Raw genomic sequence first — 57671 nt, forward strand, 5'->3', positions numbered from 1 at the left:
TCTGCCTGGCCGCCACCCTCGACTGGCTCCGAACAACCTTTAGCAACACGCCCTAACAACCATCCGACACTGTTTGCAAGCAGTAAACCTTGCCGAACACGAATTGGAAGATGCTGTCACGCAAGCACGAAACGCGGGGCATTCATGGGCAGACGTTGGTCGCGCTCTCAATGTGTCTCACCAAGCAGCGTTTAAACGATTCGGTGCGGTTTACAATCCCTTCACTGGAGAAACTATGACCCCACAACCAACCGCCGAACTCTCTGAGATTTCAGACAAAATCATTCGCCATATCGCCAGTAGTGAAGAAGCAGAAACCATCGCAATGATGCATCCGAGCATCCGCTCGGATCTTCCCTGGTCCGCCATTGCGGACGTGTGGACATCCATATTAACTGACTACGGTGAGCTTCGAGACATCACCGATTCGGAAATCGTTCCGCTCAAAGAGAAGCGACGCGCAGGCTCTGCAGCAACGGCACTCTCAAGGAAAGCTACGGGTACATCTGTTGTCGTCTCAACTCTCAACCACGAAGCAGGCGAACTCATGTCACGAATCGCGATCAGCCGAGAAGGTGCCGTCGTCGGCATCCTTTTCCTAGAGCCAGAAGCTACTGACTATCCATTCTGAATCACCAACCGATATCGCCTCCCGTTTGCAAATCAGGGAGGCGGTATCGGTGTGGGCACAACGCACGACGAGCAGTTCTCGCAGCTCGGCTCATTGCTACCTGCGCACAAGCTCCGCATGCATGGTTCCCTGTGCTCAACTTGGACTGCAACGCCGGTGTACTGACCGGATAGATGGGTGCACGGAACAGCCAAGTGGATGAAGCCCCTGGGCATTACTGGGTGCACTTCCTATGGTGATATGGATCGCCCCGAGAACCATGTAGGGCTGGCTATCATCGGGAGATGCATGCTCTCATCGCAGTAGATATTCAACGAGGACACTGCTTCACATCCCAGCGAACACTCCCAAATGCGCTCTTCATACGCTCCCATTTACGAGCCTTAGACACTCCCATTCACGGGTTGAGGCCACGCCAACCCGACAATGAGGCCCATGAGCGGAAGTCAGATCAACGCCCCGCCCTGGACCGGGCATTGGCGACGACACGCGGGGCCGTCTACCCGATGCTCAGCCGCCTTCGCAGTTCAGGTTTGGTGGAGACGACGTGGCATGAGTCTCCGAGCGGTCCTCCGCGTCGCTGCTATCGACTCACCGCAGAGGGCGAGCAAGCTCATGTGCGTCGTGCCGAGGCGTGGCGCGAGTTGGTCGCTGACATGGCCTCGCTCACTGGTATAAAAGGGGATCCGCTGGAGTTCGCGGCCCGGTTGGACGCCGAGTTCGGCGTGGATGAGCTGATGAGTTCGATCCGCCGCAGTTCTCGCGCCTGTTCGGGATTCTGTGGAATCTGTCGGTCATCGCTGTTTGGTGGCGTCTGCACTTCCGCGATTCCCACTCTGATCAAAGGCGCCGATGATGGATCGCATCGCCGCTCAGAGGTTGGCCTATTCGGCGCTGGGCTCCAATCTGGCGCGCGGCCGCAAGCCGTGAACCAGCGGCCTGGGCGCTCTGGCCAGAGTCGGTTGCGGCCTGGCGGGCTGCATCCTCCCACTTCGCCCCGTCATCACACCGTGGTGGCCAATCTGGACCAGCATCGCCGTCATCGCGATCCTCGTCGCCCTCGCAGGATGGCTGTTCACACGCCGCGAACTCCAGAAAATCGCCAACCCTCACGCGCTACAAAACACTCTGAGTAGGCGCTTTGCAACAACATGAACTCTCACGCGAGGCCAAAAATGGCACACTCGCATAACAAAGTGCCTGCTGACGCGTGAGAGTATCAACGCCAGCAGGCACATAGTGGAGGCGGCGGGAATCGAACCCGCGTCCTTGAAAGGTGAGGCAAGTCTTCTCCGGGCGCAGCTGATGATGGCGTTGTTCTTGGTCTTGGCACTCACATCAGCACGTCGCCAACAGACCCAGTATCAGTGAAGTCCCACCTAGCCCCTGACACGCAGGCTAGGCAGCAAGCCCTCTAAATGAGGCCAGATTCCGAACCGAAGGCTCGTTCGGGCTGACCCTTCGATCGCTGATCAGGCAGCGAGAGCGAAGTCAGTGCTGTTCTTGTTGGCACTTATTGGTTTCCATACATCGTTTACGAGATGAGCATGGTTTCTCGGCCCGCTTCCCTTGCGACTACCGTCCCAAGTCGAAACCGATCGCCCCCTGTTGAGTTGTCTCTCTATGATACACGTCTCAGCTGCGGTAGCGATTTCGCTGGGCCATGGCCCGTCGGGCCTCCCTGTCGAGCTCCCGCTCCTTGATGGTTTGGCGCTTGTCCCAGTCTTTCTTACCGGTGGCGACGGCAATCTGCACCTTGGCGTATCCGTCCTTGAAGTACATCTGCAGGGGCACGAGCGTCGTGCCAGCCCCCTCGAGCGCGCGAGCCAGCTTCTTGATCTCTTTCGCGTTGAGCAACAGCTTGCGGGTGCGTCGGGCCGAGTGGCTCCCCCGCCACGACTGGTGCTCGTACTCAGGGATGTTGGCGTTGATCAGCCACGCCTCGCCATTCTCGATGGTGGCGTACGCGTCGCCGATCGTGGCGCGCCCGTGACGCAGGGTCTTGACCTCCGTGCCCGTGAGCACCAGGCCAGCTTCATAGGTGTCCCCAATGGCATAGTCGTGCCGCGCCTTCTTATTCTGGGCGATCATCTTCTGGCCGGTCTCTCTAGGCATTAGGCCAGTATAGATTCACTCGCGCCGGGCAGCAGAACTCAGCCGAACCAGCGGCTCATCGGGTTCTTCACCCGACCGTTCTCCCACACCATGAGGTGCAGGTGACAACCCGTGGAATACCCGGTAGTGCCGACGTAGCCGATGGTCTGCCCCTTCGACACACGCTGCCCAACGCCGACGATGTACCGCGACGCGTGGTTGTACCCCGTCGTCACGTTCACGCCGCCGATCCTGCCATGATCGATCATGAGCCTGTTGCCGTAGCCGCGGTTGTAGTAGCGCTCGGTGACGACACCGTCGTACGCGGCCTTCATGGGCGTGCCGCAGGACGCGCCGAAGTCGGTACCGTCGTGCAGCTTGTACACGCCCGTCACGGGATGCACACGCATGCCGAACGGCGACGTGATGCGCGCGGGCACCGGATTCATGAACCCGCTGGAGCTGCTGCTCGACGACCGCTTCTGAGATGAACGGCTCGACTTGCGGGAGCTCGTTGCCTTCTTTGTCGAACCAGAGCTCGTCTTCGGCTTCGACGCCGACGCGCTCTTCTTCGACGCAGCGGCCTTCTCGGCAGCAGCGCGTTCGGCAGCCTTCTTCGCTGCTGCGCGCTTGGCAGCGGCTTCGCGCTGACGCTTCGCTGCCGCCTCGCGCCGCTTGCGCTCTTCCTCCGCACGCTTACGGTCGCGCTCAGCGATCTGGCTATCGAGCTTCCCGGCTTCCGCAATTCGCGCCTGAATGCGCTTCTCGACAGCTGCCGCGTCGGCTTCCATGTCCTGTTGAATGGCTTCCTCACGCTGCAGCGCCGACGCTGCCTCGGAAGCAGCCGCGTCGCGCTCTGCGACGAGATCCTCCACCCGTGCAGTCAGCCCGGCAGCTTCGTCCTTGGCCGCCCTACTCTCCTGCAGCTGTTCTGCCGCCGTCTGGCGTGCCTGCGCGGCCTTGCGCTCTGCCTCGTCAGCACGGGCCTGAGCCTGGTCGAGCTGCACACGCAACCGCTCGGCTTCATCCAACTCGAGCGCAGACACGTCGAACAGCGTGTCGCCAAACTGAGCCTGCTGATTGAGCTGATTCGCGTCCGCTTCCGTGAGCAACAGCGCCAGGTTCACCAATGGACCCTGCTTCTGCGTCACGAGGCTCACTTCTTGATCGATGCGCTTGTTCAGCGCGTCGTAGGCGGCCTGCGCCGCAGCGACGTCGGCCTGAGCCTTCTCCAGCGCGATCTCCGCGGCCTCGAGCTCTTCCTGACGCTGCTTGTCGAGCGCCTCCGACTCGGCCACCCGCGCTTCGGCAGCGGCCAGCGCGGCGCGCGCATCTGCCAGTTCTGCCTCCGCCTGCTGCAGCGCAGTGATAGCGCGAGAGTTCACTTCGTTGGCGTCGGAGACGGCTCCCCGCTGAGTGGCGATCTGTCCGGAGAGGTCAGAGCGCCGACCCTCCAACTGGCTGATCTGGTGACGAACACGATTGCGTTGGTCGTCGAGTTCATCAGCCGACGCGAGTGGCGCAACAGAGACAAACATGGCACCCGCCGCCATGACGGCGAGGCTCGTTTTTACGATCATGCGGACGGGCTTGGGGGGAAGAACCCGCATGAGGTCTCCTTTCGTCAGACCTTCACGTATTTACGTGTAGCGAACAGCGTAGGAATAATGGCGAGCGCGATACCCACCACAGCGATGATCAGGATTGCACTCAACAGGTCGGGCCACCCAATCCAAGGTAAAGCTGTGATTAAGGTTTGTGCGTTCTGCACGACGATGAAGTAGTAACCCACTGCCAATGTGGCCGATGCGATGAGGATGCCGATCAGCCCCGCTATCAGCGATTCCAGCAGGAATGGAAGCACAATGTAGAGGTTAGAGGCACCCACCAGGCGCATGATTCCGATCTCTCGTCGTCTTGTGAACGCTGCGATACGGATGGTGTTGCTAATCTGCAGCGCCGCGGCGACCAGCAAGAAGATCGACATGACGATCGTCGCCCACTGCACCGCAGAGAGGGCCTTGAACATCGGGTCGAGCACGTTGCGCAGGTCTTGGACTTGCTGCACGCCTTGCAGCCCCTTCGCCTCGCTCACCACGCCCTGGTAATTCTCGGGATTCTTCAGCTTCACGCGGAAGGAGTCCTGCATCTGATCCGCGGTGCGCGACGGAAGAATGGGCGAGTTCGCGTAGACGCGCTTGAATTCCTCGAACGCGTCTTCCTTCGACTCGTAGAACACCTGCGAGACCTCAGGATTCGCCTTCAGCGTCTCCTCAATGGCCTGCCGCTGGGCGTCCGTCGTGCCCACCCCAGGCTCACAGTTGCCACCTGAGGAGGCCTCGATGCACAAGAACACGGAAATCTCGATCTTGTCGTACCAGCGCCCCTTCACCAGGCTCACCTCCGACGAGGTGAGTAGGCCGGCACCAAACAGTGTCAGTGAGACGCCGACGGTGACGATGACAGCGATGGTCATGGCCAGGTTGCGGCGCAGACCCGACCAAGTTTCGCGAAGCGTATGCCTCATGTGTGGTTCTCCTAAGCCTGGCCGTAAATACCCTTGGACTGATCGCGCACGAGCTCTCCACTCTTGAGCTCCAGCACGCGTCGCCGCATTTGATCGACGATGGATGCATCGTGGGTGGCCATGATGACCGTGGTTTCCGTGCGGTTGATGCGGTCGAGCAACTTCATGATGCCGACGCTGGTCTCCGGGTCAAGGTTGCCGGTGGGCTCGTCGGCGATAAGAATCTTCGGGCGGTTCACGAAGGCTCGCGCGATGGCGACGCGCTGCTGCTCACCGCCAGAGAGCTCCTCCCCGAGCCTGTCGCCCTTGCCCTCGAGGCCGACGAGTTCCAGCGTTTCGGGCACGATCCGGCGAATGTGCTTGCCAGATTTGCCGATCACCTGCAGCGCGAACGCAACGTTCTCGTAGACCGTCTTCCCAGGTAGCAGGCGGAAGTCTTGAAACACCATCCCCATCTGACGACGCAGCTGTGGCACCTGCCACTGGTTCATCGTCGAGAGGTTCTTGCCTGCAACGTAGAGATTGCCCTTCGATGCCTTGTGTTCGCGAAGGATCAGGCGTAGGAACGTGGATTTTCCTGAGCCGGACTGGCCGACCAGGAACACGAACTCGCCTTTTTCGATCTCCAGGTTGATGTTCCTGAGGGCAGCAGTTTCCTGCCCAGGATAAAACTTGGTGACGTCCTCGAATTTGATCACGCAACAAACTCCGACCGCGTAGGGGAAGCTGAGAAAATCTCAGTGGGTCGAGTTGAGTCTAAGTGCCGAGCAAAATCGTCGCGACTGTGACACGCCGTCACGCGTCGGTTTCGGTGCGCTTGCGCCAGCGGATACCCGCGTCGATGAAATCGTCGATTTCACCATCGAACACAGCTGCCGGGTTGCCCTCTTCGTGCTCGGTGCGGAGGTCTTTCACCATTTGGTAAGGGTGCATGACGTACGAGCGCATCTGTGCACCCCACGAGTTGCCTCCGTCGCCCTTCAGCGCGTTCATCTCTGCCTCGCGCTCCTGGCGAGCGCGCTCCAACAGTCGCGCCTGCAGCACTCGCAGCGCAGCCGCACGGTTCTGAATCTGCGATTTCTCGTTCTGACAGCTCACGACGATGCCGGTGGGGATATGCGTGATGCGCACCGCCGAGTCAGTGGTGTTGACCGACTGGCCACCCGGCCCCGACGAGCGGAACACGTCGATGCGAATGTCTTGTTCGGGAATGTCGATGTGGTCGGTGTCTTCCGTGACGGGGAGCACCTCGACGCCCGCGAACGACGTCTGACGCCGCCCCTGGTTATCGAACGGCGAGATGCGCACGAGCCGGTGCGTGCCCTGCTCGACCGACAGCGTGCCGTAGGCGAACGGCGCCTTGACAGCGAACGTCGCCGACTTCAGGCCGGCCTCTTCCGCATACGACGTGTCGTACACCTCGACGGTGTATCCGTGGCGATCTGCCCAGCGCGTGTACATGCGCATCAGCATCTCCGCGAAGTCGGCCGCGTCGACGCCACCTGCCTCCGAGCGAATGGTGACCAGCGCGTCGCGGGGATCGTATTCACCTGAGAGCAGCGTGCGTACCTCGAGCGCCTCGATCTCTTTGCTGAGGCGCTGCAACTCGGCGTCGACTTCGTGTTCGGTGTCCTCGTCGGCTTCCTCTTCGGCAAGCTCGAGCATGACGGTGGCGTCTTCCAGCCGGCTCCGCAGGCCTTCAAGACGCTCCAGCTCGGAGTTCTTCTGCGACAGCGCCGACGTGACACGCTGCGCGTTGTCCTGGTCGTCCCACAGATCAGGGGCTGCCGCCTGCTCTTGGAGCGTCGCGATCTCGTCTTTCAGCTTCGGAATATCGGCGACCGTCTCGATCGACTGCAGCGAGTGATCGAGCTCCTGAATACGCATTTCGAGATCTTGGTGAGCCACAATCGGTCATTCTAGCCGCGCTTCCGAAGACTCGCAGTCAGCTTGGCCGTGGACGGGCGTCCGCTCGTCTAGCCTGGACTGCATGGTTGGACAATTCAATGACGACCTCAGGCTCGCGCACATGATGGCTGACAACGCCGACTCCATTACGATGAGCCGGTTCAAGGCCACGGATCTGAAGTTTCGTAACAAACCCGACGACACGCCCGTGACGGACGCGGATACCGCCGTCGAGGAGTCCATCCGCATCACGCTGTCTCGCAGCCGCCCGCGCGACGGCATCGTCGGTGAAGAGTTGGGCTCGACGGGTGAACGCGATCGCCGTTGGATCGTCGACCCCATCGATGGCACCAAGAATTTCCTCCGCGGCGTCCCCGTGTGGGCCACGCTGATCGCGCTCGAACACGCCGGCGAGATCGTCGCTGGAGTCGTCTCCGCTCCCGCTCTCGGGCGGCGGTGGTGGGCGTCGCTCGATGGCGGCGCATACACCGGTCGCAATATCCTCAACGCGACGCAGCTCCACGTGTCTCACGTGGAAGACATCACCGACGCGTCGTTGTCGTACTCATCCCTCGACGGCTGGGTGGAGTCGCACCGCGGTCAGGGCTTCGTCAATCTCATGCGCGACGCGTGGCGCACCCGCGCCTACGGCGACTTCTGGAGCTACATGCTGGTGGCCGAGGGAGCTGTCGATATCGCGAGCGAGCCGGAGCTCGAACTGCACGATATGGCGGCGCTCGACATCATCGTGCGCGAAGCTGGCGGCAGGTTCACCAATCTCGACGGCGCGGACGGCGTCGCAGGGCCCGGAGCGCTGGCGACGAACGGGCGCCTGCATGACACCGTGCTGGGCTATCTCAACAACTGACGCGTTTTACGGCAGGACGCGTACCTTGATGGTGCCGTCGAGGCGTGCGAGCTGTTCGATCATGCCCTCTTCCGGCGCGCCCTCAACGTCGGTGACTGCGTAGCCGATGTCGTCCTTCGTCGCGAGCGACTGCGCGCCGATGTTCAAATCGCTGTTCGCGAGGATGCGGTTGAACGCCGCCATCACGCCCGGCACGTTGTGGTGCAGGTGCAGGATGCGACGGTACTTCAGCGGCGTGGTAGCGATCTCGGGCATGTTGACCGACATCGACGTGGAGCCTTCAAACTCGTAGTCAGCGAATTTTCCGGCCACGTAGCGCCCAATATTCTCCTGGGCTTCCAGCGTCGATCCGCCCACGTGTGGCGTGAGAATGACGTTGGGCATCCCCCGCAACACGGACTCGAACTCGGTGCTGCGCTTCTTGGGCTCCTGCGGGAACACATCGATCGCGGCCCCAGACACATGTCCGGAGGCAAGGGCCGCGTGCAGCGCCTCGTGGTCGACGACATGGCCGCGGCACAGGTTCAAGAACATGGCGCGGGGCTTCATCTTCGCGAATTCGTCGGCGCCGAAGAACATGGTGTTCTCCGCCCTGCCGTCGACGTGCAGCGTCACCGTGTCGGATTCGGCGAGGAGTTCGTCGAGCGTCTCACAGCGTCGGGCGTTGCCAAGTGGCAACTTATCGGCGATGTCGTAGTACAACACGCGCATGCCGAACGACTCAGCCAGCACGGACAGCTGCGCGCCGATGTTGCCGTATCCGACGATGCCGAGCGTGCGTCCACGGATTTCGTGGGAGCCGATCGCCGACTTTTCCCACACGCCGGCGTGCATATTCTGGTTCTTCTCCGCGAGGCGGCGGGCCAGTATCACGATCTCCCCGATCACGAGCTCCACGACGGAACGCGTGTTCGAGTAGGGAGCATTGAATACCGGGAGGCCCGCTCGGGATGCGGCCGTGAGATCAATCTGGTTCGTGCCGATGCAAAACGCACCGATGGCGCGCAGGTCAGGCGCGTTAGCGATGACCTCGTCGGTGACGGTGGTGGTGGAGCGAATACCGAGATAGTGCACTCCGCGAAGCGCCTCGACGAGTTCGTCTGGACTGAGCGCCTTCGGACGCGTATCAACCTCGAAACCTCGCTCAGTCAAGATGCGGTGGGCTTCGTCGTGGATGTTCTCGAGTAGTAGCGCTTTCACAACTGTGCATGCTAGCTCAGTGCAGCAATGCTCCTCGCGCCCCCGTCTCAGAGGCTGAGGGATGAGCGGAGCAACTCCCGCGTGTATGGGTGCTCCGGGTTCCGGAAAATTGCCTCGACGGGCCCCTCCTCGACGATGCGCCCCTCGGTAACGACAACCACACGCGTGCACAACTTCTCGACGGTGGGTAGGTCATGACTGATGATGACCATCGCCAAGTTCCTCGCCCGAGCTTCGTCGTGCAGCACTTGCAGCACCTGGGCGCGAACAAGCACATCCAGCGCAGACACCGGCTCATCAGCGACGAGCAACTCCGGGTCCGCGATAAGCGCCCGGGCAATAGCGACGCGCTGCCGCTGCCCACCGGAGAGCTGGTGGGGAAAGCGTCGCGCCAACGACGGATCGAGGCCCACGGATTCCATCAAGGGGGCCAGTTCCTCTTCCTTGGCCCGGCGGTGGAGTGGCTCAGCAATGATGGCCCCGACACGCATGCGGGAATTCAGCGACGCGTTCGGGTCCTGATACACCAGCGAGGCCGAGCGGCGAAGCTCATCCAAGCCTTCGCTGAGCGGACGGCCCCGAAAACGCACCTCCCCTCTGGAGGGTTGCACCAAGCCGAGCAACATCCGAGCAATCGTGGTCTTCCCCGACCCGGACCTCCCGACGATGCCTACCCGCTCCCCTGCGTCGATAGCGAGGTTCACGTCTTGCACCGCGATGAAGGGGGTGCCCCGTCGGCGATAGGTGACCTCCCCATCGACGATCTCAACCAGCGTCATAGCTCTCCCCTCGCCGCCGCGATCAACCGCGCTGTGTAGTCGCACTGCGGCCGCTCGATAATGCGATCGATGGGGCCTTCCTCGACGATGCGGCCATCTTGCATGACGATCACCCGCGAGCAGATTTCTTTCACCACCGCGAGGTCGTGCGAGATGAACAGCGCCGAGCGCTGGGTGAGTACCTCATCGAGCACGTGCAGAATCTGGCGCTGCACGATCACGTCGAGGGCCGTCGTCGGTTCGTCGCAGATCACTAGGCCGGGTTTGTTGACGATGGCCATGGCAATCAGTGCTCGCTGCCGTTGCCCGCCAGAGAGCTGATGCGGGTAGGAGTCGGCAATGCGTTCAGGTTCGGTGAAGCCCACTCGGACGAGTTCCTCGACGACGGTGCGGCGTTTGCCGCTGCGCTGATCGTGGAGCGCGATAACTTCTGCGATTTGCCGGCCGACGCGCATCGTCGGATCAAGCGCGGTCATCGGTTCTTGGAACACCATCGAGATGTCAGAACCGCGAAGCTTGCGGTAGTCGCGGTCGCGCATACCGACGAGTTCCCGGCCGTCCCATTGGATGCTGCCACTCACCTGCGCGGTTTCCGACAGCAGGCCCGCGATCGTGAGCGCCGTCACCGATTTTCCTGAGCCGGATGCCCCAATGATGCCCAACCGCTCGGTGCTACCGACTTCGAACGAGACGTCGTCGACGACCACCGTCGAACCAAAACGGACGGTCAGCCCTTTCACCACGAGTGTCATGCGCGCTCCCTGAGCTTCGGATCCAGCACATCGCGCAACCCGTCGCCGAGCAGGTTGAACCCGAGCGTCGCAATGGCGATGGCGAGCCCCGGCCACAGCGCGAGCATGGGCGTCGAGAACAGGTCGTTCTGCGCCTCACGCAGCATCCGGCCCCATGTGGGCGTGTCCGGCCCGCTCCCGAGCCCCAGATACGACAGACCAGCTTCCGAGAGAATCGCGATGCCGAAGCTCACCGACGCTTGTACCCACACCGCCGGCGCGATGTTGGGCCAGACATGGCGCCACGCGACGGTAACCGCGCCAACGCCTGCAAGCTTGGCGGCTTCGACGTAGGGCTGGCTCATCACCTGCAACGTCTCGGCTCGGGTGACGCGCACAAAGGCGGGGATCGTTGAGATTCCGATGGCCATCACGGCCGTCCACGTGGAGCCGCCCAGCGCGGCGGCGAACAGAATTGCGAGCAGCAGCGCGGGGAATCCGTAGAGCACATCGGCCAGGCGCGCGGGAATCTCCCCCCAGCCTCGCGGCAGCATCGCCGCCGCCACCCCCATAGGCACGCCGACCACCGCGGCGCCCACCACTGAGAGCACACCGACCAGAATGACGATTTTCGCACCTGCCATGAGTCTGGACAGGACGTCGGTGCCGTACGCGTCGGTGCCCAGCACATGTGGCCAGCTCGGCCCCAGTAGCGGCTCGGGGCCGTTGGCCGTCGGGCTGAACGGTGTCCACACCAAACCGATGCCAGCGACGACGAGCACCAGCGCGATGCATGCGCCGCCGATCCACAGCGATGAGTTCCGCAACATCACGCCTCCCGTTTCAGCCGGGGGTCGATGGCTTGGTAGGTAACGTCGACGATGAAATTGATGAACAGCACCGCCCACACAAGCAGCAGCACGATGCCCTGTACGACGACGAGATCGCGTTGCGTGACGGCGTACAGCAGTTTGGATCCGAGGCCGGGCAGCGCGAACACCTGCTCGATGATGATGGCGCCGACGAGCAACGTCGCGATCTGCAGGCCGATCACCGTCAACAGCGAGATGGAGATGTTGCGCATACCGTGACGCCACAGCGCCCCGAGCTTGCCCCAGCCCACGGCGCGCGCGGTGCGGAAGTAGTCAGTGTGCAGCACTTCGATGACCGCGCTTCGGACATACCTGCTCATCACACTGGCTTGGACGATCGACAGGGCCGCCACCGGAAGCACCAGGTGTGCTGCCCACTGCTCCACTGATTGCGTGATGGGCACGTAACCACCCGCCGGCAGCCAACCCAGGTGCACAGCGAACAACACGACGAGCCAGATGCCTGCCCAGAATGCCGGCACCGCGAGCCCAACCTGGGATAGCGCTGAGACCGTGATGCCGTCGACGTGGCGCCGCCTCACCGCGGCGAAGGCGCCGACGGGCAGCGCAATGACGAGGGAACCGACGGTCGCCAGCCCCACGAGCCATCCCGACACGCCCAGCGCGGGGAGCACCGTCGCTGTGACTGATCGGCCGCTGATCATCGAGGTGCCGAAATCTCCGACGAGCACCCCGCCCAGCCATTCGACGTACCGCACGAAGAAGGGGCGGTTGAGGCCCAGCTCCTCGCGCAGCGCTTCAACGGCTTCGGGCGTCGCGTTCGTGCCCAAGAGGACGTTGGCGATGTCGCCGGGGAGGAGATTCGTCGCAGCAAAGATCAGTAGCGACGCGAGCAGCAAGCTGCCCGCGAACCATGCGAGCCTGCGAATCAGGCGCATATTTTCACTCCGACGATGCGATTGTGGTCACGTCGAACGATAGCGAAATCTGGTCTTTCTGAACGCCGGAAATGCTCGGTTTGGTGATGATGATGTTGGGCAGCAGGAACAGCCAATCCGCGGCTGCGTCCTCGGCCAGCAGCCGGGCTGCCTCCTTCTGCTTGGAGATGAACTCGTCTTCGGAGCCCTGGTCGGCTTCTTCCATGAGCTTCGCAAACGCAGGGTTGGCGTAGCTGGCGTAGTTGTCGGAGGCGTACATCTTGAGGTCGCGCGGCTCGACGTGAGCAACGATCGTCATGTCGTAATCGCCCTTGGTGAAGACGAGGTCCAGCCACCGGCTGAATTCCAGCTCCTCGATCTTCACGGTGATGCCGACGTCGGCGAGCTGCGACTGGATGGAGCGCGCGGCAGCGGTGGCGTAGGGCACCGTCGGGACGCGTAGACGCAGGGTGAGCCCGCTCGCCTCTCCCGCTTGTGCGAGCAGTTCCTTGGCCTTGGCGGGATCGTGCGGATAGGTCTGGCTCAGATCTTCATACCAAGGTTCGGTGGGAGGAACCATCGAACCGATGAGCGCGCCCTTGCCGCCCCAGGCCGAATTGATGACCGCCTGCCTATCGATGGCATGGTTGATGGCCTGACGTACTTCCTTCTTCGCCAGCGCGGGGTTCTGGTGGTTGAAGGTGAGGACCACTTCGCCGTCGGTGTACCCTTCGAGCACGGTGAAGCGGGACTTGTCGGAGAACTGGCCCAGCGCCTGCGGCACCGTGAGGTTTGAGACGATGTCGAGTTGGCCCGAGAGCATGGCGGTGTTCATAGCGTTCGGGTCTGCATAGAAGCGGAAGTTGACCTCGTCGAAGTGGGGCGGCGTGCCCCAGTAGTTCTCGTTGCGCACCAACTGCACCAGCGAACCTGGCTCCCACTTCCCCAGCTCGTACGGCCCGGAGCCCGCGGGGGTTTGGTTGAGTGACTTCACGTCGGCGTCGGGGTTGACGACGATGCCGCCCGTGGATGAGAGTGCGGAGAGGAAGAAGTTGGAGCGGGTAGCAAGTTCGAGCTCGACGGTCTGCGTATCCACCGCGCGTGCCGCTTTGAGCGGGGCGAAGTCGGCCTTGACCTGGTTCTTGCCCTCGCCGTCGATAATGCGCTGGAAGCTCTGCGCCACAGCGTCAGCGGTGACGGGCGAACCGTCGGCAAACTTTGCCGCCTTGTCGAGATGGAAAGTGTAGGTGAGTCCGTCGTCGGAAATCTGCCAGTCCGTGGCAAGCAGCGGCTGCACCTCGCGGTCGGGGCCGAGCTTCACCAGAGTTTCGTACACGTTGTACAGGAGCACGAACGGCGTTCCGGCACCATCGACGGTGATCATGTCCATGCCGTTGGGTTCCACGGTGGCGCCGATCTCAACAGCTTTGGCCTCGTTCGCCGGTTTCTCACCAGTTCCGCCAGTTGAGCCGCCCGAACATGCTGCCACCAAGACGACGGCCAACAGCACTGAAACAAGGTTGAGAAGGCGACGAGCCCGCATAGTGCAACTCCTGCATGTGGTCAATAGGTCCGCATCAGTCTAACCGCACTCTCCCACAACCACCTGCCTGACTCCGCGCAGGCAAGCGGAAATAGCACGGGAGGGCGTTGAGCTTCCTACCCAACGCCCTCCCGAAGATGGCGTGTAGTTACTTCACCAAGCGCAGCGCGAATGGGTAGCGGTAAGCCTCGCCCTTATTCGCTGCGAGGCCAGCGAGGATGCAGAAGACGAGATTGAGAATACCGATGATCCACGCGGTGATGATGCCGACAAACACGAATGCCAGCACGCCAGAGATGGCATACCCGATAGCAACCGTGATCTGGAAGTTGAGCGCTTCTTTGGCCTGATCAGTGCTGAATGCCTTACGGGGGTCGTCCTTGTTGACCAACCAGAGGATCAGGGGCCCGACGAAAGCAGTGACGATGCCCAGCAGATGAGCAAGCATCGCCATGGTGTTTTCCGACGAGTTGCCCTGCGGCTGGTAACCGCCTGGATGGGGGTTGTTGGGCGGCGGGAAATCGTTCGCCTGGGACATGGACGTCTCCTTCTCTTCTTCAATAGCCGGGGTGCACAGCACATTGCTGGTTCCCCCTATCAATCCATGATACTGGAAGTAGGAGGCATCGTCGTGATGAACACACTGGAAGTGCCGCAGATGCACAAGTGAACCGAGCTCAGCCTTCAACGTTGCAACGCTGTCACTGGCTCGACTCTGGCGGCTCGCATGGCAGGGTAGATGCCTGCGATGAGCCCCGTGAACAGACCCACCAGCGGTGTGACCAGCAGCCACGACGGCATCACTGCCGTCCATTGCCGTATCGCGCATACGGCAACGACGACTCCGATTCCCACAGGTGTGCCAATCAAGCCACCGATCAGACCCAGCACGCTCGATTCCCCCACGAATTGGGCAGCGATGTGAACCGGTCTCGCTCCCAGTGCACGTCGCAGTCCAACCTCCGGCACCCGCTCCATCACGGACACTGTCGTCGAGTTCGCAATGCCGAAGGCACCAACCAACAGCGTAATACCTGCGAGGCCCAGAAAGAGCGCACCCAAGTCACCGCCCACTCGTTCCTGCAGCTGACGCGGATCAGGAGGTGTGCTCACCTTGAGGCTGTCCATTGCCTCGGGCCGGAGCGCGTACGGGACCTGCTGCCCCACCACCGAGGCGGCACCAACCCGAACGTCCAGCGTCATCCATCCAGGATCCTGCATCGGTGGCCCCCACAGTTGCTGAGCGGTGGTGGTGGGGATCATGACGCTGGCCATCATCGTCGTGTTGCGTTTGACGTCAGCGACGATACCGATAACGGCGAAGGGTTGACCTTCGATGAAGACGTGAACGTCTTCTTGGGCGCCGTTGATGCCGAGCTGGCGGGCGGCGACGGAACCGACGACAGCCACGTTGCAGGCCCGCTGGAGGCAGAAGCGGTCGAAAGTGCGGCCCCACCCCATCGTGGCGCGACTGGCTTCGAGCAAGCCGTCGCTGATGGCGACGACTTCGACGGCGTCGGGTTGGGGGCCGAGTTGGCCGCGCAGGGGTGTCTTGCCGACGGCTCGTGCTTCGGTGACCGGGACGCGCCAGGCGTAGCCGGCGTGTTCGACGCCGTTGATCCGGGCGACTCGATCCTTGGCTTCGAGCGTGAAGGGGGTGCCGGCGGCGGCCCCCTCGACGGGGTTGACTTCGATGCCGGTCGCGCGGAGTTCAGTGAAGCGTTCCGAAATCTGTCCTTGAGCGCTGGTGGTCAGGCCGAGGACGGCGACGAGTGTCGCGATGCCCAGAACGGTTCCGACGAGGGTGAGCGCCACTCGCATGGGGCGTGCCCCGACCCCGACGACGACTTCAGCGAACCAGCGCCGCCAGGTGAGCCGCGATGTCGGCATCGCAGTGGCTTGCTGTTGCGTGGTCACGACTCGTACACCACCCCGTCGCTCACGTGCAGGACGCGTTGGGCCCGGTGAGCGACATCGTCGGAGTGGGTGATGGTGATGAGAGTCTGGCCCTCGGCGTGGAGCGAATCGAACACGTCGAGCACGTCGGCGCTGGTGCGGGAGTCGAGGTTCCCGGTCGGTTCGTCGCACAGCAGCAGCCTTGGGCGCATCACGAGTGCTCTGGCGATCGCCACGCGCTGCCGCTCGCCACCCGAGAGGGTCGATGGTAGGGCTCCGACCCGATGGGACAAACCGACCCTGCCCAACGCTTCCTCGGCACGGGTCAGAATCTCCTTGTTGCTGAGGGCATGGCCGCCGTAGAGGGCCCCCATCGCGACGTTCGCGATGGCAGGGCGGTCGTTGAGCAGATGGAAGGCCTGGAACACGATGCCGATCCACTGGGCGCGGATCCCCGCCGCGGCGCGTTCGTCCAGGGAGCCGATGTCGACCTCGTCGAACCGGTAGCGACCTGCCGTGGGCGTGGTGAGCAGCCCGAGGACGTTGAGCAGAGTGGACTTACCAGCCCCCGATGCGCCCATGATCGCGAGATACTCGCCGCCGTGGACGCGGAAGGTGGCGTCGCGGAGCGCCACCACCTCGGGCGGTCCGGGGTAGCGGCGCTCGATCCCTTCCAGCTCGATGAGCGCGGACACTTCACTCACTTCCCGGCCAGCCCGGGGCCGCTGACCACCACCTGGTCCCCCTCATGCAGGGCCTGTTGACCCTGCACGGCGGACACGGTGGCGATGCCCCCGACGATGTCACCGACCTGGACTTCCACGATCTCGTGTTTGCCCTGTGCATCCACGCGCACGACGACCGTGCCCCCGTCTGCGCGGGCGAAGATCGCGGGTACCGGCACACCCAGCGAAGACTGCTCCTTCCCCTTCTGGGCGATGGTGACCTTCACGTCCTGCCCGTTCGTGGCCGCCTCGAGCGCGCCTTCCGGCTGGAGCGTCACCGTCGACTCCTCGAGCGTCGCGCCTACGGCGACCTTCGCCACGACCGCCTTGATCGTCTGGCCGTTGCCGAGATCCACTTCCGCAGCGCTGCCCTCGCTGATCGTGGCCGCATCCGAGGCTGGCACCTTGGCCACGATCCGGGACTCGCCCGAGGCCAGCGTGACCAGCGGCTCCTTGTCCGACGGGGCCCCGACCCGCGTCATCACCGACAACACGGCCGCCGTCGGCTTCGAGACGAACACGACTTCCCGCAGATCCATGCCACCACCCGACGGGGGCGCGTACCGCGCCCGCTCATACAAGCCACGAATCCCCTGCGAACTCTGCTCGGTGAACGTCGCGCCGTCAGTGTGCGGCAGCCCCAACGCCTTGAGTGCCGCGTTCACGGCCGCCGCATCCGGCCCCGAATCGCCCACCTTGAGATCCCGGTAGGCCGGGAAATCGCCCTGCAACAAGAACACCGGCCGCCCGGACACCTCGACCACGACACTGCCGAGCTCGATCGTCGCCCCCGGCGTGACCGCAACCTTCGTCACCACCGACTTCGCCTCAGACGACTGGATCGGCCCCACATTGAGCGTCTGGCCGATCTCCACCAGCCCACGCGCGATCAGCGACCCCGTACGCTGCTGCGCACTCACCGATGCCGTGATCACGGACTGCTCCGGTGGCGCCACATCCGCGATACGCTGCGCCGGCGAACGCACCAGAGAACCGAGCAGGAACCCCGCCAGCATCGCCACCACCGCCACGACCACCAGCACCACGAAGTTGCGCTGCGAGCGACGCATCGCACGAACAGGCGCCCCCGCATTCTGCTGCCTCCGCGCGTAGGACCCACTTGCCTCGCTCAACGACTACTCCTCCTTCAACACCTCGGTCGCGCGCCGCAACACATCGTCGATCTCCTTGCGCACCTGCGCGAACGCCTCCGGATTCGCCTCGATCGCCGCCGTCTGATACGCCACCTCGGCACGGTACTGGGCCTCACGAACACCGCTACTGACGAAACACCCATGCACCGTCAGCGCAGCCGCCCGCGCCTCAGCACTGGGCTGCTGCGGATCCTCCTGCTCGAACCGCTTCGGCATGAACTCCGTCGCGTCGACATCCGAATACCCCGCATCGCGCATACAAACAAGGAACCGCTCAGTGGCCGCAGTCGCCTCGGGCGACTCCTGAGACCTCGGATCGAAGTTGAGATCACGAATAAACGGAGGATTGGCCAACCCACTGGCCTCAATGATCTGGGCATCACCCATCAACGCCGCATCCGCCTCCCCCACACAACCATTACGACGCCGATTCTGCACCATCTGCCCAGGATCCCCCGTCCACGCCCGACCCATCGCCTCCGTCAACGAGGCCTCGAATGCCTCTGCCTGCTTGAGCCACTCCGCAGAAGTCTCGGCACGCGCCGGCACCCCGAACCCGATCTCCTTGGCATCCTCCACCGTCTCCGGGGCCCCATACCGGCGATAGGTCAGATCCTGCAAAACCCCCACCGTCTGCGATCGCGGCGGCTGCACCTTCATCGTGAACCCCTGACGCTCCATGCACCGCATGGCCAGCACCACCACCGCGTCCTGGATCGTGTCCCGCTCACGACCAACCACCATGTAATGCTGGATCGGCAACGGCTCATCCGCCACACCCCACCGCTGAAAATCACCCGGAGTCGCGGAACCGTTGCCCGACGACGCGGAAGAGGACGGACGAGTCAGCCCACTTAACTCCGGTGCAGGAGGCGCCTGCGTGCCTCCTGTGCACGCAGCCAGCAGCCCAACACTGACCACCACACCAATGCGCATGAAGAGACGCAGGCCACCCATCGTCAGATCCACTTCATCGATGTGTCATTGTTCTTGACAGCGGTGAAGTTCAGAATATAACCGTAGGGCACGGTCTCCACCTCACCCTGATAGTTGCTGTTCTCGAACACAGCGAAGTTCCTATAGGACGACAGATTTCTCCCTGCCGCGGCCTTGTTCCAGATTGTCTGACCGGCACCGTTGGACCCGTACCTTCCAGCCTTAAAGTTGTAGTGCACCCCACCATTGATGTTGTAGTTGAAACTCGTGATATTCGTTTGGGAGCCGAACTCGGCCCCCAAACCATAGGCGGTGGAATTGAAGTGAAGACACATCTGCGCCGTAGAGCTGCAGTTCCTGGACACACTTACCGTCGCCTCTGCGGATCCCGCCGGAACCGCAACCAAGCCGAACGCGAGGACCGCCAAAGCGGCCTTACTGAAAACACTCGAACGAAATCTCATGCTTATTCCTCCGTAAGTACCGCACACTGATCTCCCCTTTGGAACCAGCTTCGGCGGACTGAGAGTAACACACCACCACGTGGCACGGAAGGGCAACCGCGAGACTAAACGACACTCCAGCCCACGCCATCGGCCTCAACATGTGACACCACGCCTCCGCATAGTGACAAGTCTCAGAGACTAAGATCCACCGAAGGCGAGTTTGCAAGCGCTGCCCGCCGCTCAACACGAGGGCGACCCGCACGGCGACACCGCCCAACGAAGCACATCGCGGCTAAGTGTTCTGACCAGGGAGGTCTTCACGTCCCACACTGACGCTGTTCTGATCCGGACGGATCATCTCCGTCTTGCCAGACTCGTGGTCGATGGTCAACGTCGACGACGAGAATGAGGACTGAACTGTCATCAATATGGACAATGATCCGCCAATTGCCGACACGCCAACGCCACAGCCCTGCGAAATCTGCTGTGAGCGCTTTTCCGCGGTTGCGCGAGTCACCCTGGGCGACCTCGCGCAGATAGTTCACGATGCGTCACTGGATGGGCTTGTCAAGTTTCCGGAACGTCTTGGCAGCCTTCTCAGTACAGTCAATCAACCAAGTCACAGTCGGCCATCAGCTCATCCAGGGACACCGTGCCCAAACGGCCAGTCCGCACATCCTTCACGTCAGCCATGAGCCCGTAAACGTGTTCCAACTCATCAAGATGGTGCTCGATAGCCTGCCGCAAGTAGAAACTTTGGGACCGCCCCGTTCGCTCAGCCAACGCAGCCAGCCGTGCACTCGTTGCGGCACCCAGGCTTACACCCATAGCGACCATCGCACACACCTCCACCCACAAGTATAATAACTACGTGTAGTCACATTCAGCCCGCTATTGCGCTCCATATCCTCCCCCAGCGAGCAACTTATCGACGCATGGCCGCGCCTCAACCTGCCCAATCGCGCTCGTCGAACATGGGAGACACAGTTTCCCGAACTCGGAACCTACGCTTAGTTTCGCCCACTGCCAGCGCCCGCCCTGGTGATTATGCTGAGGGATCTCTGTGAGAAAAAGTAGCTCCCGCCCAACCGAAGCTGGACGGGAGTCCCGATTTCGTAGCGGGGACAGGATTTGAACCTGTGACCTCTGGGTTATGAGCCCAGCGAGCTACCGAGCTGCTCCACCCCGCGGCGCTCGATCTACTATAGACCCCTGACGGCAAAGCACCAAATCGCGCTACCGTGGCAGACATGAACACGAACCCGACGACGTTTCTCGGAGCTGAGAACCCTCCCCACCAGCAGTGGCACGAGCAAGGCCGTATCGATGGCTGGCCAGGCGAAGCCTCCTACGGGTGGCCCACCGCCAAACTCCTCCAGCCGCAGCCGCTGCCGGAAGCGCCGTCGGACTTTCTCGCGTTCTGGCAGGATGCATTTTCTGAAGCGGAAGCGCTGCCCCCGTCACTCACGCTCGATTCGGAGCTCGACGTGCCACTGGCGCTGGCTACTACGCACCGACTGCATCGCGGCTCCTTCACATCCACCGACGGTGTGCGCGTCGGATGCTTCGTGCTGCCGCCCCTCGACGGCGAACCGACGATCAACCTCACTTTCGGCCATGGCTATGGCGGGCGCGCGTACCCGGAACTCGACGAGGGCTTCGTCGCTGCCACCGATGCCGTCATCCTCCCCGTCACGCGAGGACTCCCTGAGCTGTCAATCACTCCCGGCATTCCGTCAGATGCGTGGGGGCACGTGCTGCACGGCATCGCCGAACCGTCGAAGTATGTACTGCGCGGATGCGTCCAAGACCTCTGGCGAGCGAGCCTGGAGCTCGACCACCTCGTCGGTGCACACCCCCGCGTCTATCAAGGCGTGAGCTTCGGCGGCGGCACCGGGGCGCTCGCGCTTCTCAGCAGCAACTACGAGCGCGCCGCTTTGCACGTGCCCACCTTCGGCAACCACCCGCTGCGCGTCACCTTGCCGTGCATTGGCAGTGGCGGAGCCGTCGCGAATTACGTCGAACAGCACCCCGAGGCGCTCGATGTGCTGGCCTACTTTGACGCCGCCACCGCCGCCTCACACGTCACGACGCCCACCATGGTGGGTGCCGCGCTGTGGGACCCCGCCGTGCCGCCGCCCGGACAATTCGCGGTGTACCACGCGCTGGCTGGGCCGAAGGAGCTCGTCGTGACGAGCTGCGGTCACACCGACTACCCGGGTGGGCAGGAGGAGGAATCGCAGCGCACGAGCATGTTCAAGACCTGGCTACATGCGCTTCGATAAACTCCCGCCCATGTCGTCGTACCCCATCGAACTCGCCACGCTGAGCAACGGTCTACGCGTCGCGGTATCCCCCGCCAACACCCCAGGCGTCGCCGTGAACATCTGGTACGACGTGGGTTCTGTCGACGAGGCCCCGTCGCGCACCGGCTTCGCGCACCTGTTCGAACACCTCATGTTCCAAGGCTCCGCCAACGTCGCGTCCGGGGAACACATGGCGCTCATCGAATCCATGGGCGGCACGGTGAACGCCACGACGTCGTTCGACCGCACCAACTACTTCGAGACAGTCCCCCGCGGCGGCCTCGAACTCGCCTTGTGGTTGGAAGCCGAGCGCCTCAGCTCACTGTCGATCACCGAGGAGAACTTCGAGGCGCAGCGCGAGGTGGTGAAGGAAGAGAAACGCGAGCGCTACGACAACCAGCCCTACGGCGACCTCCTCCAGCTCCTCATCGAGCAGCACTTCCCCATCGAGCACCCCTACGGGCATCTGCCAATCGGGTCCATGCAGCACCTCGACGATGCCTGCCTGGACGATGTCGCCGCCTTCTTCGACGCGTGGTACCGGCCGTCGAACGCCAAACTGGTGCTCACGGGGCCGGTGGCCGTGGACGAGGGCTTCGCGCTGGCAGAGCGCTATTTCGGACACCTTCCTCGCCGCGACGCGGTGCCGGCGCGGTCCCCGTCGGAGGTTCCGCCGCTCGCAGCGACAACGAGGACCGTTCGGCGAGACGTGCCGCATTCGCTGGTGTATCTCTCTTGGCCGACCTCGACCGCGTCGGCACCCGACCAGCCCGCCATCGACCTCGCGCTGTCCATCCTGGCCGACGGGCACGCCGCTCGACTGCATCGCAACCTCGTCAAGCGCGAGGGCGTGGCGCAGGAGGTCCATGCGCTCTCCTTGACGCACCGCAATGCCCCGTCGATCGCCGTGCTCGTAGTGCGTCCGGGAGAGGGCGTCGATCCGAATCGCACGGCAGAACGCGCATTGGAAGAGATCACCACATTCGCGGAGCACGGCCCGACGGATGCGGAGTTCGAACGGGCAGTCGCGCAGCACGAGCGCTCATGGCTCTGGCAGCTCTCCACCGCAGAGGACCGCGCGGACCTGTTCAACGAGTCCTGGCAGCTGTGGGACGACCCCGACCGGGTGAACCGCTACCTCGACGACGTGCTCGCGCTCACCCCCGAGGATGTCCGACGCGCCGCCGCACGCTGGCTGCGCAGCGACATCGCACACCAGCTCCACTACCTGCAGAAGGAGGCGTGATGCAACGCCCCGAGGTGCATCTCACGGATACCCCCTGGCAGTTCCCAACACCCGAAATCCACACCCTGGGCAACGGCCTGACCGTGTGGCATTTCCCCATGCCAGGCCAGAACGTGGCGGCCTTCGAGCTCGTCCAACCGATTCGTCTCGTCGACGAGCCCCAGACGCTGGAAGGAGTTGCGACGATCGCACTCCACGCGCTCGACGAGGCGACACGCTCGCACCCGGACATGCAAGAGCTCGTCGACGCACAAGGGGCTGCATTCCACGCATCCGCCTCGCATCATTCCACTCGGATCGGCGGCCTGGTGCCCGCCCGACGCTTCGCCGAGTTCTTACCGCTACTCGACGAAATCCTGAGCGAGCCCGCCTACCTCGACGACGACGTCGCGCTGCATATCGAGGCGCAAACCGCCGCCTACCTCACCCGGCTCAGCTCCCCCACCGCCGCCGCGAGCGTAGCCATGCGAGCAGCGCTCTACGGCGAAGACCAGCGACGTGGCCGCCCCGCGGCTGGCACCCCGGCGACGCTCGCGAACATCACACGCGATGATGTTGCCGCCTGGCATACCACGCAGTTCTCCCCGCAACAAGCGACGTTGATCGTCGTCGGCGACTTGCCGTCAGTCGATACCTCCGCACTCGAAGCATGGACCGCACCTGCTCAGCGCACGCCACTCATCGAGTCTGAGCCCCGCAAAGGGCGGACGATCATCGTCGATTTTCCTGACGCGGTGCAGGCCACCATCCAAGTGGCCGAGCGGAGCATCCCCCGCACGCATCCGCTGTGGGCGTCCGCACGCCTGGCTGGGCATGTCATCGCAGGAGGGTTCGCGAGCCGGCTCAACCTCGAGCTGCGCGAGCGTCTTGGATACACCTACGGCATTGGCGGAGGATTCGCTCCCGATCCGACGGGCAGCCTGCTCCAGGTGCACACGAACACCCGCACCGACGTCGCAGCCGATGCGCTGCCGCGCATCCTCGATGCGTTCCGTCTCGATGCGCCGATCCAGCCAGACGAGCTCGAGGACGCGAAGGCGTTCAGAATCGGCATCGCTCCGCTCGCCAATGAAACCTCGGCAGACATCGCAACGCAGGCCGCCGCACTCGCCGAAGCCGGCATGCATACCGACTTCATCAACCAGCACACCGAGGCACTGAGGTCTGTCACGCCGAGCGAAGCCAGCGACGCGTGGCGCTCGCTGGTGGATCCCGACGATATGACCATCGTGGTCGCCGGCGATGCGCGCGCCTTAGCTCCGCAGCTCGACGAGTACTCTCCCGAGGTCGTCGAGCTCGGAACGTAGCCCGTCGGCTACTCCCCGTCGAGCTCCTTGATGGCTTCTTCCACCTTGGCCTTGGCTTCGTCGTTCTTCTTCTGATACTCGGCCAGATTGCCCTGGCGCAGTGCCTTCTGTGCCTCCTCAAAGAGCGTCTGGGCTTCGTCCAACTTCGCCCGTGCCTGGTCGCCGCCTCCAGGTTCTGCCGGCTGAGGCGTCGGAGACGGGCTCGCCGAAGGCGGCGTCGTCTCGACCGGGGAGCTCGCAGGCTTCGACGGCTGTTCCGACGGCTTCTCAGCCCCCTCATCCGACGGTTTCTCCTTGTCGTCGGACGCCTCTGGGGATTTGCCCTCGACTCGCTCGCCCGTTTGGGCGCCAGCGTCGCCTTGGAATACCTGGTCGAGTGCCGCCTGCAGCGTGTCGCCAATACCCACCTTTTCGCCGAAGCGCACGACGATGAAGCGCAGCGCCGGGTAGCCGCCCGACGTGGAGCTCGTTTGCGTGTAGATCGGCTGCACGTACAGCAGGCCACCACCGAGCGGAAGTGTGAGCAGGTTGCCGAAGATGGCCTTCGTGTCCGATCCCTCGCGGTTGAACGGCAACAGGCGGTCGGCAACCTGTTCGTCGGTGCGAATGGCGTTGTACGTCTGGCCTGGGCCAGGAATCTGCTGTTCGTCGGAGAGCTTCAGCACCCGCAATCGGCCGTAGTCCTCGCTCGTCGCATCGGCGTTCGCAGACATGTACACCGAGAGGTTCTCGCGGCCCTTCGGCACGAAGATCGTCGTGTTGGCGTAGTGGGGCTTCTGGTCCTCTGGCCAGCGGATGGTGAGGAAATACGGCGGTTCCTTCTGCTTATTCTCGCCGCCGCGCACGGGATCGTTAGGCACCTGCCACACGTCCGACTGCTGGTACCAGGTGTCACTGCTCGTCGTGTGGTAGCGCCCCAGAATCTCGCGCTGCACCTTGAATAAATCCGCCGGGTACCGGAGGTGCTCCAACAGCTCCTGGGAAATTTCGCTCTTGGGCTTGACCGTTCCGGGGTAGACCTCACTCCAGGTCTTCAAGATCGGATCGGTCTCATCCCACTCGTACAAGGTGACGGTGCCGTCGTAGGCATCGACGGTGGCCTTCACCGAGTTGCGAATGTAGTTGACTTCCTGCCCGGTCGGCTGAATCGCGCTGCTTTGTCCTCGCGAATCCGAGATAGCCGACGTGTAATTGATGCGCTGCGAGTTCGGGAACTGATCGGTGGTGGTGTACCCGTCGATGATCCAGACGATCTTCCCGTTGACGACGCTCGGGTAGGGGTCGGAATCCAGCGTCAGCCATGGCGCGACTTCCTGCACGCGATGCAGCGGCACGCGATTGAACATGAGCTTGGACTCGTCGTTCACACGCTCGGAGAGCATCAAGTTGATGTCACCGAGACGAACCGCGAACATCAGTCTGGCCGCGAGGTTACCGATGGGAACGCCGCCTTGACCGGTGTAGGTGTAGCGCGACTCGGTACGCCCCTCACCACCGGTGGGGGTGTCGAGTTCGACGGGGGCTTGGCCCTCGGGCGCGCCGACGACCACCCAGTCACCCGACCGCTCGCCGTAGTAGATGCGCGGTTCGTGCTCGTCGACGAGCCCCACCGTCGGGATGCCTCCCGAGAAGAAGACGGGTTCACCGTTGTTGTGCCGCTGGTTGCCGTACGCGGCGACCATGCCGTAGCCGTGCGTGTAGACGGTGCGCTGGTTGTTCCAGGTGACTTCCGCATTCGACGCCGCGAAGTCCAGTTCACGCACAGCCACGACTGCGTCGGTGGGCTTGCCGTCGATCACGTAGCGGTCGACGTCGAGGGTCTTCGGGAAGCGGTAGTAACCACGCACCTGCTGCAGCTGCTCGTAGGTATCGCCAACGATCGCCGGGTCAATCAGACGAATAGCAGGAAGCGCCTCTGCGTCAGCCCGCAGCTGACCTGCGGCCACCTTGGTTGTGGCCTCGTAGTCAGTGATCTCGATGTCATCGATGCCGTACGCCTCGCGCGTGGTCTTGAGGTGTTTGCCGATGTACTCGCGTTCCTTGTCGGGCTCGTTCGGGAGCACCTGGAACTCCTGCACGACCCACGGGTAGGGGCCGCTCAGCAACAGCGACGACACCAGCAGCAGCGCGACCGATACCCCAGGGATGGACCAGCGCACCTTCCACGCATTCGCGAAGCACACCAGCGCGACGAGCACGATAATGCCGGTGAGGATCAGCTGAGCAGGGATACGCACGGTGTCGTCAGTGAACGCAACACCAGTGAAGTTGCGGTTGCGCGCAGTGAGATACGCATAGCGGCCGAGAAACGCATTGGCAGCCAACACGAGCAGCGTGATGCCCGCCAGCACGGAGAGCTGCCGATGCGCACCAAGATTCGTCTTCGTGTTCCCTGCCCTTGAGAGGGCTTTGACGTTCATCGAACCCGTGAGGAAGTGCACGACGAGGCACCCGATCGTGGCGCTGGCCATCGCCATCAGCAAGAAACCGACAACGTACTTGATCAGCGGAAGGTAGAAGACGTAGAACGATGCGTCGAGGCCGAAGTACGGGTCGTGTTGGCCAAACGGCTGTGCCCGCCAGGCAGCGAGGAACGTATCCACCTGCGCGAGCGCGCTGATGCCCGAAAACAGGCCCAGAATCGTCGCAGGCACCGCCATGATGAACTTCGACTTCGCATCTAACGCGTCGCGGGCTTGGATCAGCAGCTCAGAATCGAGGTTCGCCCGTCGCACGTTCGGGCGCAACCGGTACGCGATGGCGAACGACGAGAACGTGATGCCGAACATGAGCAGCGCGAATACCGCGAAAAGCACGATCTGCGTGACGAGCCTCGTCGTGAACACCGTCGCAAAATCCACCGACTGGAACCACCACCAGTCTGTGCTGATCCTGGCGCCGATCACCAACGCAAAGATGAGCGCCGCGAGGATGCCGATGAACCACGGCAGTACTCGGCGGCCTTCGTGGGGTGCTTCCGTGGCGTGTGCTTCACTCACGCTTCGCTCCTCAAGGTCTGGGCCAGGGCATCGGGCAGGTTGGGGATGACGTCGGTGCCTTGCAGTAGATCGTCGGGGTGCGACTTGATGCGAGCCAATCCGTAGCGGGAACCGTCACGCAGCACCCCGACGACGGCGCGCACGTCCTGATGCTCTGGATGGTTCCGCACAAACTCGACAGCTTCGTCGTCCCTCTCGGGCACGTCCGCTTCAAAGGCGCTCGGCAGGAAGGTGCGCTCCAAGCTGAGGGCAACACCTTCCACCGTGTCAGGAAAGTAGATGCTCGCCAGGCGTTCGAATAGGTCTTCCCCAGCATGGAACTCGTCTTGTTCCACCGCGCTCATGCCATCGTCGACACCTTCTGGCACACGCCCCGCCAACTGCGGTTCCATCTGCAAGAGTTCACGGGTGCTAACGAGCGCAAACAGGCGGGCTGGCTGGTCCCAGCCCAGCTCCGAGACGTGCCGTTCGACATCGAGCAGCACTGCGATCAGTCGTGAAGGATCACTCACAGGTGGCAACCTCCGCTTCGTTTCCTTCTTGGATGTACTGGAGCGATGCGATCGCGTCGCGCAACGTGGAGACGGGGACAAGCCGCATCTTCGTCTTGAAATCGCCGACTGCCTCACAGTTGTCTCTCGGCAGGAGGAACACCGTCGCGCCTTCCTTCTCAGCGCCAGTCATCTTCTCCTGGATGCCCCCGATGGCACGCACCTGCCCACTCGGATCAATCTCGCCTGTACCCGCCACGGTGAGATCACCCATCAGCTTGCCAGCGGTGATCTTGTCGTAGATACCCAGAGCAAACACCAGCCCGGCGCTCGGCCCGACGATGTCGTTGCTCAACCCGTAGGTGACCTTTGGCGCGTACTCATACCCCACCGCCAACCCGATGCCAATGATTGCCCGCGACGGATCCTGCGACGAAGCCACGGTCGTCACATCAGCCTTGTGCTCCTTGCCCCCACGCAGCACCTTGAGACTGACGACCGTACCGACGTTGGCCGAACCAATAGTTTTCGCAACGTCGGCCGTCGTTTCGACTGGGTTCCCGTTCACTTCGACGATCAAGTCGCCAGGGTGCAGCACGTCACCCGATGGCCCGTTGACGACGACGCTGGACACCATAGGGCGCTCCGTGACGGGAATGCCCGCGGCGCGCAGGGCCGCGACGATGGCATTGTCGCGCGAGGTATCCATAGACGCGACGGCTTCCTGGGTGATCTCGTCGTCGGATTTTCCGGGCGGATAGATCAAGTCGCGGGGCATCGCGTCGGACCCCTCACCGAAGTACACCAGCATGGCTTCAGGAAGGCTCACCGAGGTGTCCACTTTCGACGTCGACACCAGCGTGAGCAGCAACCGACCTGTGGGCTCATGCGTCTCCACACCATCGACGCCGATCACCGGGCCCTGCTCGGTCTCACCGAGCACATCAATGGGTTGGCCAGGCCGCCACGTGACGTATGGGACGGGAGTCAGCACGAGAATCGCCGCGAACACGACGAACAACACCGACGACGAAATCGCCACGGCATTGCGGTTCACGGCCTCTCCCTTCGCACGTTCACCACGACACAGTACCAACGTTCAGCAAGGAGGATGACGCCCGCTTGCGCGGTACGGTTCAATGGATGACCTAGGAGGTGGTCGCCCGTGACGCAACCAGGTGGCTTCAATTTCGAGGAAATCCGCAAGATGATGGAGCAGATGGGCATCCTCGGAGCCGACGGAGACATCGATTTCGAGGCCGTCATGCAGCGCATGCAGCAGATGCAGTCGAGGGGCGGCGCCATGATCTTCGGCATGCCTGGCGCGGATCAGAATCCCGACGCCGTGTGGCTCACCACCATTACCGCCGCCAAGCACGCGCTCCAAGACGCTGGGCCAGACCCCGACCTTCAACCGCGAGAGCAAGACGTCGTCGTCGACGCGGAACGTCTCGCGCAGTCATGGTTGGACGAGTTCACCACGTTCAAAGCTCCTGGCCTGCCTGCGCGGCTCAGCACCCGCGCACAGTGGCTCGACGACACCAGCGCAGGGTGGCGGTCGATCGTCGAACCAATCATCGACGGTCTCGCAGATGCACTGCAACGCAGCTCGTCAGAAGGAGCTGCGGAGATGGAGGGCTTCGATCTCGGATCTGTGATGGGTCCGCTGATGCGCCAATCGGCGTCGGCCATGTATCGCGAACGCTTGAAGCGAGTACTCGCCAAGGTAGCGCGGGACACCCTCACTGGCACAGAGATCGGTTTTAATCTTGCCGCCAGGAACGATGTCGTGGTGATCCCTGCGAACGTTGCCGACTTCACGCAAGATCTCGACGCGGACGAGTCGGACATGATGCTCCTGCTCTTGCTGCGCGAGGCGGCTAGGCAGCGGCTCTTCGCCAACGTCGGTTGGCTCTCCCCACAGCTCCAAGCACTGATGACGCACTATGCGCGCGAAATCACCATCGATCTCGACGCGATCACCGATCGGTTGTCGCCAGACAATCTCGAACAGATGTCACTCGAAGATCTCACCAGAATCGGTGAAGAGGTACAGGTGTCGTTCTTCCGCCCCGCGAGCACCGAGACGCAGATCGAAATCCTCGAACGCCTCGGCGCCCTCCTCGCACTCGTCGAGGGGTGGGTAGATCACGTGGTGCAGCACACCCTCAACAAGTGGATGCCGCACGCGCCCGAGCTGGTCGAGGTGCTCCGGCGTCGACGCGCCGCCGAATCGCCCGTTCGGTCAGTGCTGCGCGAACTCATCGGGCTCGAACTCACGCCGCGCCTCGTGCGCGACGCGAACAATCTCTGGGGCGCGCTCGAACACGACCGGGGCATCGAGGGACGCGACGCGATCTGGTCGCACCCCGACCTGATCCCCACCGCGAAGGACCTCGCTGACCCGATGGCGTTCGTCGCGAAGGGCAAGGAACCCCCCGCATCGGATGACCTCGACGACGAACTGCGCAAGCTCCTCGACTCGTGAGGCGTCGACGCGCTGCAGTCACCCGCGAGTCCAGTTGACGTTTCCGCCGGAGTAGGGCCAAACTTAGTTCTTGTGAGTCCTGTGGGGCTCGCCCGCAGGGGAAGGCGGGTAGAGCTCGCAGGGCTCACCTTATGTGAAGCACCGTGTCCGTCCATGATTGGACACCGCGGTCGTTGCCGGCGCCGTCGGTGACATCCAACAACCTAGGAGGAAACATGGCTGAAGAGACTTGGGAAGGCGAGTTCTACTGCGTGAAGTGCAAGGCTAAGCGCAACGCCAAGGGCAATGTCGTCGTGAACGACAAGGGCACCAAGATGGCCAAGGGCAAGTGCCCCGAATGCGGCACCAACCTGAACCGCATTCTCGGTCGCGCCTGATCGCAACCTAACGCTGTGGGTCGGCACCTTCGGGTGTCGGCCCACGTTGCGTTCTGGGAGTTATCCACAGCCGACGATTCTCCCCTTATATTGACCCGACCACGTGTGACACTGCATGCATGATCGTGCTAGTTTCTGAACACACTGCCGGACCGCCCGCATCGACGACGATGCGCTATCACCGCGTCTCCCCCGCCGAGGCATTGGCTGATCTCGGGTTCGCCGTCGGCGCTGAGGTCGTCGTGCTCGAGTTCGCGCCGGGATCCTATCCGCTCTTGGAAGCGCACGCCTTCCAACTCAGCCCGACGCTCTACGCCTGGGCGAGTGCAACCACAGGCACTGTCGGGCCGTTGCTGTCGCCCGGAACAACGCCATGCCCTTCCTGCATCGCACTCCCCCGCCTCGACCCCACACCTGCCGCTGCGCACCTTCTGGCGTGGGCAATGGCTGGCGCCGCCGTTGAATTGTACGCGCTGCAGCACCACCTCGACGGCACGCTGGCCGGGCGCGCACTGTGCTGGGACGAACGCAGCGGCAGTATCGCGACGACGCCTACCCACCGTCGCCCAGGCTGCCGAACCCCGGGCTGTGCCACGGTAGTCGCAGCTGGCGGCTCAGCCCTCACGCATGCTGGGCGATAACATCGAGCACCGCGGCTCCATACTTCGCGAGCTTTGAACGCCCGATGCCAGGCAAGGCCAAGAGCGCCCGCTCATCGGTGGGTTTGGCTTCCGCGATGGCCATGAGCGTGGCGTCGGTGAACACGACGAACGCGGGCGTGCTGAGTTCATCGGCCGTACGCTTGCGCCAGGCTTTGAGCGCAGCGAAGAGCTGCTCGTCGACGGGCAGCTCGCACTCCTCGTGGTGCCTCAGTTTCCGCTCCGCTGCGGTGGCGAGCAGACGCCCGCACACCACGCAGGTCCGCGAGCGGATGGATGTCGTTTCCCGTGCCTTACCAGACGCCGTCGCTCCCTCGTTGTGCTGGCGTGTGCGGATGCCGTCGAGGAACCGCGAGGGCGGCTGCTTGCCACCGGCGCCGATGTAGTTCCAGCTCACTCGCAGGCGCTGCCGGGCGCGAGTGCAGGCGACGTACAACAGCCGGCGTTCTTCACTCAGCGCGGGCTCCTCAGTAGCGAGCGAGAACGGTACGAGGCCTTCGCGGGCACCGATGATGGCCACGTCGTCCCATTCGAGCCCCTTGGCCGCATGCATGGTGGACAAGGTGACCGCCTGCGCGACGGGGGTTTGCTCCCAGGAGACTCGCTCTCGCAGCCAGGCACCGGCCTCGCCGGCCGTCCAGGCATCGTGTTGTTCTCGTTCCTCGTCGAACAGCTGCTTGAGCGCAGTGAGCGATTCCCAACGCTCGCGCTGCCGACCCTGCCCCGCCGGGGCTTCTGCCGACCAACCCACCTGCGCCAGCCCGGCTTCCAGCAGCGCGGAGGCATCACCGTCGGGCTCCAATTCGACTTGCCGCAGCAGGATACCGACGATCTGCCGCACCTCGCCGCGTTCGTAGAAGCGCTCAGTGCCGCGGACGGTGTAGGGAATACCGCGCTGGTCGAGTGCCGCCTCCAGCGCGGGCGACTGGGCGTTGATGCGGTACAGCACCGCGATTTCCTTCCAGGGTGTGCCGTCGTCGTGTCGGTCGAGGATCCAGTTCGCAGTGGCCTCGGCTTCGTTCGTAACGGTTCCTGCAGCCTGCACCACTGGCTCATCTCCGGAGGCACGCGTGGCGCGCAGCCGTTCGTCGCGTGGAGGTTTCAGCACGTGTGTTGCGACGCGGAGGATCTCGGGCGTGGAGCGGTAGTTGCGCACGAGGTTCACCGTGACCGCGCCGTCGTAGTCGTCGGCGAATTCACGGAGGAAACGAGGATCGGCCCCGGCGAAAGCGTGAATGGCCTGGTTAGGGTCTCCCACGACGCACACATCGGTGCGGCCGTCGACCCATAGTCCGATGAGCCGGTGCTGAATTGCAGAGACGTCCTGATACTCGTCGACGACGAAGTGGCGGTACTGCGCACGGATTTGTTCGGCGATGTTTGGGTGTCCGCTGAGCAGGGCGGCGTTGCAGAGCAGAATGTCGTGGAAGTCGACCACACCTTGTGCTTGCTTGCCCTTCTCATATCCGTCCATCACGGCCGCCACCTGTGTGGGCGAAGCCCCCGCGACGTTCCTCCCCACCGCGAGTTCGGGGTAAGCATCGGGAGCGACGTTGCTGGATTTGGCCCACGAAAGCTCGGTTTCGAGGTCGCGGATCAGTGCGGTGTCGACGTCGCCGAGCACCTGGGTGGCCGCGCGGGCGATGATGCCGAATGCGTTCTCCGCCACCTCGGGAAACGGCGTGCCGTAGGCCTGTGGCCAGAAGTATCGGCACTGCCGCAGGGCAGCCGCGTGAATGGTGCGCGCCTGCGCGTGCCGTACCCCGAGCTGAGCCAGCCTGACCCGCATCTCGCCAGCGGCGCGGGTGGTGAAGGTGACGGCGAGCACGGCGCGCTGGTCGTAGCGACCGGATCGCACGGCGTGCGCGACGCGATGGGTGATGGCGCGCGTTTTCCCTGTTCCCGCTCCTGCGAGCACGACGACGGGTGTATCCAGCTCCAGCGCCACTTGCCGCTGTTCTGGATCGAGCGCGTCGAGAATTGCATCCGCCATGTGACCTCCCAACCGGTCAAACTACCAAAGGCCTCTGACAACCCTTCGCGCCATCAGCAATGTCAGAGGCACCCAGTAGGCTGCTGCACACATCGGAAGGAGTAGGTGGTGCAGGTACGTCTGGGCACGAGTTGGCGGGCGATGGTGCCCGAGCTAGCCGCCGCCATCCGCGACGAACTGCGCTCGCCGTTCGCGCGTGGCCTGGTGGTGGTTGATTCGCCTGGTTCCGCCAGGCTGCTCAGCCAAGAGCTTGCCACGCTCGAGGGCATCTCTGCAGGCGTCGAATTCCTCACCGTGGGGCAGCTCACGTCCATGCTCGCATCCAACACCTCCGTCGAGGCGCAATGGGATGCCTGGCATGGCAGCAGGCTTGTCACCGCTATTGCTGAGCAGGCTGATGCCGTCGCGCAGCTCCACCCCCGTTGCAGGCGTTCTTGGCAATTCCGGGGCGCAAACTGTCTGCATGCTCCCGGTTCGCCCAGCTCTTCCGCAGCTACGCCGAGCACGCGCCGTCGATGGTGGAACGCTGGCTCGCAAGTGATGACGGCGAACTGCCTGAGCACCTGGCGTGGCAGCCTACCTTGCTGCGCAGCGTCTGCGCACTGTTGCGGTTCAATCCGGTGGAGGCGTCGCTGCAGCTTACGCAGGCTGCCGCCGGGCTCGAGACACCTGCCTGGGTGTTCTGCGTCGACGAAGTCGCGCCCTCGCAACGTCCGTTACTGCAAGCGCTCTCTCCTCTCGTGGTGTGGGGTGTCGAGACCGCGCCGAAGTGGCTTGGCGACGTTGACCACGACGAGCCGGTCCGCGTCGGCAAACCCCTCCGAGCAGTTCCTGAGGTGCAGATTCACGGCTCGCACTCGAAGCTGAGACAGGCGGAAGTTCTGCGTGATGAGCTGCTGCGTTGTTTCGAGGCCTGCCCACATCTCGAGCCTCGAGATGTGCGCATCGTGTGCCCAAACCCGGATGCCTGGGCGCCCGTACTCAATGCCGTGTTCCGTGCCTCGAGCCGCCACCCAGGTGGTGCGTTGCGTGTCGCGGAGGTTCGCACATCGCACAGCGGCAACCATGCAATAGACGCCGTCCTCGCCGCCCTCGATCTCGTTACCGGGCGTGCCACAGCCAATGAGGTGGTGGAGTTCCTCCTTCTGCCGGCCATTGCTTCACGCTGGGGGTTTGCCAACCGACGCACGGAGCTACTCGAATTGGTCAACGCCGCCGAGGTGCATTGGGGCCTGGGCGGCAACCATCGAGCAGCGTTTGGCTTGCCTCGTGAACCCGTCAATACGTGGCTAAGCGGTATCGACGCGCTCCTCACGGGCGTCGCGATGGGTGGTGTGGCCGGCCCTCGCGGGGTGCTCGGTGTGGAGGACACGACGTCAAACGATCTCGACCTCATCGGAGCGCTCGCCGAGGTCATTGGCAGGCTCTGGGCGCTGCGCGAAGCCACGAGCGCAAGCCTCACCATGTCCGATTGGGTGGGAGTAGCCGTCCAAACCCTCGAACAGCTCATTGGTCTGGGCTTCGAAGAGCGCTGGATGCAGCAGCAGGCTGCAACAGTATTCGGGCGCATTGCGCTGGCCCATGAGCCGTCGACGGCGCTCCTCAGCCAGCGCGAGTTTCGGCGCCTCATCGAAACCGAGTTACCCTCCCGCTGGCACCGGCCCGCGCTGGGCAATGGTGAGCTGCACGTCGTCGCACCGCACGAGGCATGTCACATCGATGCTGGTCTGGTGGTCATGATCGGCCTCGACGATGTCGCTACCGGTGCATTACCCGACGAGCTTCCGGGCACGCTGCCAGACAAGGGCCGGGTCATGCAGCGCCAACTCTTGGCACACGCCTCCGCAGCTGAACAACTGCTCATCGTCACGGCAACGCACTCCGAACGCACCGGAAACGAGCTCGCAACTCCGGTGAGCATACGGTTGATGCTGCGCCAGCTTGGAGTACGGTTTCCCACCGTTGTGCAGCACGCCCCCCAGCCGTTCAATGCCAGCCAGTTCAGCACCGCATCATCGGCATCGTTCGACAGCGCCGCGTTCGATGGGGCGCGAGCCGCCCTCGAACCCAGCGAACAGCGAGCCATTGTCGAGCGTAGAACGGCTGCGCTTCACCTTCCCATCCAGGCCCCCGTCGAGCAACTCGCACTCACGAAGCTCAAGGCGTTCCTAGTCGACCCAGCCAAGGAATTCCTCAGCCAGCAGGCGAGCATCTACGCCGACGATGACACCACGCTCGACGATCAGCTGCCGCTACAGCTCGACAGCCTCACCAGTTGGAGAATCAGGGAAGCGTTCATCCACGGGCGGATGCGCCACGTCGAGCCACAAGAGCTGTTGCGCCGCGCTGAACAGTCGCAGCTAGTCCCCCAGGGTGCTTTGGGGCGTGCGATGGCGGCGAACATTGGCCGGCAGGCCGACGCCATCGTCGCGCAAGCGACGCGCCTGATGGCTGAGCAGCCTCATCTCGTCGACATCGATGTCGACGTGGCAGGAACCCGGCTCACCGGCAGTGCGCAGGTGCATGGCAGCCGCATCGTCGTCGCTGCTGCGGGTTCGGGCACCCGAGCGCTCCTCGAACCCTGGCTCCAGCTTCTTACCCTCGCCTGTCAGGGCGTGCGCGTGAACGCTGTGGTGCTTCGCCCCGGTAGAGACCGCACGAAGTACAACGAGCTTCGTCAGCCTTCCCCCGAACGCGCGGCGGAGATACTCGAGCTGTACGTACGGGCTCACACGATGGGTCGCTCGCGGTTGTTGCCCGTGCCGTTCGAGCCCGCGTTCTCACTCGTGATGGAACATCGCACGGGGCGCTTCAACCGTCGCGATTGGACACATCCTGCTCCGTTTGCGTTCAAGAAGTGGGCGCACCCCGACGAGCGCTGGGCGCTGTTCTACACCGACCCCGCGAGTCAACTCTTCGACGATCCGCCCACCAGCGACGATCCTCCCGGCCCTTCGAACAGCATCTTCGAACGGTGGGCGGCCGCCTTATACGAGCCGCTGGCCGAGCAAGGAGGCTCATGGTGACGAACGTGTTTACCATCGACGGCCCTCTCCCCCACTCCACCTTGCTGCTTGAGGCGAGCGCGGGCACCGGTAAAACCTTCACCATCGCCGGCCTCGCAGTGCGATACATCGCCGAAGCTGGCATGAGCATCAATCAGATCCTCATGATCACCTTCAGTAACAACGCCGCCACCGAGCTGCGCACCAGGGTCTTCGACGCTATCGATTCCTGCGCTGAATCCCTGCGTCAACATCTCGCGGGCGAACAGATCACCGACGATGCGGACTATGCAGTCGTGGCGCGGCACCTCGCCCGACTCGGCGACGTCGAGGAACGTATTGCGAGACTGGAATCCGCCCTCGACAACTTTGACCAGGCAGCCGTGTTCACCATTCACAAGTTCTGCCAGCGGGCACTGCAAGAGATGGGCGTGCTGGGCGACGCCGATCACGCAGAAGAGCTCTCCGCGGCAGAACAGCTCATGGAACAATGTGGCGCCGACTGTTTCCTCGCCCGGTATCACGATACGGAGCAACCACCGTTCGCACCCGATCGCGCCTTGCGGTTGGCGACGGAGGCGTGCAAGACCTCCATCGAGCTCGCCCCTGCCGATGCTGAAGAAACCATCTTCGGCAATGAGGTGCGCGCCATGTTCGCTGAGCGTAAGCAGGCACTCGGCATCCTCACCTTCGACGATCTTGTCGCGCGGTTGCGCGCGGTGCTGCGACACGGGGCGAACGGCCCTGCGGCCGTGCGCTGGCTGCAAACCGCATACCGTGCGGTGCTCGTCGACGAGTTTCAAGACACCGATCCCGACCAGTGGGACGTCATCCAGGCCGCCTTCGTTGACGACGATAGGCCCACCATCTTGATTGGCGACCCGAAACAGTCCATCTACGGATTCCGCAAAGCGGATCTACGTACGTATCTCCGTACCGCCGAGATTGCTGACCGCCAGACGCTGGGCACCAATTTCCGCTCTGATAAGGGCGTCGTCGACGGCGTTGTGCGCCTCATGGAGGGTCTCGATCTAGGCCATGGCGCCGTCCAGGTGCATGACGTTGAGGCGAGCCATCCGAACCGTCTTGACCTCGACGTTCCTGAACGTATTTGGATTCGGCAGGCCCGTGGCGGGCGCGTGCAAGAGCGGGTACTCGATGATCTCGTCGCCCAAGTCGAGGCGTTGCTGGGACGGCGGGTCGGTGACCGCCTGGTTGAGCTCTCCGACGTTGCCGTGCTCGTGCGTGCACGCTCCGTGGCGGCGCAGGTCACGCAGCGGTTCAACGAACTCGGTTACCCCGCGGTGCTGTACGGCGCATCGAATGTGTGGGAACAACCGGCAGCAGACGATTGGAAGCGTCTGCTGCGAGCACTCGAGCCCGACGGCGGGTCAGCGGAGCGCGTGGTCGCGCTCACGGATCTGATCGGCATGCGCGTGGACGAGCTCGCGACGTCAGAAGGCACCACACAGCTCGCCGACATGATGCGTAGCGCCAGGCAGGCTCTCGTCGATGGTGGGCCGAGTGCGGCGCTCGACGTCGTCCGTGAGCGCACCGCGCTCGAGGCACGGCTCGTCGGTCAACCAGGCGGCGAGCGCTACCTCACCGATCTCCTCCACATCGGCGAGTTGCTCGACGAATCAGGTCACCGCGGCACGGTGGGGCTGCTGCGCACCATCGATCAGCAGTCGAAACTCGACGGACAAGCTGAACTGCGCGTGGCCACCGACGCACCTTCCATCCGGGTGATGACGCTGCACTCTGCGAAGGGGCTCGAGTTCCCTATCGTGTTGTTGCCCGACATGTCCGCGCTCCGGCACTACCCCAACCGCCCCTTCCACGTCGAACTCGCCGAAGCTTCAGTATTGTGGATGCGCCAAGAGCCGCAGGGAACGCACATCAGCGACCTGGCCGCTCGCCAAGCCCGGCAAGAAGAACTGCGACTGTTGTACGTCGGGCTCACCAGGGCGAAGCACCTCGCCATCGCATGGCACACCGATGAGCGCAACAGCAGTCGAGGTCCCCTCTCGGCAGTCATGTTTCATGACCGCTCACAACCGCAACTGGCAGACGCGTACTCGTGGTCAGCGCCCTCGCCTATCCCGTTGGTGCGCGTCGATGCCGTCGCCGAGACGCCCGTCGCGCCACGGAATCTCCGCAAACGCGCTACCCCAACGTTGCATCTGGCTGAGACCCATCGCTCGATCGATCAGCTGTGGCGCCGCACCTCGTACACCGGTCTCACGCAGGGCATGCACGATGCCCCTTCGGGCGCCGATGAGCCAGACACCGGCGACGAGCTCGTCGCTGATCCCGCGCTCAGCACCCCGGCTCCCATGGGTTCGCTGCCGGCAGGAGCCGAGTTTGGAACCCTGGTCCACGAAGTGCTCGAGAAGCTCGATTGGGGAAGTGAGGGGCGACGAGCCCGCATCGAGGCGGTGGTCGACATGCACGCCATCGCGTTTGCCGAGTCAGAGCGCGCCGTCCTGGCCGACGGTCTCGAAGCCGTCGTCACCACCCCGCTATTGCCGCTCACGCCGCAGTCGCTCAGCGACATCCCCACCCAGTTGCGGCTCGCCGAACTCGACTTCGACCTGCCCATGGGAGGCGACAGCGCACCCACCGTCGGGGAGCTCGCACAACTCATGCAGGCGCACCTCCCAGCGAACGACCCGCTCGTCGAGTACCCGAACCTCCTCGCAGCTTCGGAGGCTTCGCACAAGGTGCTCTCGGGCATGCTTACCGGATCCATCGACGCGGTCCTGCGCACCGAAGCCGGGAAGTTCCTCGTCGTCGATTACAAAACGAACCGGCTCGCACCTTCGCCCGACGATGTGCTCACGCTGGGCCATTACACACAGGCTGCGATGGCTCACGCCATGATGGCCGCCCACTACCCGCTGCAGGCCATCTGTTATTCTGCGGCATTCCATCGATACCTCTCTGTACGCCTGCCTGGGTATGTTCCCGAGCAGCATCTCGGCGGGGTCGGCTATCTTTTCATCCGCGGTATGGCGGGGCCCACTACCCCGGTGATCGACGGGCACACTTGCGGAGTGTTCTCCTGGTACCCGTCACCCGATCTGGTGGTTGCCGTGAGCGATCTGTTGGGAGGCCACCATGCATGAACTGCCCGCATCGGCGACGGGCTTGCTGCGCCAATACTGCGAGGCGGGCATGATCGGGCTCGCCGACTTCCATCTCGCCCGGCGCCTGAGCCAAGGTTATGAGCCCGACGAACGCGTGCTGCTCGCCTTCGCGCTCGCGGTGCGTGAGCTTCGATTGGGTTCCGTGTGCGTGGCGCTGGCTAATGCTCACGACCTGAAGCCCTTGTCGGAGATCGATGACGGCGGGGGCGCCGTCGCAGATCAAGTGCTTCCTTGGCCTGATCCGCAGGAGTGGGTGAAGCTCGTCGCACGGTCTCGTCTCGTTGGTGAGGGGCGGCCCTTCATCCTCGTCGACGGCAGGCTGTACCTGGCGCGGTTCTACGCTCAAGAGCAGGCGGTGGCTGACGCGTTAGAACGCAGGAAGGCCCTCCCCGTCGCCGACGATGCTGTGCCGTTGCCGTCTACGAACGAGCCCGACGAGCAGCAAGACGCCGCTGTCCGCGCCGCGACGACGCACATGACGAGCGTAGTCACCGGCGGGCCTGGCACCGGCAAGACCACCACAGTGGTGCGCATCTTGAATTCGCTCGGCGCGTCTGGCCCGATCTCCATCGCGCTGGCTGCGCCGACGGGTAAGGCCGCCAGACAGTTGCATGATTCGGTGCGCGGTCAACTACTGCTGGGCACCGCCGTTCGTCCACCATTCTCGGGAACGCTGCACAGTTTGTTGGGCAAACCCGTTCGCGGCCCGCGTGCCACGTATCACGCGCAGAATCCGCTGCCCTACGACGTGGTAGTGGTCGACGAGGTCTCCATGGTGTCGCTCGAGCACATGGCGTCGCTGCTCGATGCGCTATCCGCCCGAACGCGGCTGGTGCTCGTCGGCGATCCGCATCAGCTGCGGTCGGTCGACGCCGGCGCCGTACTGGCGGACATCGTCGCAAATCCACAGCTCACGCAGCCCGGCAGCGTCATCGAGCTACGCACGAACAGGCGCAGCAATCCCGAAATCTCCGCGCTGGCTACTGCCATCGATCAAGGTGACGTTGAAGCCGTCCACACCATCATCGATGAAGCCCGCTCCATTTCGTGGGTCGACTATGAGGGATACGACATTGGGGGCTTCGAGCAGTTCCGCGACGACGTCACCGCCACCGCTCGTGCAGTGCTCTTCGCGGCGAAGCATGGGCGTGCGGGGGATGCCCTCGAAGCGCTCAACGCCCACCGCGTCCTGTGCGCGCACCGAATGGGGCCGTTCGGAGTGCAGGCGTGGGGGCAGGCAGCACGCCGCATGATCGCCGTCGAGTTCCCGCAGTACGGCGCGACACGACCGTACGTCGGCGAGCCCTTGCTGCTCACGCGCAATGTAGGCGGCTTCCACAATGGCGACGTCGCGGTGATCATCAACGATGAGGGGCAGCTCGTCGCCGCCGTCGATGATAGTGATGAGCCGCGCCTGGTGGCGCCGTCGCTCCTGGACGGCGCTGCGGAGTTGCACGCAATGACGGTGCACAAGGCGCAGGGTGGCCAGTATGCGGTGGTGAGCGTGGTGCTCCCTCCTGAAGGGTCGCCACTGGCCACGCGCGAACTTGTCTACACAGCCATCACGAGAGCGCGCAGCGAGCTTCGCATCTACGGCTCCCGCGCAGCCCTCGAAGAGTGCATCCGCACCCCGGTGCGCCGGTCGTCGGGGCTGGCCCTACACGCGAGCCGGCCCTGACCAGCTAGCCACGAACGTTGGCGATTGCGCTCGCGGCCTTCTCGATATTGCCGTCGTTGAGTGCTGCGACGCACAGACGTCCAGCGTCGGTGCCGTATACGCCATGCTCGGCGCGCAGTTGCTGCATCTGGTCGCGTGTGAGGCCGCAGTAGCTGAACATGCCCCGCTGCTTCGCAATGAAACCCATGTCATCCACGCCTTGTGCTGCGAGGCTCTCCACCAGCTTGGTGCGCAGGGATGCGATGCGTTCCCGCATGTGCTGCAGCTCGGATTCCCACGATGCGCGCAGCGCAGCGTCGCCCAACACAGTTGCGACGACGTTGGCGCCGAAGGCCGGCGGGTTGGAGTAGCTCTTGCGGATGAGCAACTTGAGTTGCGACAGCACGCGTGTCGCCTCGTCGGCATTACTGGTAGCCACGTGGAGCGCGCCGGTGCGCTGCCCGTAGAGGCCGAAGTTCTTGGAGTAGGAGGTGGCCAGCAGGAACGGCAGCTCGGCGTGCATGAGTTTCGCGACGAGTGCGGTATCGGCATCCGGCCCGTCGCCAAATCCCTGGTACGCCATGTCGACGAACGCGACCAACTCCCGCTCAGCAATCACTTGCACCACCTGATCCCACTGCGCGTGCGTGAGGTCATAGCCGGTGGGGTTGTGGCAGCAGGCGTGCAACACCACGACGGTGCCCGCCTTCGCTTGCCTGAGGCCATCCAGCATGCCCGCGAAGTCGATGCCGCGGGCGTCCGCGTCGTAGTACGGGTAGGTGTCGACGTCGAAGCCCACCTGCGTGAACAGCGCCCGGTGATTCTCCCAGCTGGGGTTCGACAGCAGCAGCCGGCTGTCGGGAGAGAGCTGTTTCAGCAGTTCGCCGCCGATGCGCAGCGCGCCGGTGCCGCTCAGGCTCTGAACGGTGGCCACGTGGTCGATGTCGGCACCCTCACCGAAAATCAAGGCACGGGTCTGGTCCCGGTAGGCGGGTAGACCGTCGATGGGCAGGTAGCCATGGGGTTTCTGAGCGGTAATGTACTGCTCTTGCGCCTGCTTGACCGCATCCATGAGCGGGATGGCGCCACTCTCGTCAAGGTAGACGCCCACGCCCAGGTTCACCTTGTCTGAGCGTTGGTCCTTGTGAAATGCCTCAGTGAGGCCCAGGATGGGATCGGCGGGGGCCTGCTCGGCACGCGCGAACAATGACATGGGCAGCCTTCCGTGAGTTGCGTTTGACCGCCACATTAGCGCGCACCGGTTGCGCTCACGTGTGGTTGTTCACAACAAGGCGCCGGAAGTGACACCGCGAGCGACGCTCAGTCGAGGTAGTCGCGAAGCACCTGAGAGCGCGACGGATGGCGCAGCTTGCTCATGGTCTTCGATTCGATCTGGCGAATGCGCTCGCGCGTGACCCCGTAGACCTTGCCGATTTCGTCAAGCGTCTTCGGCTGGCCGTCAGTGAGGCCGAAGCGCATGCTTACGACGCCGGCTTCGCGTTCAGAGAGCGTGTCGAGCACGTCGTTGAGCTGCTCTTGCAGGAGCGTGAAGTTGACGGCATCGGCGGGAACGACCGCCTCGGAGTCTTCGATGAGATCGCCGAATTCGGAGTCGCCGTCCTCACCGAGCGGGGTGTGCAAGGAGATGGGTTCGCGCCCGTACTTCTGCACCTCGACGACCTTTTCGGGCGTCATGTCGAGCTCTTCAGCCAGCTCCTCCGGGGTGGGTTCGCGGCCCAAGTCTTGGAGCATCTGGCGCTGCACACGGGCGAGCTTGTTGATGACTTCCACCATGTGCACGGGGATGCGGATGGTTCGTGCCTGGTCTGCCATGGCACGGGTGATGGCCTGCTTAATCCACCACGTGGCGTAGGTGGAGAACTTGTAGCCCTTGGTGTAGTCGAATTTCTCGACGGCGCGGATGAGACCGAGGTTGCCTTCCTGAATCAGATCAAGGAACAGCATCCCGCGCCCGGTGTATCGCTTCGCGAGCGAAACCACGAGACGCAAGTTGGCCTCGAGAAGGTGATTCTTCGCGTTCCGCCCGTCTTCCTGAATCCAGAGATAGTCCTCGACGTCATCGGCCTTCACCGGGTTCTCTTCGTCTGTGAGCGCCTCCTCGGCAAACAGGCCGGCCTCAATGCGTTTGGCGAGCTCTACCTCTTCGACGGCGTTGAGCAGCGCGACTTTACCGATCTGCTTCAGGTAGTCCTTCACGGGGTCGGCAGTGGCACCTGCGGACACGACCTGCTGCTCAGGCTCGTCAGCATCGTCGGAATCAGAGAGCGCGAAACCTTCCTCTTCGACGAGTTCCTTCTCGTCCTTGGCTTCTTCCTGCTCGTTGAACGTGGACTCGTCGACATCGTCGAGCGAGCGACGCTTACCGCCGACTGTCATGACGATGTGGTCGCCATCCTTATCAGCCTTGGAAATGTGCACTTCGCCAGCTGCCACCTGCGCGACGGTCGGTTCCGTCACCTCGTCGGTTGCCTTCCGAGTGCTCTTCGCACGACGGGTCGTCGACTTCTTAGCCGCCGGCTTCGCGGTGGTCTTCGACGCCGACTTCGCTGCACTCGCCTCAGCCTTGGGCTCCGCCTTCTTAGCGACCGCATTCGTCTTCTTTGCCGCGGTGCTCGCCTTCTTGGGAGCCGTAGTGGTCTTCTTCTCAGCCGCGTTCGTCTTCTTCGCAGTTGTGGTGGCCTTCTTCGACGTGGTGCTGGCGCGTTTCGTCGTCGACGTCTTCTTGGAGCGCGTCGACTGCGTGGTGGTCTTCTTGTCAGGGGCGTCGCTAACCTCCGCAGCCGAGTTGCTCGGGTTCTTGCGGGTTTCTGCCACGTTCTTCCTCCGATAATTGGGCACGCCACGCGCCGGTGTAGTCAAGGGACGCGCCCTCCATACTTGCACGGGCAACGAGCTCTTGCAAACAACGGACTGCGCGACGGCGTTACACACCCATCTTTACACGTAGCCAAAAATCTTCTCTCCGATCGGGAACTTCTACGCCACCCACTGCGTTGTTACCTATAGACGGCTGCGAAAGGAGTCACATTGAGCACCGCACGACGCCAAGCCGAGGGTATTGACGGCAAAGACACCATCGGTCAGTACCTGGATGAGATCGCCAAGACGCCGCTGCTCAGCGCGGTGGAGGAGGTTGAGCTCTCCAAACAGATCGAAGCAGGCATGTTCGCCAGCAAGATCCTCGAAGGCGAAGTCGACAACCCGTCTGACGCCACCGACGAAGAACTTCGCGAGATCGCAGAGGACGGCGAGGCTGCGCTTCGCCGATTCGTGAAATCCAACCTGCGCCTGGTCGTTTCTATCGCTCGCAAGTACGGGCGTGCGCAGATGCCGCTGCTGGATCTCATTCAAGAAGGCAACACCGGCCTCATCCGCGCTGTCGAGAAGTTCGACTACACCAAAGGTTTCAAGTTCTCTACCTACGCGACGTGGTGGGTCCGCCAGGCCATCTCCCGTGGAGTTGCTCAGCAGGCCCGAATTGTGCGCTTGCCGGTGCACGTCGCTGAACAGGTCAACCAGGTATCCGCTGTGCGCCGCACGCTCGAGCGCCAGCTCGGACGCGAACCGGAGATCGACGAGATTGCCGACGAACTCGGCCTCGAAGAAGGACGCGTCGTCGACCTGGTTCGTTGGTCGCGTGAGCACGTCTCGCTCGACGCCCCTGTCGACACCGACGGCGACACCTCGCTCGGCGACTTGATCGCCCGCGACGTCGCTCCCGGCCCCGACGAGGTAGTACTCGACGTCGAAGACCGCGCCCGTATTGAAGAGATGCTCGACGGCCTCGACGAGCGTTCACAAGACGTCGTTCGTCGTCGCTACGGCCTCCTCGACGGCCGCCAGGCAAAGCTCGCTGATATCGGTTCCCACTGGGGCATCACGGCTGAACGTGTCCGCCAGATCGAGCGGCTGGCCCTCGCGAAGATGCGCGAGCGCGTCGGCCTCGCCGCCTGACGACAACACAACAATCGCCCCGGAATCCCCACAGCTCCGGGGCGATTGTTGTATTCAGCGAACCCGAATGAGCCCCTCTTGCCCGCACGAGGCGATGGTGACGCCATTTTGATAGAGCCGGCCACGGCAGAATCCGCGGGCACCGGCTGCCGACGGCGAGATCATGTCGTACAAGATCCACTCGTCGGTTCGTACCGGGCGGTGGAACCACATGCTGTGATCGATCGAAGCGGCTTGCAGATTCGGTGACGTGATCTGCACCTTGTGCGGTATCAGTGTGGTGCTGAGCAGCGTGATGTCCGAGAGGTAGGCGAGCACTGCGTTATTCAGGAGAGGGTCTGGTGGCATCGCCGACTTGGTGCGCACCCACGCGCGCATCGTGGCTCCCAAGTAATTTTCCTGTGGCAACGTGGCCAAGCGCACATCCAACGCGTCCCATTCCGACAGCATCTCGGCGTGCGAACCAAACTGCTCCTCGAGCACAGTTCTGAGCGCGGGGGCCTCGTCGGGAGGTAACACGTTATCCCGCGGCTGCTGAGCGCTGTGCTCGAGGCCGGGCTCAGATTCGTGGAAGGAAGCGTTCAGTTGGAAGATCATCCGCCCGTCCTGCATCGTCACGACCCGGCGAGTGCTGAAGGTTCCCCCGTCGCGGAGGCGCTCCACCTCGAACCGCAGTGGAGAATCGGGAGAGCCACCGCGCAAAAAATAGGCGTTGAGCGAATGCACCACGCGCTCTGGGGAGACCGACTGTGCAGCGGCGACAAGAGTCTGCGCGAGCACCTGTCCACCGAAGAGTCGCTGGAAGTAGGTGTCCGGCTGCGGACCTTCCCATACATCCTCATCGATCTGATGAATATCGAACAGCGCTAATAGTCCTGCAACATCCTTTGGCACTCCCCCATCATGGCACTTCTGGCGACGGAACAGTACAACCCCGCAACGCAACGGATCTGCGAGCGGGGTTGTGCTGACGTGGCTACGCGACTGTCACTGCGCTGCCGCAACTGCCTCCGTGAGCAGCTTCTCGGCATCACCAGGGGTGGCGGAGCCTTCCGCGCCTGTGAGTGCAACGTTGATGAACAGATTGCCTCGAGCAGCCTGGCCGTTAAATGACACCTGCTTCACGCCTCCGAGATCCACAACGTTCTCAATGATGTGCGCAACATCGGCGCCTTGCACGGAGGGCGCGTCATGCACCTTGATGGTGGCCGGGAACGTTTGTTCGCCTTCGCCGATGGTGATCTGCGGGCACTTCTCGGACATGGTGCGCGCATCCTCGACGAGCGGCCCGGCTTCCTGTCCGAACTGAGCCACAGCGATGCTGGTGCTGCTGCCCGATGACGTGTCCACGGTCGCAGCTCCTCCCCACACGGCGTTGTTCAGCAATTCCGGATTCTGCTGTGCACCCAACACGGTGTTGCACTCGGCAGGTTCCACCTTCAGCTGGCTGAGCATTGTCTTGGCTTGTTCCGGATCGAACATTTCCGCAGGGATTTCCTCTGCGTCCTTGTGCTTCGCCAAGAAGTCATCGATGATCGCACGTCCTGCATCGTCGAGCGCGGGCGCCGTCGGCTCTGGGCTCTGCGCAGGAGACTCCTCGCCGCCGGACGTGCTGTCCTCGGACTGCTCCGGCGTCGAGGGCTCTTCCTCCTCAGGCTGATCGGAGGGTGCCTGCTCCGTCGCGGATGCTGCCGGCTCTGAAGATTCAGGCTTGGCGCTGTCATCGTTCCCACAACCCGCGAGTCCGAGGGCGAGGGCAACGAACGCTGCCCCAGCGAGCTTCAGTTTCATCTTAGGTCCTTCCCAAACCAATGTGTTCTATCCAGGGTAACGGCCGATCAAGATCACTTGATGCGAACCGCCTGCATGGCTTTTCGAATTCTCTTGGCAGATACTGGCACCGACGTGCGCAACTGCTGGGCAAACACGCTCACTCGGAGTTCCTCCAACAGGAATGCAATCTCCTCTACCTCGGGCCGCAGCGGGCCCGGCGGTTCCGCGTCGGTGAGGGCTGCGTATTCGTCCTCGAGCTCTTCAATCTGCAATGCCTCACGCGCGTCGCGAACAGGATTTGCGAGCGCCGACTGCACACGGACCGCCGCCGCTTCGCAGTACCGCGGTAGATGGTGGAGCCACGGGTCGGGAGTGAACGACAGGAAATTGGTGAACAGTAGATTGTCGAGCTGTGTCGTAACGTCGACGCGTACGGGGTGGTCGTCGGGCAGCGATGCCAGAGCGAGTCGGGTTCTGGTCGCGGCGGTGAGGGCCTCGGCTGCGATCGCCACCACCTTCTGGGTGCGCTCAGCCTGGTCTTGACGCACCTCCACCGCCACCCGTTCAAACGTCTCGCGGTCACGAACCGCGAGGGCCGGACCATGCATCTCGGCCAGCTGTTCGCTCGCTTTCAGCCAAGCATCGGCGAGGAGGTCGGGCACGCTCGGATAGGGAGAATCGGCAAGGGCGAGCTTCTCCGTCCTCGTGAGATGCGCCACCACCCACTTCGTGGGGTTGGGGTTCACAAGGGTGAGGAGCCGACGCAACCCTTGTACGTGCGCCCGCTCGGCTTTGTCCTTGGTATCCGCGACGGTAACCCCCACCGTCGTGCCTTCATCTGCGAGCGACGGATACCCGGTCACGCCCTTTCCGAGGCTGGTCGTGGTGGGAATCGGTGGGAACACCCACGACGTCGCCCCCGACTGGGCGATCCCGTCGGCCGCCTTGGTGAGCTTCTTCGCCACCTTCTGGGAGAGCTTCGTCTGCAGCTGCTCGAGATCGTCGCCACGAGCAATCTCCTTGCCATCGTCGGTGACGATGAACGTCGGTTTGAGGTGGCTGGGAATAGAATCGACGCGCCACGCATCGGCGTCGATGGGGACACCTGTGAGCGCGGTGAGCGCGCGCCCGAGGGTGTGGGTGATATTCCCCTGCCCCAGCTCCTTGCGCTGCTCGAGCAGTTCGAGGGCGCGACGGGCGAAGTCGGGCGCGGGTACGAAATTCGTGCGAATCTGCTTGGGCAGGGAGCGAATCAGTTCCGTTGCCAACTCCTGGCGCCGCCCCGGCACGAGCCACGAGAACGGCTCTGGAGCCAGCCCGGCGAGCTGTTCCATGCGGATAGTGATGGTTGCCCCGTCGTCTTGGCGTCCGGGTTGGAAGACGTACCGCACCGGGAGCTTCGTCGGCCCAACAGTGAAGTGCTCGGGGAAATCGGAAGGCTTGAGCGTTGCGTCGTCGGCGATGCAATCTTCCGCCCGCAGCGTTGGCCACTGCTCCTTGGGCGTCGACCGAAGCCACTTGTCTAGCGTCGAGCCGGACAGTACGTCCTCGGGGAGGCTGCGGTCATAAAAGGCGTACAGCGCGTCGTCAGAGATGAGGAGGTCGGGTCGGCGCATCCGGTCGGTCAGCTGCTCCGCACGCTGGAGGGTCTTCTTGTTGATACTCACCAAGGGGTTGCGCGTCTGCCAGGAACCCTCCACTAACGCGCTGCGAATGAAGATGTCGCGCGCCTCTGCAGGGTGGTTTCGCGCGTAGTTCGTGGTGCGCCCGGCGATGAGCGGCACCCCGAACAGCGTGACTCGCTCGCTGGCCACCACCGTCGCGGTTCGTTGCGCGAAGCGGGGCTCGGAGAGCGTCTTGGTCACGAGTGACCCGGCGATCTGTTCAACCCACTCGGCGTTCACCGCAGCGACGGTGCGCGCCCACAGCCTGCTCGTTTCTACGAGTTCGAAGGCGACAACCAGCGGCGGGGTCGCCTTCGCAAGGCATGATCCCGGCTGAATCGCGAAGTGCGTGCCGCGTGCGCCAAGGTACTCCCGCAGTGGCCGACGTTTGCCGCGCTCGGGCTTGGATTTCTCCGGCTCAATGAGCCCAACGTTGGACAGCAGCCCCGACAGGAGCGATTTCAGCACCTCAGGCATCGAGCCTTCACCGTCGATGGGGAGTTCGAGGTCTCTCGCCACTTCCTTGAGTTGGCCCACGAGCTCCTCCCACTCGCGGAAGCGCACGAAGTTGAGGAATTCGTCGCGGCAGAGCCGTCGGAACTGGTTGCCGGAGAGCGCCCGGCGTTGCCTTCGCAGATAGCCCCACAGGTTCAGTAGCACCTCGAAGTCGCCACCCTCCGGGGCTTTCTTGCGCTCCTCCTCGCCGCTGTTCCAGAAGCGACGGTGGAGCTCGTCGGCTTTCTGCTGATGTTCGAGCGGTCGTTCCCGGATGTCAGGAATAGTGAGGCCTGCGACGAGCACCAACACCTGTCGGAGACACCCGCGTCGTGCGCCCTCGATAATCATGCGTCCAAGACGGGGATCCACGGGCATGCGCGCCAATTGGTGCCCGACCTTAGTCAGACGCACCTGCTCCCCTCGCGCACGTTCCTTAATCGCACCAAGTTCTTCGAGGACGCGAATGCCGTCGTTGATCTGGCTAGTCACCGGCGATTCGATGAACGGAAAGCGCTGAATGTCACCCAATCCGGCCTGGGCCATGAGGAGGATGACGGTGGCGAGGTTCGTGCGCAGAATCTCGGGGTCCGAGAACTCGGGCCTGGAGAGGAAGTCCTCCTCGGAGTACAGGCGCACTGCCACGCCCGGCCCGATCCGCCCGCATCGACCGGCGCGCTGATTCGCTGAGGCTTGACTGATGGGCTCGATGGGGAGTCGCTGCACCTTGGTGCGCGCCGAATAGCGCGAGATGCGCGCAGTGCCCGCGTCAACCACGTACCGAATGCCTGGGACGGTCACCGACGTCTCGGCCACGTTCGTCGCCAGCACAACACGCCGTAACGCATGGGGTTGAAACACCCGCGACTGGTCGCCCGCCGACAGCCTGCCAAACAGTGGCACCGTCTCTACTCCGCGCAGCCCGAGCCCGTCGACGGCTTCCTGCGCATCGCGAATTTCTCGCTCGCCGCTCAAGAAGACCAGCACGTCGCCCGTCGACGATTCGCGGATGAGGTCTTGTACTGCTGCGGTGACTTGGTCGATTTCGTCCTCGCCGTCGAGGGGCTCGCGGTATCGCACTTCGACGGGATACGTGCGGCCAGACACTTCCACGACGGGGGCGTCGTCGAAGTGCTCCGCAAATCGGGCGGTATCGATGGTGGCGGACGTGACGATCACCCGCAGGTCAGGACGCTTCGGCAGCAGCTGTTTCAGGTAGCCGAGGAGGAAGTCGATGTTGAGGCTACGTTCGTGCGCCTCGTCGATGATGATGGTGTCGTAACGACGAAGCTGCTTGTCATGGGTGAGTTCGTTCAGCAAGATGCCATCGGTCATGAGCTTGATCCGCGTGGCTTTGCCTGCCTTATTCGTGAAGCGAACCTGGTAGCCGACGAAATCGCCGAGTTCTTCGTCGCATTCCTGCGCGATGCGCTGCGCTACCGTGCGCGCGGCAAGGCGTCTGGGCTGGGTGTGGGCGATGCGTTGGCGCCCAGCGAGGAGACAAATCTTCGGCAGCTGGGTGGTTTTACCCGACCCGGTCTCACCCGCCACCACAACCACTTGGTGCTCCCGGATGAGCTGCGCAATGCGCTCTGCCTCAGCGGCGATGGGAAGGTCGGGCGCGACGGTGAGCGTCGTCACGCGGCCACGTACAGCGGGCACAACGCGTGAGCCAGCAGCCCACGCATCAGCCCGCCTACCTGCACACCCGGAATGGCTGAATCCGTGATGCCGAGCACGAGGAGGTCGTAGTTGCTCGAGCGCGAAACGAGTTCGTTGATGGGGCTGTCAGCAACGACGATGATCTCGAAGTCGACGTCGGGGTACTGCTCGGCGAGCGGTGCGGTGAGGGCTTCGATGCCACCCTTGGCGAACAGAATCTGTTGATCCAGTTCTTCTGGCGACAACTTTGGCCCGAAGATTCCCACCGGAGGCTGGATGACGTGCACGATTTCGAGTTTGGATTCGTGCAGCACCGCCTGCTGGAACCCGGCCTCGAGCGTGGATTTCGATCCCGGGTTGGTATTAACGGCGACACCGATGGTCTTCTTATCCCCAACCTCATCGGGGTTGGCCGCTGAAGAAATCACGACGACGGGGCATGCGGCGCTGGTAACAACGGCCACCGAGGTGGAGCCGACGAACATGCGCTCCAGCCCAGATGCGGCGCGCCGCCCGAGCACGAGGAGGGACGCGACTTCCGACAAGCGTGTCAGCACGCCGCCTGGGGAGCCCATGATGACTTCCGTCCGAACACGCTCTTCCGGCAGCCCAGCCTCAATGGCGCGTTGTCTGGCTACGTCGTTGGCGTTCACACCCGCTTCGTGCAGCACCTCTGGGTCGTATACCACGCCCCACGCGCCGGCCATGAGTGTGTCATCGACGGCGTTGGCAAGCAGGAGCTCTGCTCCAGTGAGCAGCGCTATGCCAGCGCCATATCGCACGGCGCGCAGCGCGTCGTCGCTGCCGTCGACACCGACGACGATGAGGTCATGTTCACTCATGGTGGTCTCCGATCTTCTTTCCGGATATGGCACGCCCTGACAGGCCGCGTTCGGTGATCATGATGCCGAGCGTGCGTCCGTCGGCAAGCCAGCTGGAGGGCACGGCATCGCGAGGGGCGGGCCCCGTGGTGCCGCGCACGAGCACACTCCAGCCGTTGGCTACATCGTCGTCGATGTAGTCAACCTGAAAGGCCACCTCAACGCCTTCCGAAAGTGTTGAGAGTGACGATGTGGGGCTGGTGTGAAACACCACGTGGCCGTCAATCAGCCGGAAATTCACCGGCACGATGGTGATCCCATCGCTGGCGTGCCATGCGATGCGCCCAAATTCGATCTCTTCGAGAAGCGCCCTGCACTCGGCCTCGGAGATCTCAGAGAAGTACGCGCCGTCTGAGTCCATAGCGTCCACTGTAACGGTTATGCACTGGGGAAGGTCGTGCGTCCTCCCAGCTTGTCGGCAAGATCGTCGTCGATCATGTCCGCAACCTGGCTGATGACACTGAGGACCTGCCGCAGATGCGCAGGCACGAAAGGCCTAGCCAGCACGGATGCTTGGACGTAGACGCGGTCTTTATGCAGCGCGAATCGCCCGTAGCGCAGCTCCACGTTGAGATCATTGAGCACTTCGCAGGCTCGGGAGCGCCCGGACACGTCGTGCACCAGCGGGGAGAACACGACGATCTCGTCCGCGTCGGGAGTGGAGCGGAGGAAAATCATGGCGGAGCCCATGCGGATGGCCACGTCCCCGTCGGGATCACGCATTGCTGGGTGGCCGAGGATCTGGCGGAGCTGCTCATCGACGAGCCTGTCCAGGTCGGCACGATCTGCGGGCACGATCGCCACGTCCTCGGGGCCGGCTGGCGGACGCGGCTGATCCGGCCAGCTCTCGGTTCCGCGAAGAATCTCTTGGAGATGGTCTGGCTCGAGGAATACGGGGTGAATGACGTCGAAGATTTCCTGCAGGGTGTCGGTGGTGAGCGCGGCGAGCGACAGTGTGTCTTCCTGATCGCATGACGCGTGGTAGCGCGGGTGCTGTTCGTCGGGCTCCTGCCACCCCAGTTGCAGCAACGTCGGCTTCTCTTCTTCCGAGGGGTCGGGGTGCCCCGGCGCCGTGACGCCGCGGAGAATGACGGCAGTGATGTGCGGTCCGTCGGCGGAGAAGCGGATGGCTGGCACGTCGTCGTCGACGATTCCCCGCGCTACAGCGATAGTGAGGTCCGACGAGTCGTCCATCACGGAGAGCACCTCACCGAGGTTGTTCGTGAACGAGTCCCATGCGCCTGATGTGGCACCGTCGATGTCAAAGTCTTCGAGTTCCATCATTCAGCTACCTCCCTGCCACTCCAACCTAGCAGTGAGCCTCACGTTGTCCTGGCGGAGCAACGATACAATTCGCAAGGCGCAACCGCCCTTGCAGATGTGGGAGGGCGTGCACGACCGGGATTGAGGTGAGACGCATGGCCGAAAGCAAAGCCCGTCTGGGGCTGTTCGGACGAGGGAAACACACTGCTGTTCCGCAGGCACCGAGCGATGCTCACGCCGAGGAAGCCGATAGCAACCCGGCCGCCTGCATCGTCGATGCAGGCATCTACGTTGACGGGCGACGCGTCGCCACCCCCACCACCTTCGACGAGGCCTTCCACGCGCTGAACGACACCCCCGACGGCTTCGCCTGGATAGGCCTCCACCGCCCCGGCGCCCCTGAAATGGAGACCCTCGCCCAGCAGTTTGCACTGAACGAGCTTGCTGTGGAGGACACCATCGTCGCCCACCAGCGCCCCAAGTTGGAGCGGTATGACGACACGCTGTTTCTGGTGCTTCGCGCCGCCCACTACGTCGATGCGACCGAGTCGGTGGAGTTCGGCGAAATCCATGCGTTCGTGGGCGAGCGCTTCGTCATCACCGTGCGCCATGCGGACACCCCCGAGCTCAAGCCTGTGCGCCAGGAGCTCGAGGCCAACCCGGAGATCCTGCGGCAAGGGCCGAGTATCGTCTTGATGCGTCTGCTCGACGTTGTTGTCGATCAGTACATGCCCGTCGTGTATGGGATCGACAACGACATCGACGAGATCGACGCCCAGGTATTCACCGGACACAGCGGCGTCTCGAAGCGCATTTACCAGCTCACTCGCGAGGTCATCGACTTCCAGCGTGCCGTGCGTCCCGTCGGGGCCGTCATCACGACGCTGCGTCACGACCGCGTCTTCTACCGTGCCGACGACACCATGCGGCAGCAACTGCGTGACATCGAGGACCACATCACGGCCGTCAACGAGCGCGTTGAATCCATGCGCGACGCGCTCGTCGGGGTGCTGAACCTCCACCTGGCGCTGCAAGCCCAGGTGAGCAATGAGGAGATGGCCAAGATGAGCGAAGCCTCCCTCAAGCAGGCCGAAGATGCGCGGCGCATCGCCGCATGGGCGGGCGTGTTATTCGTCCCCACGCTTGTGACGGGCATTTACGGGATGAACTTCAGCAACATGCCGGAGTTGCATTGGGAGGCTGGCTACCCGTTCTCCTTCGCTGTCATGGTTGTTGCGGCCTTTGTCATGTGGGTCATTTTCAAGATCCAGAAGTGGCTCTAGCCGAACGCGTCGAAGCGTCGCGCCGCGCCCTTATCCGCAGACTGCGCCAGCGCACCGTAGATGCGCAGCGCACGTGACACCTGGCGCTGCCGATGCTTCGGGCGCCAACCCGCGGCGTCGGCCTTTCGTCGTCGCTCGGCGAGCTCCTCGTCGTCGACCTCGAGCTGAATGGTGCGATTGGGGATGGAGACGGTGATGCGGTCGCCGTCCTCGACGAGACCGATGGCGCCACCTGCCGCCGCCTCTGGTGACACGTGCCCGATCGACAGACCCGACGAGCCGCCTGAGAAGCGCCCGTCGGTGATGAGCGCGCACTTCGGGCCGAGCCCAACGCCCTTAAGGTACGACGTCGGGTACAGCATCTCTTGCATCCCCGGCCCACCGCGGGGGCCCTCGTACCGCACGACGACGAAGTCGCCCTCCTGCACACGTCCGTGAAGGATGGCGTCGACCGCTTCCTGCTCGCTCTCCGTGACAACGGCGGTGCCGCTGAACTCCCACTGTTCCTCAGGAACGCCCGCGGTCTTCACGATCGCACCGTCGGGAGCAAGATTACCCTTCAATACCGCGAGGCCACCGTCGGCGGTGTAGGCGTGATCGACGCTGCGGATGCAGCCTTCCTTAGCGTCGGTGTCGAGTGATTCCCACCGGTTGTCGGTGGAGAAGGCTTCGGTGGTGCGCACTCCCCCGGGTGCGGCGTGGAACAGCTGGGTGGCCTCCGACGTCGCTTTCCCACCGCGAATGTCCCAGTCGTCGAGCCAGTGCTGGAGCGACTCGGCATGCACGGGCTTCACACTGTGGTCGAGTTTACCTGCCCTGTTGAGCTCGCCCAGCAGTGCGGGGATGCCTCCGGCGCGGTGCACGTCCTCCATGTGGTAGCGCTCGGAGTTGGGCGCGACCTTCGCCAGACACGGCACCTCGCGGCTGATCGCGTCGATGTCGTCGAGGGTGAAATCGACGCCCGCTTCCTGCGCCGCTGCCAGCAGGTGCAGCACGGTGTTCGTCGAACCGCCCATAGCTACGTCGAGCTTCATGGCGTTGGCAAATGCGGCCTTGGTCGCCACCGACTTTGGCAGCACCGACTCGTCGTCGGCGTCGTAGTAGCGCTTCGCCAACTCGACGATCAACTCGCCGGCCCGCTCAAAGAGCGCCTTGCGGGATGCGTGAGTGGCTAGCGTCGATCCGTTGCCCGGCAGCGCGAGGCCGATGGCTTCAAGCAGGCAGTTCATGGAGTTGGCGGTGAACATGCCGGAGCATGAACCGCAGGTAGGGCACGCGTTCGCTTCCAGCTGGGCGAGCTCGTCGTCGGAAACGGCATCGTTCACGGCGGCGGACATCGGGTGGATGAGGTTCAGGTTGGAGGTGACCGTGCCGTCATCCTTCGTCACTGCCTTGCCGGATTCCATCGGCCCACCGGAAACGAATACCGTCGGAACGTTCAACCGCAGCGCAGCGAGGAACATGCCGGGGGTGATCTTGTCGCAGTTGGAAATACACACCAGCGCATCCGCGCAGTGCGCATTGACCATGTACTCAATGGAATCAGCGATGAGTTCACGGCTGGGAAGCGAATACAGCATTCCACCGTGTCCCATGGCGATGCCGTCGTCGACCGCGATGGTGTTGAACTCGCGTCCGATGCCGCCGGCGGCGCCAATCGCGTCGCTGACGAGCTGACCCATGTTGCGCAGGTGGACGTGGCCAGGCACGAACTGGGTGAACGAGTTCGCCACGGCGACGATGGGCTTACCGAAGTCTTCGGGCGCGACGCCCGTGGCGCGCCAGAGTGCGCGAGCCCCTGCCATGTTGCGGCCATGCGTGCTGGTTTTCGACCTCAGTTCGGGCACTTCTGCTCCTCGTGTGACGACGTAGTGCTGTTGTGCCAGGGTAGTCGGAAAGCACCATCTCGGGCAGGCGGTGCCCACATTCGGAATGTGTTGCAGTTCCTTGCACCACGCCAGGACCTGGGAAGTCCATGGGGACGTGTCTCCCCATTTGGGCTCCGGTTATGCTCGAGGTACATCAGGAAGGACCAACCATGAAGATTCAGGACAACGGCCCGAAGCCCAATGCGTTTGATATCGAGACGGCAACTCGTGAGAACCGCAATTACCGCACCACCGCATGGACCGGCAAGTACCTCCAGGTGACGCTGATGTCCATCGAGCCAGGCTCCTCCATTGGCCTCGAAGTGCACCCCGAAACCGACCAGTTCCTCCGCCTCGACGCAGGCCAGGGACGCTGCGTGATGGGGCCGAGCGAAGATCAGCTCGATTTCCAGCAGGATGTGAGCGACGGCTGGGCAATCCAGGTGCCAGCCGGTGTGTGGCACGACGTGATCAACACCGGCGATGAACCCATGCAGGTGTACGCCGTCTACGCCCCCTCACACCACGCTCAGGGCATTGTTCAGGAGACAGCGGAGCAGGCTGAACAGGACGAAGAGTCCGGCAAGGACGTGCCCCCAGAGTGGACCGTCCAGCCCGGCAACCAGGTTGCCGACGGCCACGCCTAGGCCAATGGCGATGCGTAGCCTGGTCGCGAGCAACCGCGATCAGGCTACGCGGCGTCGCGTGCGGGCAGCACGCGGCTGAGGGCAACCATGAGGACGATCAGCCCTGCGGTGATCGAGATGTGCCCCAATCCCGCGATACCGGAGATCATCGCGTTGGATTCTTTGCCGAGTACGGTGAGGCAGCCGTGCCAGATCAGCATTGAGACAGTCACTACCACGCCGGCGTTGTAGAGCCAGAAGAACCATGAGATCAGTTTCGGGTTCTGCGAGATGCCGAACACTTTCTCCAGCGCAAGCACGATCAACGACATCATGAACCCGAGCGCCAACAAGTGTGTATGGGCAACGCCGAGCTGTGTGAATTGCCCCGCCGGAAAGTCGTTCATCTTGGTGAATTCGCGGTAGAAGAGGCCTGCGAGAAGACCGGCCGCCAGATAGCAACATGAGGCGGTGAACAGTCGTTTCATGACTGGGACTTCCTTTCCGAGACTGCGTTGTGGAAGTGGTTGAGCGGTGTGCGCAGCTCACTGCCCATGCTAGGCCAAACGTGTCGTGGCTATGCACTTTACGTCATGCGTTCTCTCCGAGTCGGGGGGATGCTGCAGTACCTGGTAGTCTGAGCCTCATGTTGCTGTGAAACCTGTCGTTATCACCTATCCGATGCACGAGGTTTCCGCATGCCCACGCCCATATTTCCCAATGTTTTGCCATCTGGCGCTCATCTGCGCCTCGACGGAGTCTCTAAGTCGTACCCGGACCGCCGGGTGCTCACCGACATCAATCTGAGCGTCAGCCAAGGCGAACGTATAGCCCTCATCGGTGAAAACGGCGCGGGCAAATCCACGTTGCTCCGCATCGTTGCTGGAGTCGAACAGCCCGATAGCGGATCGGTGGAAGCTCCCGGCCGCGTCGGTTTGTTATGGCAGCAAGCCCCGTTCGCACTGACGGACACTGTCGACGATGTCGTTGCGCAAGCGCTGTCCGCGCCCCGAGCCGTCCTGCACGAGTTCGAGGATGCGACAGCCGCGCTGCAAGACGACGATGCCTCCGCCGCGGAGCGCTACGACCACGCGCTAGAGCTGGCCACGCGGCACGACGTGTGGAACCTAGAACACCGAGCCCAGATCGTGCTCGACGGTGTCGGCCTGTCGGGGCTGAGCGGCAGCCGTCGTGCGGGCGAGCTATCCGGCGGGCAGCGCGCTCGCCTGCAGCTCGCATGGTTGCTGCTGAGCCGGCCAGACACACTCCTGCTCGATGAGCCCACCAACCATCTCGATGACGCTGGCATCGACTTC

Annotated in this window: 48 protein-coding genes, 1 tRNA gene, 1 other RNA gene and 2 pseudogenes (1 of these 52 running past the window's edge); 17 read left to right on the forward strand and 35 right to left on the reverse strand. The window is 63.3% G+C overall.

The genetic code is table 11. The annotated features are described in order from the left end of the window. Nucleotides 1-73: 73 nt before the first annotated feature. The gene (locus tag Q0X68_RS02565) at nucleotides 74-631 is read left to right on the forward strand and encodes a hypothetical protein (RefSeq protein ID WP_297747113.1); all 558 of its coding nucleotides are present in this window, start codon (nucleotides 74-76) and stop codon (nucleotides 629-631) included. A 473-nt stretch (nucleotides 632-1104) separates the two neighbouring features. After that, nucleotides 1105-1317: pseudogene (locus tag Q0X68_RS13085) on the forward strand (PadR family transcriptional regulator); the annotation flags it as partial. Between the two features lie 551 nt (nucleotides 1318-1868). Here the strand turns inward: Q0X68_RS13085 and ssrA are convergent. The 6 genes from ssrA to prfB form a co-directional block, all read right to left on the reverse strand. After that, nucleotides 1869-2237, reverse strand: a transfer-messenger RNA (tmRNA) gene (gene ssrA / locus Q0X68_RS02575). Nucleotides 2238-2266: 29 nt separating this feature from the next. Beyond that, entirely contained in the window at nucleotides 2267-2746 is a 480-nt protein-coding gene (gene smpB / locus Q0X68_RS02580) for an SsrA-binding protein SmpB (RefSeq protein ID WP_297747117.1), read from the reverse strand. A gap of 38 nt (nucleotides 2747-2784) precedes the next feature. Next, a complete protein-coding gene (locus Q0X68_RS02585; RefSeq protein WP_297747119.1) occupies nucleotides 2785-4335 on the reverse strand; it encodes a M23 family metallopeptidase in 1551 nt (516 codons plus the stop codon). A 14-nt stretch (nucleotides 4336-4349) separates the two neighbouring features. After that, the gene (ftsX, locus tag Q0X68_RS02590) at nucleotides 4350-5252 is read right to left on the reverse strand and encodes a permease-like cell division protein FtsX (RefSeq protein WP_297747121.1); all 903 of its coding nucleotides are present in this window, start codon (nucleotides 5250-5252) and stop codon (nucleotides 4350-4352) included. An 11-nt stretch (nucleotides 5253-5263) separates the two neighbouring features. Beyond that, a complete protein-coding gene (gene ftsE / locus Q0X68_RS02595; protein WP_297747123.1) occupies nucleotides 5264-5950 on the reverse strand; it encodes a cell division ATP-binding protein FtsE in 687 nt (228 codons plus the stop codon). A gap of 97 nt (nucleotides 5951-6047) precedes the next feature. Continuing rightward, nucleotides 6048-7160 carry a peptide chain release factor 2 gene (gene prfB / locus Q0X68_RS02600; RefSeq protein ID WP_297747126.1) on the reverse strand — a complete coding sequence of 371 codons (1113 nt, stop codon included), beginning with the start codon at nucleotides 7158-7160 and terminating at the stop codon, nucleotides 6048-6050. Between the two features lie 82 nt (nucleotides 7161-7242). On the opposite strand from prfB, the gene hisN reads away from it, so the two are divergent. Beyond that, nucleotides 7243-8028, forward strand: a complete 786-nt coding sequence (gene hisN, locus Q0X68_RS02605) for a histidinol-phosphatase (RefSeq protein ID WP_297747129.1) — start codon at nucleotides 7243-7245, stop codon at nucleotides 8026-8028. Between the two features lie 6 nt (nucleotides 8029-8034). Here the strand turns inward: hisN and serA are convergent, their stop codons facing one another. From serA to Q0X68_RS02675, 15 genes are all read right to left on the reverse strand, one after another. Further along, entirely contained in the window at nucleotides 8035-9228 is a 1194-nt protein-coding gene (serA, locus tag Q0X68_RS02610; protein ID WP_297747132.1) for a phosphoglycerate dehydrogenase, read from the reverse strand. 47 nt (nucleotides 9229-9275) lie between these two features. Beyond that, the gene (locus Q0X68_RS02615; protein ID WP_297747135.1) at nucleotides 9276-10007 is read right to left on the reverse strand and encodes an ABC transporter ATP-binding protein; all 732 of its coding nucleotides are present in this window, start codon (nucleotides 10005-10007) and stop codon (nucleotides 9276-9278) included. Then, on the reverse strand, nucleotides 10004-10759 hold the full coding sequence (locus tag Q0X68_RS02620; protein ID WP_297747138.1) for an ABC transporter ATP-binding protein: 756 nt from the start codon (nucleotides 10757-10759) through the stop codon (nucleotides 10004-10006). The genes Q0X68_RS02615 and Q0X68_RS02620 overlap by 4 nt, the downstream gene beginning before the upstream one ends. Next, entirely contained in the window at nucleotides 10756-11565 is an 810-nt protein-coding gene (locus Q0X68_RS02625) for an ABC transporter permease (protein ID WP_297747297.1), read from the reverse strand. The genes Q0X68_RS02620 and Q0X68_RS02625 overlap by 4 nt, the downstream gene beginning before the upstream one ends. A gap of 2 nt (nucleotides 11566-11567) precedes the next feature. Continuing rightward, complete coding sequence (locus Q0X68_RS02630) at nucleotides 11568-12509, reverse strand: ABC transporter permease (protein WP_297747141.1); 942 nt, start codon at nucleotides 12507-12509, stop codon at nucleotides 11568-11570. Nucleotides 12510-12513: 4 nt separating this feature from the next. Beyond that, nucleotides 12514-14031 carry an ABC transporter substrate-binding protein gene (locus Q0X68_RS02635; RefSeq protein WP_297747144.1) on the reverse strand — a complete coding sequence of 506 codons (1518 nt, stop codon included), beginning with the start codon at nucleotides 14029-14031 and terminating at the stop codon, nucleotides 12514-12516. A 148-nt stretch (nucleotides 14032-14179) separates the two neighbouring features. Next, nucleotides 14180-14569 carry a DUF4870 domain-containing protein gene (locus tag Q0X68_RS02640; RefSeq protein WP_297747146.1) on the reverse strand — a complete coding sequence of 130 codons (390 nt, stop codon included), beginning with the start codon at nucleotides 14567-14569 and terminating at the stop codon, nucleotides 14180-14182. 146 nt (nucleotides 14570-14715) lie between these two features. After that, the gene (locus Q0X68_RS02645; protein ID WP_297747149.1) at nucleotides 14716-15948 is read right to left on the reverse strand and encodes an ABC transporter permease; all 1233 of its coding nucleotides are present in this window, start codon (nucleotides 15946-15948) and stop codon (nucleotides 14716-14718) included. After that, complete coding sequence (locus tag Q0X68_RS02650; protein WP_297747152.1) at nucleotides 15945-16631, reverse strand: ABC transporter ATP-binding protein; 687 nt, start codon at nucleotides 16629-16631, stop codon at nucleotides 15945-15947. Before Q0X68_RS02650 ends, Q0X68_RS02645 begins: the two co-directional genes overlap by 4 nt. After that, nucleotides 16628-17785 carry a hypothetical protein gene (locus Q0X68_RS02655; RefSeq protein WP_297747156.1) on the reverse strand — a complete coding sequence of 386 codons (1158 nt, stop codon included), beginning with the start codon at nucleotides 17783-17785 and terminating at the stop codon, nucleotides 16628-16630. The genes Q0X68_RS02650 and Q0X68_RS02655 overlap by 4 nt, the downstream gene beginning before the upstream one ends. A gap of 3 nt (nucleotides 17786-17788) precedes the next feature. Further along, nucleotides 17789-18763: a hypothetical protein gene (locus Q0X68_RS02660; protein ID WP_297747158.1), complete on the reverse strand. Its 975-nt coding sequence runs from the start codon at nucleotides 18761-18763 to the stop codon at nucleotides 17789-17791. A 2-nt stretch (nucleotides 18764-18765) separates the two neighbouring features. Next, nucleotides 18766-19206: a hypothetical protein gene (locus tag Q0X68_RS02665; protein WP_297747160.1), complete on the reverse strand. Its 441-nt coding sequence runs from the start codon at nucleotides 19204-19206 to the stop codon at nucleotides 18766-18768. Between the two features lie 299 nt (nucleotides 19207-19505). Continuing rightward, entirely contained in the window at nucleotides 19506-19733 is a 228-nt protein-coding gene (locus Q0X68_RS13090) for a type II toxin-antitoxin system RelE/ParE family toxin (RefSeq protein ID WP_366127581.1), read from the reverse strand. A 61-nt stretch (nucleotides 19734-19794) separates the two neighbouring features. Continuing rightward, a complete protein-coding gene (locus tag Q0X68_RS02670) occupies nucleotides 19795-20025 on the reverse strand; it encodes a TraY domain-containing protein (RefSeq protein WP_366127583.1) in 231 nt (76 codons plus the stop codon). Between the two features lie 279 nt (nucleotides 20026-20304). Further along, a tRNA-Met gene (locus Q0X68_RS02675) sits at nucleotides 20305-20378 on the reverse strand. A gap of 60 nt (nucleotides 20379-20438) precedes the next feature. Here Q0X68_RS02675 and Q0X68_RS02680 point away from each other — a divergent pair. Genes Q0X68_RS02680 through Q0X68_RS02690 form a run of 3 tightly spaced genes read left to right on the forward strand, consistent with a single transcriptional unit; the run spans nucleotide 20439 to nucleotide 24047 of the window. Beyond that, entirely contained in the window at nucleotides 20439-21473 is a 1035-nt protein-coding gene (locus Q0X68_RS02680; protein WP_297747163.1) for an acetylxylan esterase, read from the forward strand. Nucleotides 21474-21483: 10 nt separating this feature from the next. After that, a complete protein-coding gene (locus Q0X68_RS02685; protein WP_297747166.1) occupies nucleotides 21484-22740 on the forward strand; it encodes a pitrilysin family protein in 1257 nt (418 codons plus the stop codon). Further along, nucleotides 22740-24047: a pitrilysin family protein gene (locus tag Q0X68_RS02690; protein ID WP_297747169.1), complete on the forward strand. Its 1308-nt coding sequence runs from the start codon at nucleotides 22740-22742 to the stop codon at nucleotides 24045-24047. Before Q0X68_RS02685 ends, Q0X68_RS02690 begins: the two co-directional genes overlap by 1 nt. Nucleotides 24048-24055: 8 nt before the next feature. On the opposite strand, the gene Q0X68_RS02695 is transcribed toward Q0X68_RS02690, so the two are convergent. The 3 genes from Q0X68_RS02695 to Q0X68_RS02705 are packed head-to-tail and all read right to left on the reverse strand — an operon-like array spanning nucleotide 24056 to nucleotide 28594. Then, nucleotides 24056-27046 (reverse strand): UPF0182 family protein, encoded by a 2991-nt coding sequence (locus Q0X68_RS02695; protein WP_297747172.1) that lies wholly within the window; start codon nucleotides 27044-27046, stop codon nucleotides 24056-24058. Further along, nucleotides 27043-27558 (reverse strand): PPA1309 family protein, encoded by a 516-nt coding sequence (locus Q0X68_RS02700; protein WP_297747175.1) that lies wholly within the window; start codon nucleotides 27556-27558, stop codon nucleotides 27043-27045. Before Q0X68_RS02700 ends, Q0X68_RS02695 begins: the two co-directional genes overlap by 4 nt. Next, on the reverse strand, nucleotides 27551-28594 hold the full coding sequence (locus tag Q0X68_RS02705; protein WP_297747178.1) for a PDZ domain-containing protein: 1044 nt from the start codon (nucleotides 28592-28594) through the stop codon (nucleotides 27551-27553). Before Q0X68_RS02705 ends, Q0X68_RS02700 begins: the two co-directional genes overlap by 8 nt. Before the next feature lie 108 nt (nucleotides 28595-28702). Between Q0X68_RS02705 and Q0X68_RS02710 the strand changes: the two genes are divergently transcribed. The 3 genes from Q0X68_RS02710 (at nucleotide 28703) to Q0X68_RS02720 (ending at nucleotide 31043) form a co-directional block, all read left to right on the forward strand. Continuing rightward, nucleotides 28703-30025: a zinc-dependent metalloprotease gene (locus tag Q0X68_RS02710; RefSeq protein ID WP_297747181.1), complete on the forward strand. Its 1323-nt coding sequence runs from the start codon at nucleotides 28703-28705 to the stop codon at nucleotides 30023-30025. A gap of 215 nt (nucleotides 30026-30240) precedes the next feature. Further along, entirely contained in the window at nucleotides 30241-30402 is a 162-nt protein-coding gene (locus tag Q0X68_RS02715; RefSeq protein WP_108872173.1) for a DUF5679 domain-containing protein, read from the forward strand. A gap of 119 nt (nucleotides 30403-30521) precedes the next feature. After that, on the forward strand, nucleotides 30522-31043 hold the full coding sequence (locus Q0X68_RS02720) for a hypothetical protein (RefSeq protein ID WP_297747187.1): 522 nt from the start codon (nucleotides 30522-30524) through the stop codon (nucleotides 31041-31043). On the opposite strand, the gene Q0X68_RS02725 is transcribed toward Q0X68_RS02720, so the two are convergent. Then, nucleotides 31024-33054, reverse strand: coding sequence for an ATP-dependent DNA helicase UvrD2 (locus Q0X68_RS02725; protein WP_297747190.1), 2031 nt, complete (start codon nucleotides 33052-33054; stop codon nucleotides 31024-31026). The genes Q0X68_RS02720 and Q0X68_RS02725 overlap by 20 nt on opposite strands. A gap of 141 nt (nucleotides 33055-33195) precedes the next feature. Between Q0X68_RS02725 and Q0X68_RS13095 the strand changes: the two are divergent. From Q0X68_RS13095 to recD, 4 genes and pseudogenes are all read left to right on the forward strand, one after another. Beyond that, nucleotides 33196-33399, forward strand: a pseudogene (locus tag Q0X68_RS13095) (exodeoxyribonuclease V subunit gamma); the annotation flags it as partial. 77 nt (nucleotides 33400-33476) lie between these two features. Beyond that, nucleotides 33477-36080 carry an exodeoxyribonuclease V subunit gamma gene (locus Q0X68_RS02735; protein WP_366127589.1) on the forward strand — a complete coding sequence of 868 codons (2604 nt, stop codon included), beginning with the start codon at nucleotides 33477-33479 and terminating at the stop codon, nucleotides 36078-36080. Then, complete coding sequence (locus Q0X68_RS02740; protein ID WP_297747197.1) at nucleotides 36077-39187, forward strand: UvrD-helicase domain-containing protein; 3111 nt, start codon at nucleotides 36077-36079, stop codon at nucleotides 39185-39187. Before Q0X68_RS02735 ends, Q0X68_RS02740 begins: the two co-directional genes overlap by 4 nt. After that, nucleotides 39180-40886 (forward strand): exodeoxyribonuclease V subunit alpha, encoded by a 1707-nt coding sequence (gene recD, locus Q0X68_RS02745; RefSeq protein ID WP_297747200.1) that lies wholly within the window; start codon nucleotides 39180-39182, stop codon nucleotides 40884-40886. Before Q0X68_RS02740 ends, recD begins: the two co-directional genes overlap by 8 nt. Before the next feature lie 4 nt (nucleotides 40887-40890). Here recD and Q0X68_RS02750 read toward each other — a convergent pair whose 3' ends face one another. Continuing rightward, the gene (locus tag Q0X68_RS02750; protein ID WP_297747203.1) at nucleotides 40891-42078 is read right to left on the reverse strand and encodes an amino acid aminotransferase; all 1188 of its coding nucleotides are present in this window, start codon (nucleotides 42076-42078) and stop codon (nucleotides 40891-40893) included. Between the two features lie 107 nt (nucleotides 42079-42185). Beyond that, nucleotides 42186-43700, reverse strand: a complete 1515-nt coding sequence (locus Q0X68_RS02755) for an RNA polymerase sigma factor (protein ID WP_297747206.1) — start codon at nucleotides 43698-43700, stop codon at nucleotides 42186-42188. 213 nt (nucleotides 43701-43913) lie between these two features. On the opposite strand from Q0X68_RS02755, the gene Q0X68_RS02760 reads away from it, so the two are divergent. Next, nucleotides 43914-44840 (forward strand): RNA polymerase sigma factor RpoD/SigA, encoded by a 927-nt coding sequence (locus Q0X68_RS02760; protein WP_297747209.1) that lies wholly within the window; start codon nucleotides 43914-43916, stop codon nucleotides 44838-44840. Between the two features lie 54 nt (nucleotides 44841-44894). Here Q0X68_RS02760 and Q0X68_RS02765 read toward each other — a convergent pair whose 3' ends face one another. The 6 genes from Q0X68_RS02765 to Q0X68_RS02790 all read right to left on the reverse strand — a co-directional run bounded on the left by Q0X68_RS02765 (nucleotide 44895) and on the right by Q0X68_RS02790 (nucleotide 52599). After that, complete coding sequence (locus tag Q0X68_RS02765) at nucleotides 44895-45734, reverse strand: acyl-CoA thioesterase II (RefSeq protein WP_297747212.1); 840 nt, start codon at nucleotides 45732-45734, stop codon at nucleotides 44895-44897. Nucleotides 45735-45827: 93 nt separating this feature from the next. Continuing rightward, complete coding sequence (locus Q0X68_RS02770; protein ID WP_297747214.1) at nucleotides 45828-46631, reverse strand: DUF5642 family protein; 804 nt, start codon at nucleotides 46629-46631, stop codon at nucleotides 45828-45830. A gap of 53 nt (nucleotides 46632-46684) precedes the next feature. Beyond that, on the reverse strand, nucleotides 46685-50413 hold the full coding sequence (hrpA, locus tag Q0X68_RS02775) for an ATP-dependent RNA helicase HrpA (RefSeq protein WP_297747217.1): 3729 nt from the start codon (nucleotides 50411-50413) through the stop codon (nucleotides 46685-46687). Next, nucleotides 50410-51276 carry a universal stress protein gene (locus Q0X68_RS02780; protein WP_297747220.1) on the reverse strand — a complete coding sequence of 289 codons (867 nt, stop codon included), beginning with the start codon at nucleotides 51274-51276 and terminating at the stop codon, nucleotides 50410-50412. The genes hrpA and Q0X68_RS02780 overlap by 4 nt, the downstream gene beginning before the upstream one ends. After that, the gene (locus Q0X68_RS02785) at nucleotides 51269-51676 is read right to left on the reverse strand and encodes a pyridoxamine 5'-phosphate oxidase family protein (RefSeq protein ID WP_297747223.1); all 408 of its coding nucleotides are present in this window, start codon (nucleotides 51674-51676) and stop codon (nucleotides 51269-51271) included. The genes Q0X68_RS02780 and Q0X68_RS02785 overlap by 8 nt, the downstream gene beginning before the upstream one ends. Nucleotides 51677-51693: 17 nt before the next feature. Further along, nucleotides 51694-52599, reverse strand: coding sequence for a T3SS (YopN, CesT) and YbjN peptide-binding chaperone 1 (locus Q0X68_RS02790; RefSeq protein ID WP_297747226.1), 906 nt, complete (start codon nucleotides 52597-52599; stop codon nucleotides 51694-51696). A gap of 134 nt (nucleotides 52600-52733) precedes the next feature. Between Q0X68_RS02790 and Q0X68_RS02795 the strand changes: the two genes are divergently transcribed. Next, a complete protein-coding gene (locus tag Q0X68_RS02795; RefSeq protein ID WP_297747229.1) occupies nucleotides 52734-53861 on the forward strand; it encodes a magnesium and cobalt transport protein CorA in 1128 nt (375 codons plus the stop codon). Here Q0X68_RS02795 and ilvD read toward each other — a convergent pair. Beyond that, nucleotides 53858-55708, reverse strand: coding sequence for a dihydroxy-acid dehydratase (ilvD, locus tag Q0X68_RS02800; RefSeq protein WP_297747232.1), 1851 nt, complete (start codon nucleotides 55706-55708; stop codon nucleotides 53858-53860). The genes Q0X68_RS02795 and ilvD overlap by 4 nt on opposite strands. Before the next feature lie 191 nt (nucleotides 55709-55899). On the opposite strand from ilvD, the gene Q0X68_RS02805 reads away from it, so the two are divergent. Then, entirely contained in the window at nucleotides 55900-56376 is a 477-nt protein-coding gene (locus Q0X68_RS02805) for a cupin domain-containing protein (RefSeq protein WP_297747235.1), read from the forward strand. 44 nt (nucleotides 56377-56420) lie between these two features. Here the strand turns inward: Q0X68_RS02805 and Q0X68_RS02810 are convergent, their stop codons facing one another. Further along, nucleotides 56421-56843: a DUF2871 domain-containing protein gene (locus tag Q0X68_RS02810; protein WP_297747238.1), complete on the reverse strand. Its 423-nt coding sequence runs from the start codon at nucleotides 56841-56843 to the stop codon at nucleotides 56421-56423. 210 nt (nucleotides 56844-57053) lie between these two features. Here Q0X68_RS02810 and Q0X68_RS02815 point away from each other — a divergent pair, with 210 nt between their 5' ends. Continuing rightward, nucleotides 57054-57671, forward strand: partial view of an ABC-F family ATP-binding cassette domain-containing protein gene (locus tag Q0X68_RS02815; RefSeq protein ID WP_297747241.1) — the beginning only. It continues 1191 nt past the right edge of the window; the window shows 618 of its 1809 coding nt (coding positions 1-618); it begins with the start codon at nucleotides 57054-57056; its stop codon lies off the right edge, out of view.

The organism is uncultured Tessaracoccus sp., assembly GCF_947286155.1.
Lineage (GTDB): Bacteria > Actinomycetota > Actinomycetes > Propionibacteriales > Propionibacteriaceae > Arachnia.

Bases quoted from the DNA above. Each gene is read 5' to 3' on its own strand.
- recD (WP_297747200.1), top strand. From the start codon at position 39,180: ATGCATGAACTGCCCGCATCGGCGACGGGCTTGCTGCGCCAATACTGC.
- Q0X68_RS02685 (WP_297747166.1), top strand. From the start codon at position 21,484: ATGTCGTCGTACCCCATCGAACTCGCCACGCTGAGCAACGGTCTACGC.
- Q0X68_RS02670 (WP_366127583.1), bottom strand. From the start codon at position 20,025: ATGGTCGCTATGGGTGTAAGCCTGGGTGCCGCAACGAGTGCACGGCTG.
- Q0X68_RS02805 (WP_297747235.1), top strand. From the start codon at position 55,900: ATGAAGATTCAGGACAACGGCCCGAAGCCCAATGCGTTTGATATCGAG.
- Q0X68_RS02715 (WP_108872173.1), top strand. From the start codon at position 30,241: ATGGCTGAAGAGACTTGGGAAGGCGAGTTCTACTGCGTGAAGTGCAAG.
- Q0X68_RS02720 (WP_297747187.1), top strand. From the start codon at position 30,522: ATGATCGTGCTAGTTTCTGAACACACTGCCGGACCGCCCGCATCGACG.
- Q0X68_RS02620 (WP_297747138.1), bottom strand. From the start codon at position 10,759: ATGACACTCGTGGTGAAAGGGCTGACCGTCCGTTTTGGTTCGACGGTG.
- Q0X68_RS02795 (WP_297747229.1), top strand. From the start codon at position 52,734: ATGGCCGAAAGCAAAGCCCGTCTGGGGCTGTTCGGACGAGGGAAACAC.
- Q0X68_RS02630 (WP_297747141.1), bottom strand. From the start codon at position 12,509: ATGCGCCTGATTCGCAGGCTCGCATGGTTCGCGGGCAGCTTGCTGCTC.
- Q0X68_RS02665 (WP_297747160.1), bottom strand. From the start codon at position 19,206: ATGAGATTTCGTTCGAGTGTTTTCAGTAAGGCCGCTTTGGCGGTCCTC.
- Q0X68_RS02615 (WP_297747135.1), bottom strand. From the start codon at position 10,007: ATGACGCTGGTTGAGATCGTCGATGGGGAGGTCACCTATCGCCGACGG.
- Q0X68_RS02680 (WP_297747163.1), top strand. From the start codon at position 20,439: ATGAACACGAACCCGACGACGTTTCTCGGAGCTGAGAACCCTCCCCAC.
- Q0X68_RS02750 (WP_297747203.1), bottom strand. From the start codon at position 42,078: ATGTCATTGTTCGCGCGTGCCGAGCAGGCCCCCGCCGATCCCATCCTG.
- Q0X68_RS02585 (WP_297747119.1), bottom strand. From the start codon at position 4,335: ATGCGGGTTCTTCCCCCCAAGCCCGTCCGCATGATCGTAAAAACGAGC.
- hisN (WP_297747129.1), top strand. From the start codon at position 7,243: ATGGTTGGACAATTCAATGACGACCTCAGGCTCGCGCACATGATGGCT.
- Q0X68_RS02790 (WP_297747226.1), bottom strand. From the start codon at position 52,599: ATGATGGAACTCGAAGACTTTGACATCGACGGTGCCACATCAGGCGCA.
- Q0X68_RS02690 (WP_297747169.1), top strand. From the start codon at position 22,740: ATGCAACGCCCCGAGGTGCATCTCACGGATACCCCCTGGCAGTTCCCA.
- Q0X68_RS02660 (WP_297747158.1), bottom strand. From the start codon at position 18,763: ATGGGTGGCCTGCGTCTCTTCATGCGCATTGGTGTGGTGGTCAGTGTT.
- smpB (WP_297747117.1), bottom strand. From the start codon at position 2,746: ATGCCTAGAGAGACCGGCCAGAAGATGATCGCCCAGAATAAGAAGGCG.
- ftsX (WP_297747121.1), bottom strand. From the start codon at position 5,252: ATGAGGCATACGCTTCGCGAAACTTGGTCGGGTCTGCGCCGCAACCTG.
- Q0X68_RS02785 (WP_297747223.1), bottom strand. From the start codon at position 51,676: ATGGACTCAGACGGCGCGTACTTCTCTGAGATCTCCGAGGCCGAGTGC.
- Q0X68_RS02725 (WP_297747190.1), bottom strand. From the start codon at position 33,054: ATGGCGGATGCAATTCTCGACGCGCTCGATCCAGAACAGCGGCAAGTG.
- Q0X68_RS02640 (WP_297747146.1), bottom strand. From the start codon at position 14,569: ATGTCCCAGGCGAACGATTTCCCGCCGCCCAACAACCCCCATCCAGGC.
- Q0X68_RS02780 (WP_297747220.1), bottom strand. From the start codon at position 51,276: ATGAGTGAACATGACCTCATCGTCGTCGGTGTCGACGGCAGCGACGAC.
- Q0X68_RS02770 (WP_297747214.1), bottom strand. From the start codon at position 46,631: ATGAAACTGAAGCTCGCTGGGGCAGCGTTCGTTGCCCTCGCCCTCGGA.
- Q0X68_RS02635 (WP_297747144.1), bottom strand. From the start codon at position 14,031: ATGCGGGCTCGTCGCCTTCTCAACCTTGTTTCAGTGCTGTTGGCCGTC.
- Q0X68_RS02810 (WP_297747238.1), bottom strand. From the start codon at position 56,843: ATGAAACGACTGTTCACCGCCTCATGTTGCTATCTGGCGGCCGGTCTT.